This window comes from Tractidigestivibacter montrealensis, assembly GCF_024741235.1.
GTDB lineage: Bacteria > Actinomycetota > Coriobacteriia > Coriobacteriales > Atopobiaceae > Tractidigestivibacter > Tractidigestivibacter montrealensis.
This window is the reverse complement of the sequence record NZ_JANSKA010000002.1, coordinates 1-57671: the sequence shown is the minus strand read 5'-3', so window position 1 is coordinate 57671 and position 57671 is coordinate 1. Positions and strand designations below refer to the sequence as shown.

Here is a 57671-nt window from a genome sequence, read left to right as displayed (position 1 = left end):
CCGCCATCACAGCCGCCGAGGCGGGCGCCCGCGTGGTTGTGGTCGAGCGCGCGCTTGAGTGCGGCCGCAGCATCCTCGCCACAGGCGGCGGGCGCTGCAACCTCGCAAACGCGGACCTCTCGGCCGAGAGGTACCGGCATCCCGGCTTTGTGTCCGCCGTCTGCGGAGAGCGCTTCCTCGCAGACGTGCAGGGCTTCTTCTCGGCATGTGGGCTTGCCGTCGTCGAGGAGGAGGGCGGCAGGCTCTATCCCGTGACGCGCGAGGCGTCCTCCGTACGAGAGGTGCTGGTGGAGCGGGCACGCAGGGCACACGTGACGCTTGCCTGCGGGCGCGAGGTTGCCGGCATCTCTCGTGGGACAGACGGCCTTCGCCTGAGACTTGCGCCCACGTTCGATGGCGGCAACCAAGAGGTGCTCTGCGCGAGGGCAGTCGTGATAGCCACCGGCGGCAAAGAGGATTCGCTCGCCCGCAGCCTTGGTCTTCCCGTGGTGGACGCGCGACCAGTCCTTTGCCCGCTTGCCTGCGAGGGGCTCGACTTCCCCAAGCTTGACGGACGACGGGCGCGCGTAGCGGCAACCCTCGTGCGGGATGGCGTCACCATTGCACGCGAGGCGGGCGAGCTGCTCTTTAGGTCCTACGGCATCTCTGGCATCGTGAGCTTTGACCTCTCGCGCAATGCGCAACCAGGAGACAGGCTGGTTCTCGACCTGCTCCCCGAGGTGAGCGCGCGCACGGCCTGCGAGCTAGCGGTGCATGGGGGCACAGCGGGCCTGCTCGACAACGAGGTTGCCGCCCAGCTGGGCAAGCTCAATGGCACGGCCGAGGACGTGGTTGCCCACGCAAAGGCCGTGGAGCTTCTCGTCACTGGTATTGCAGACGAGAAGCGCGCCCAGGTCACGGCCGGAGGCATTGACGTGGAAGCGCTTGACGCCTCGACGCTTGCGTGCCCTGGGGCGCCGGATGTGTTTGCCTGCGGCGAGGCCGTGGACGTCGACGGGGCCTGCGGAGGATTCAACCTCGCGTGGGCCTGGAAGAGCGGCATGGTGGCGGGAGCGTCGGCCGCACGCCTTGCTGGGAGGAGATAGCTTGATAGAGGTTTCAGGCATACGCGTGCCGCTCTCAAAACTGGATGGCACCGACTCGCGCGAAAAGGTTGTCATCCGGCAGGCCCTTGCGCGGCGGCTGCACGTGCGGCAAGAGGAGCTTGGCCGCGTCACGCGCCGCAAGCGCTCCATCGACGCGCGCAAGAAGGGCGACATCCAGCTCATCTTCACGCTGCGAGCAGAGCTTCCCGGTGGCGCTTCGGCAGAGAAGGCGCTTCTCGCCAGGCTTGCCTCCAAGCGCGAGGGCGGCGGGGTGCGCGTGGTGGAGGCTGCCGACAGGGACTTCCCGCTGCCGCTTGCGCACGCGCCGCACGACCAGGGGTCCATCATTGTGGTGGGGGCAGGCTGCGCGGGCCTCTTCTGCGCGCTCTCGCTCGCGCGCGCAGGCCTGGAGCCGCTTCTCGTCGAGCGCGGCGATGATGCCGCGCGGCGGTCGCGTGTGGTACGCCACCACGACGAGACAGGCGAGCTTGACCCCGAGAGCAACATCCAGTTTGGCGTGGGCGGTGCCGGGACCTTCTCCGACGGCAAGCTGCAGACGGGGACCAAGAGCCCCTTCCACCGGCTGGTGCTCAAGACCTTTGCGGATGCTGGCGCGCAACAGCGCATCCTGTGGGACGCAAAGCCCCACATTGGAAGCGATGTTCTGCCCGGCGTGGTGACCCGCATCATTGGCATGATCGAGGAGGCCGGGGGTACGGTGCGCTGCCGTTGCCGCCTGGTTGACCTCGATGTGAGTGGCGGACGCGTGCACGCGGTGACACTGCGCTCAGAGGACCCTGAGACGGGAATCGTCACCGAGGAACGCATGCCCTGCTCAAAGGTGGTGCTTGCCTGCGGGCACTCCGCTCGCGACGTCTTTGAGCTACTCGTGCAGCGCGGCGTTCCCATGGAACGCAAGACCTTTGCAATGGGCGTGCGCATCGAGCACCTTCAGGCGGACATCGACCGTGCGCTCTACGGTCCCTCTGCGGGTAACCCAGTGCTGGGCGCTGCGCCATACAGCCTTGCCGTTCACCTGCCTTCGGGCCGCTCGGCCTTCTCGTTCTGCATGTGCCCCGGCGGCTACGTGGTCTCGGCCGCTAACGAGCCGGGCGGTGTGGTTACCAACGGCATGAGCTACTCGGATCGCGCGGGGGAGAACGCAAACTCAGGGCTGCTTGCCAACGTGTTCCCCGAGGACCTTCCCGGTGACGACGTTCTGGAAGGCGTCAAGCTGCAGCGCGCATGCGAGAGGGCAGCGTTCGAGGCGGGCGGAGGTGGCTTTGTGGCACCGGCACAGCTTGTGGGAGACTTCCTGCATGGAAGGCCGTCCGCGGAAGGCGGGGGCGTCGAGCCCACCTATCCCAGAGGTGTGTCCTGGGGAGATGTCTCGCGCTGCCTTCCCTCTTACATCACCGAGACGCTTCGCGCGGCGATTCCCGAAATGGGGCGCAAGCTTCGCGGCTTTGACCGTCCGGATGCGGTGCTCACGGGCGTTGAGACAAGGTCAAGCTCACCCGTGCGCGTGACGCGCGGAGACAATCTGCAGAGCGTGGGCGTGCGCGGCCTTTGGCCCGTAGGCGAGGGTGCCGGCTACGCCGGCGGCATCATGAGCGCGGCTGCCGATGGGCTGCGTGTTGCAGAGGCCGTTGTGGCGGATGCGGCAGAGGAGCTTGGGGCTTAGCACTTGGGCGTGTGCCACACGCAGGGGCTTCGCCCTAGCGCTGCCTGAACGTCACCGACCTGTTGAGAACAAACTGCATGAGCCCCGCGGTCACAAGGGCTACAAGCTTAGCCACAAAAGGCGTTGAGACGGGCTGTGCGGCCTGCATGGTAAGAGCGGCAATCACCAGCTCCTGCACGAACATGCCGCAGAGCCCCACGCAGAAGAAGACAACGTAGCGCCGGACAGGGCTATCCGTAACGTGAAAGGTGTACTTACGGTTGAGAAAGAAGCTCAGCGTAAGTCCAGCCGTCACGCTTGCGGCGTTTGCAGCGAGCGGCTCCAAGCTGCCCAGCGACGTGAGTGCGAGAAAGACAAGCATGTCGACAGCAGAGCAGACGCACCCAAGGAGCGCGTACGAGACGAGCTGTCGAAATGCCTGGTGCATGGCAACGCCGGCGCTACTTGTCCCTTACCGCATCGGCAAGACGTTTGAGCTCCTCATCCTGGTTCATGCCCGTGAGGAACGCGACACCATTAAAGACGGGGACATCAAACTCGCCATCGGGACGGACCACGGCAACGTATGCGTCGGCGTCCTTAAGCGCCTCATCAAGGTCGGCAACAGCGACTGCCTCGACATCCGCCTCGATGCCATCGGCCGCAAGCAACTTCTTGACCTTATAGGCTACGGTCGCAGAGGTTGCGACTCCAGAACCACATGCAACGACGATCTTTGCAGCCATGATGCCTCCTTGATAGCTTGGCAACCGTCACACGACTCATTTCTGGCGAAACACATCATACCCCACGTGTGCAGCCGAACCCCCGGGCGCGTTGGCTTCCGAGCCTTGGGGTGGCCAAAGAGACCACATGTGGCATGCCGCAATTTGGTGCAGGCATCAGCGCTTCCCGCGGTACTTGCGCCGCGTCGCGTGGGCGCTCCCCTTTCTTGCGCCTGCCTTGAGACGTTTCATGACCTCTTCCTCGCTCGTTCCCTCAAATTGGCTCTTGAGTTCGACGAGCTGGTCACGAATGCGAGCCGCCTGTTCGTACTCCATGTTCGCAGAGGCGCTTGCCATCTCCTCCTCGAGCGAGGCGATGACCCGCATGACCTCCTCACGTGGGAGTTTGGAGAGCTCGGCGGCAACTGCCTCTGCCGTGGATACCTCCGCGGGAGCGCCCTGTTCCTCTGCCCCCTCCCCCGAGGCGGTATAGAAGGTTCCATCCTTGCGCTTGCGCTTTCCCACGTTGGCCTGTGCCTCGGCGAGAAAGCCTGAGATGTCATTGATAGCCTTACGCACCGTCTGTGGCTCGATGTGGTGCTCCTCGTTGAACTTCTCCTGGAGGGCACGGCGCCTGCGCGTCTCGTCGATTGCCTCGCGCATGGAGTCTGTTATCTCATCGGCGTACATGATGACCTCGCCCGAGACGTTACGGGCAGCGCGCCCCATGGTCTGGATGAGCGAGCGGCGGTTTCTGAGGAAGCCTTCCTTGTCGGCATCGAGGATGGCAACGAGCGAGACCTCGGGTATGTCGAGCCCCTCTCGCAGGAGGTTGATGCCCACAAGCACGTCGATCTTTCCCTCGCGAAGGTCCCGGATGATGTCCACTCGATCGAGCGTTGCGGTGTCTGAGTGCATGTAGTTAACGCGGAACCCCTCGTCCAAGAGGTGATCTGTAAGGTCTTCTGCCATGCGCTTGGTAAGGGTGGTCACAAGTACGCGCTCGTGGCGCCCCACGCGCTCGCGAATCTCGGAGATGAGGTCATCGATCTGTCCATGGACCGGCCGAACCTCGATCTTTGGATCGAGAAGGCCAGTGGGACGGATGATCTGCTCCACCTCCTGCTGCGTCACCGACTCCTCGTAGTCCCCCGGCGTTGCGGAGACGTAGATGAACTGCGGAATGCGGGCCTCGAACTCGTCGAAGCGCAGGGGCCTGTTGTCCAGCGCCGAGGGAAGGCGGAAGCCGTGCTCGACAAGCGTGACCTTGCGCGAGCGGTCTCCCTCGTGCATGCCGCGAATCTGTGGGACCGTAACGTGGCTCTCATCGATGATGCAGAGCATGTCCTTGGGGAAGTAGTCGATGAGCGTGTAGGGGGGCTCGCCGGGAGCGCGACCGTCAAGGTGGCGCGAGTAGTTCTCGATGCCGTTGCAGTACCCCATATTCTCGAGCATCTCGAGGTCATAAGCCGTACGCTGCGAGAGCCTCTCGGCCTCAAGCAGCATGTTGTTTGCCTTGAGCTCGGCCACGCGCTGCTCAAGCTCCTCAGAAATGGTCTTCAACGCGTGGGTGATCTTGGGACGCTCGGTAACGTAGTGCGAGGCAGGCCAGATGGGAATGGCGTCGAACTCGCGCACGACCTCTCCCGTCATGTTGTCCACCTCGGCGATCTGCTCGACCTCGTCTCCAAAGAACGAGATGCGCAGGGGGTTCTCGGCATAGGGCGGGAAAACGTCCACGGTGTCACCGCGCACGCGGAAGGTGCCACGCTGGAGGTCGTAGTCGTTCCTGTCGTACTGGATGTCTATGAGGTTCTTGATGAGGTCATCCCGCTCGAGCGGCACCTCCTTATCCACGTTGGGCGCAAGGCCAGCGTAGTCCTGAGGGCTGCCGATACCGTATATGCACGAGACGGACGCCACCACAATGACGTCGCGACGCGAGAGCAGGCTCGAGGTGGCCTGGTGGCGCAGCTTCTCGACCTCCTCGTTGATGGAGGCGTCCTTCTCGATGTAGGTGTCACTCTGGGGAACGTAGGCCTCTGGCTGGTAGTAGTCGTAGTAGCTTACGAAGTAGACCACCGCGTTGTTGGGGAAGAGCTCGCGCATCTCGCTGGCCACCTGGGCGGCAAGCGTCTTGTTGGGCTCCATGATGAGCGTGGGGCGCTGCACCGCCTCGATGGTCTTGGCCATGGTGAACGTCTTTCCAGAGCCGGTGACGCCCATAAGCGTTTGGTAGCGCAGGCCTTCCTCAACGCCATGCGCGAGCTTCTCGATTGCCTGTGGCTGGTCTCCCGCAGGCTCGAAGGGCGAGACGACCTTGAACGGCGTACCAGCCTGTTCGACGCCAAAGCGCTTGAGCTCGCCGCCAAAACGCTCGCCTGTGCTTGAAGCTTTCGCCATGGCCCTCTCCTCTCCCTGGAGCCAGAGTATAACAGAACGCGTGTTCTATATCTAGGTTACCGCAAAGTATTTCTCGATAGTGCAGCACCTCCTGCGGCCGGATTACTGCTCGACCGCCAACCCTGTGGGATAGCTGTCACGGTACCCCTGATACGCCTCGTTCACGCGGCGCAGGTACTCGCGCGTCTCCGTGTACGTGATGTTGTCTGCAAGCTCGCCAGGCTGGGCGAGCCACTCCTCGACCTTCCCCATGCCCGCGTTGTAGGCGGCAATAACCTCGTCCGTCGAGGAGAGGTTCTTTTGGAGGAATGCAAGGTAGGCCGTACCATACTCAATGTTTGTCGCTGGGTCGAGGAGGTTTGACGGGTCATAGGCGTTTGAGTCGACAAGCCCCATGCGAGCCAGCTCGGAGGAGGTCTGCGGCATCACCTGCATGAGGCCGAGGGCCCCCGCAGATGACTGGGCATTCTCGTCCCAGCCCGACTCGCACTTGATGACGGCGGCAATGAGCAGCGGGTCCACGCCATGGCGCTCCGCCGACGCCTGGATGTCACGAGCGTGGCTCACGGGATAGAGCGTGCGCCGGGCGAGCGTTGTGGGGGTGACGGCGAGAAGGACGCACGCCACGACCACGATACCCACCAGCATGAGCGGCACCACGCGATACCAGCGGCCAAACCGGCGGCTACGCGTACGCCTGCGCCGGGGGCGGGAGCGCCTGGCAGGGCGCTTGCCTGCCGCGGGACGGCCGTTCGTGGGTGTATGCCTCCTTGCGGCAGGTCGTCTACCCCTTGGATTCGAGGAACGAACGCTCATCGGGGGGTTCCACCCTCACGCGCCGGGGACCGCACCCAGCCATCCCGCTCGCGCGAATCCCACCAGGCACGAACCTGCGCGGCCAAGGCCTTCTCGTCTCCAACGTTATCGAATACAACGTCTGCGTGCGAACGCAGGTACTCGTCGGAGGGCTGCAGGGCAACGCGTCGGTTGAAGTCCGCCACGTCCATACCACGCCCCTGTGCCCGCACGCGACGCAGGCCAAGCGGCGCAATCACGCAGAGCACCTCGTCTACCTGGGAAAGCATGGACTCGACGCGGTCGAGCAGCGGAACCTCAACCACGCAGACAGGGGCGTCACCAGAACTCTCCTCCCTGGCAAGCGTACAGGCAAGCTCATCCGAGATGAACGGCAGCTCGATGGACTCAAGATGCGCCCCGCTCTCGGGCGTGGCAAACGCTCTCCTGGCGAGAAGCGTCCGGTCTATCTCGCCTGTTGCGGGGTTCACGAGGTCTTCGCCAAAGGCCTTTGCAACTGCGGCCGAGCAGGCACTTCTCGGCGAGAGGACGCTCCGTGAGACCTGGTCGAGGTCTATGCGCGAAGCCCCCAGCTCCTCAAGAATCCGGGCAACGGTCGACTTGCCCGAGGCAATGCCGCCGGCGAGAAATACCTTGTACACAGGATGCCTCCAGCTGCGATTTGAGTGCGTTCAAGGGATACCATCATCGCACGCCGAGGGGCGCACGTCAGCTAGGACTTGACCTCGAACTTCTCATGACACTTGGGGCAGGTAACGCGAAGCTTGCCCTTCCCTCGCGGAACGCGGACCTTCTGCCCGCATGAGGGGCACTTCACGTGCTTGTAGGTGCGCAGCTCGTTGGCCGCGCGACCGGGATTCTGCAGCCATGGCCTCACAGGCCCCATTGCCGTGAGAAAGGCGTCGTTCTCGCTCATGCGGGCGTAGACGTTCTTGGAGCACATGCGCCAGACCGCATAGACGACAAGCGCCATGGAGACCCAGCTGAGCCAACCGGTGTGCATAAACAAATCGACAATGGCGAGAATGACCGCCACCCAAACGCAAAGATTGGCGAGGTCATCTGGTCCGCGGCGTCCGTTCATGAACTGCTGCGCTCTACGGTTGAAGTCGCCCTGTGCCATATCTCCCCCATCGCCAACGCCACCCACTGCGGCTGCGTGCCTGCGGAATAGTCAACGAACACACGTCTACCCAAATGGGAGGGTGGCATACGGCAAGCCCGTGCGGAATGGAGGCCACGTGGAGCAGGCAGAGGTGCGACGAGGATGGCCAGAGAAAACGGCGCAACCCCGAGTGCCGCGGATATCGAACGGTTAACCGCCCCTAAACAGCGAGAATGCGCGGCATTGCAGAGTTGCCGCGCATTCCGAACGGTTAGCCACTCTTAAACGGCGAAATCTCGCGGCAGGGCAGAGCAATCCCGCGAAGTGCAGCCGTTCCCCTAGTGCCCCTTGATGGAGTCGAGGAACTCGCGTGCGCGCGCGGAAGTGGGATGCTCAAAGAACTCGTCGGGCTTGCCCTCCTCGACGATCGCACCATCGGCCATGAAGACCACGCGGTCGCTCACACGACGGGCGAACCCCATCTCGTGCGTGACCACCACCATGGTCATGCCGCCGCGGGCAAGCTCGACCATGACGTCCAGGACCTCGTTGATCATCTCGGGGTCAAGCGCCGAGGTGGGCTCGTCAAAGAGCATCGCCTTGGGGTGCATGGCCAGGGACCTCGCAATGGCCACGCGCTGCTGCTGGCCACCGGAGAGCTGCGCGGGCATCTTATCTGCCTGCTCCGCCACGCCAACGCGGCGCAGGAGCTCCATGCCCTCCTCACGGGCCTTGTCGCGCGGCACGCCAAGCACCTCAACGGGGCCCATGGTCACGTTGTCGATGATCGAGCGGTGCGCAAAGAGGTTGAAGGACTGGAAGACCATGCCAATCTCGGCGCGCGTGGCGGCAAGCTCCTTGCCCTCCTGCGGGAGCGGCTTGCCCTCGATGAGAACCTCGCCGGAGTCGATGGTCTCGAGTCTGTTGATGGTGCGACAAAGCGTGGACTTGCCCGAGCCCGAAGGGCCGATAACCACGACAACCTCGCCCTTGCCAACTTTGAGGTTAATGTCCTTGAGCACGTGGAGGCTGCCAAAGTGCTTGTCCACGTGGCGAAGCTCGATGACGGGAGTGCCCTCTGCGGGGAGCGCCTCGCCGGTTTGCGTCTGTGTCAACGTAGCCTCCTTTGGCTAGACGGGGTTCTCGCTCGTGCGGGAGATGATGCTCGTGCCGGAGCGACGCGCCAGCGACACCGCCAGGTGGTTGATAGCGTAGTTCACCAGGATGTAGAGAATCGCGACGACAAAGTACACCGAGACAAGCGCGTCGTAGTTAGTGATGAGCACGCGCGCGTTCTGCAGCATATCGGGGAAGCTCACCACGTAGGCGACGGTGGTGTCCTTCACCACAACGACAAGCTGCGAGATGAGCGAGGGGATCACGTAGCGCACGGCCTGCGGGAACACGATCTTCATCGTGACCTTCATCTTGCGCATGCCCAGCGAGTACGCGGCCTCGGACTGCCCCTTGGGAACGGCGTTCATGCCACCGCGGAAGACCTCGGCAAGAACGCCGGAGGCCGCGAGGCCAACCGGCAGCGTGATCATCCAGAACGAGCTCATCTTCACGCCGTAGGTGGGGACCACCAGGAAGAAGAAGTAGATGAGGAGCAGGCTCGGGACGCCACGGAAGAAGTTGATGATCACGCGGCAGATGCCGGAGAGCACGCGAGACGAGCTCATGCGCCCCAGCATGAGAAGGAAGCCCAGCACGATGGCGATAAGGCCCGCCATAAGCGAGACTTCAATGGTGCCCAGGAAGCCCTTACCAAGGAAGATCCACGTGGTAGGCCGCGCGAAGAGCTCCCAGTAGCGCGGGGCGAGCTGCCCCGTCACGTAGAAGCGTCGGACGACAAGGCCAATGCCCACAGCCACAAGCACCAGCGAGACGGCCGTCCAGAAGCGGATGCGCCTGCGGGTACGGGGACCCGGCGCCTCGTACAGCGCATCGCGCATGGAGGTGGAGTTGGTTGCGCTCATCGGACAATCCTCACCTTCTTGTCAATGGCGTTGCCAATGACGCCAATCACAAACGCCGTGCCCGCATACATGAGGGCCGAGATAACAAAGGGCAGGATGCCGCCGACAGTGCGCGTGTTGATGTAAGACACGAGGCCCGTGAGCTCGGGCGGAGAGAGCGGGACCTGGGAGCCAAGGGCCGTGGTGAGCAGAACAGCCACAGCAAGGTTGGTCATGGGCAGCACCGCCGAGCGAAGCGCCTGTGGGATAACTACCAGGCGCAGCATCTTGCCAAATCCCATGCCAAGCGATCGCGCGGCCTCTATCTGCCCCACGCCAATGGTGTTGATGCCGCTCATGAAGTTCTCGGAGCCAAAGGCCGAGGCGACGAGAATCACCGTGACGATCACGCAGAAGCGGTAGTCCATCACGAGCTTGAGGTACGGCAGCGCGTACACCAGGATGATGAGGAGCGAGACGCCGGGGATGTTGCGGAATATCTGCACGTAGAGATCGCCTACCACGCGCAGTGGCTTGATGGGGCTCACGCGGAACACGGTAATGATGAGTGCCAGAAGCATGGCGAAGACAAACGACACGAGCGACATCCACCACGTGCCGAGAAACGCTTGGACGTACATGTCCCCGTACTCAGAAAGAAGCTCCGAGATGCTCAAGGCTCCCCCCCTCTCCAATTACGAACCAAGGCCCCCTGCGCCTTGCGACGCAGAGGGCCCATACCAGACGTTGCCTGGTGTTAGGCGCCAATCGCGGGCGGCTCGGGAACCTTATCGATGCCGGTACGGTCACCGATGCAGATCTTCCACAGCTTAGCCCAGGTGCCCTCGTCCTCGATCTTCTTGAGCCAGGTGTTTACGAAGGTGACCCCGTCGGAGTCGAGCTGCAGGCCAATGCCGTAGGGGTCCTCGGGACCAAAGGAGTCGCCGGCAAGGCGATACTTGCCGGGGTTCTTGACGATGGAGCTCATCTGCATGGTGGCGTCGATGACGTAGGCGTCGACACGACCCTGCTCGAGGGCGGTGCGGGCCTCCTCGTCGGTGGTGAACTCCTGGACGGTCGCGGTGGGCGCATACTCGGAGAGGATACTCGGGCCGGTGGAGCCGGACTGGGCAGCAACGGTCTTGCCGGCAAGGTCATCGACGGAGTTGATGTCCGAGTTGTCGGCAAGCACGAGGATGCCCTGCTGCGTGGAGTAGTACGGACCGGCGAAGGAGATGACCTCCTTGCGCTTGTCGGTGATGGAGTACGTGGCAAAGACGGCGTCGACCTGGTCGTTCTGGAGGACGGACTCGCGCGTGTCCGAGGTCACCTTGGTGAACTCGTACTTGGACTCGTCACCCAGGATGTAGCGGACGAGCAGCTGCGCAAGACCGGCGTCAAAGCCGCGGAGCTTGTTGTCCGTCTCGTCGAGCGAAGCAAAGAGCGTGGAGGTCTGGACGCCGCCCAGACGGAACTTGCCAGCGTCCTTGATCTTCTGGGCCCAGGTGCTCCCGGAAACCGTGGCGTCATCTGCAACATCGCCAGCGGCCAGAAGGCTGTCGAAGGCGTCCTTGTCGATCTGGGTTGAAGCGGTGGAATCAGTGCTCGACGAGGAGCTGCTTGTGGTAGTAGCGGTGGAATCGTTGCTGGTGTCCGTGCAGCCGGCGAGGGCAACAACGCCCGCGGCGGCAACGCTGCCAAGGCCAAGGCGGATAGCCTGGCGACGGCTCACGGAAGTGCTCGAAAGTGACTTCATTAGAGTCTCCCCTCTCTTGGTGGTGCGACAACCCCTCCCCCACCCACCTGAGGGCAGCGCAGACAGGGATGTCTCTCGTTTTCCTAGTGTAGCAATCGGAATTGATACTCCACCACAGGGAATTCCGATAGCCAACCATTTGGAAACCAGATACCAGGACAACTTGAACTTTCTTTCTATACCCCAAAGCAGGCGGCTTACGACCCCTAAAGAAAAATGCAGGGCCGAGAGGCTCGGCCCTGCGAAGCGTTGCGCCGTTCTCGCCGGCTACGCGCGCTGCTGGCGAATCATCCAGATGGTCTTTGAGAGGCTGGCGATGTAGTCATCCATGAGGGCGCTCACCAGGTGGTTGTTCTCCTCGTCTGCGGCGACCTTGATTGCGGTCACCTCGTCGAGAAGCGCCGAGAAGTCTGCAAGGACGATCTCGAAGACCTGAGCGCTGCGCACGGGTGCGTCGTCGCGCTCCTTGATGCTTGCCGTTGAGAGAACCTCTCCCAGGCTTGCGATGGGCTTGCCACCCTGCTGAAGGATGGTCTCTGCCACGTCGTCGACAATGGGGAGCAGGCCATCGTAGAGCTCCTCGAGCTTTGCGTGGACCTGGAAGAAGTCACTGCCCGAGATGTACCAATGCAGGTTCTGGAGCTTGTGGTACTCGACGGTGACGTTGGCGAGAAGGTGGTTAAGCTTGGATTCCATTGTATCCTCCTGTGTCTGTTCTTATTAGTAACTGTTCTTAATTGCTGTTGTTAGTATTCCACCGGAGGAGATCTTCATTATCGAGAATTATTACTATTAGTGTTCTACATATCTTGCACACAAAAAAGGGGAGCCACCTGAAGGCGACTCCCCCATCACGTGCATTTGCTCGACGCTAAACCGATACGAGCAAGAGCTACTCGGCAGCAGGCTCAGCCTCGGCCTCAGCGGCCTCGTCCTTCTCGGCAGGCTTGTCGCTCTCGGGCAGAGGCTTGACCTCGACCTCGGTGCCCAGGGTCTCGGCAGCAGCCTTCATGGACAGGGAGATGCGACGACGGTCGAGGTCGATCTCCATGACCTTCACCTGGACGGTGTCGCCAACCTGGCAGACCTGCGAGGGGGCGTCCACGTGGCTCTTGGCCATCTCGGAGATGTGGACGAGGCCCTCGACGCCCTCGCCGAGGTCAACAAAGGCACCAAAGGTGACGAGCTTGGTGACCTTGCCCTCAACGATGGCTCCCACGGGGTACTTCTTGACGAGCGTGCGCCAAGGATCCTCGGTGGTCTGCTTGAGACCAAGGGAGATGCGCTCGCGGTTGAGGTCGACGTCGAGCACCTGAACCTCGACCTCCTGGCCGACCTTGACGACCTCGGAGGGGTGGTTGACGTGGTTCCAGGAGAGCTCGGAGATGTGAACCAGGCCGTCGATGCCGCCGAGGTCCACGAAGGCGCCAAAGTCCACGATAGAGGACACGGTGCCCTTGAGGCGCATGCCGGGCTTGAGCTTGGAGAGGATCTCCTGGCGCTCGGCCTTGCGGGCCTCCTCGAGCACGACGCGGCGAGAAAGCACGACGTTGTTGCGGTTGCGATCCATCTCGATGACGCGGGCCTCGATGCGGGTGCCGAGGTAGGCGTTAAGGTCCTTCACGCGGCGAAGGTCAACGAGGGAGGCGGGCAGGAAGCCGCGAAGACCGATGTCGAGGATAAGGCCGCCCTTGACGACCTCGATGACCTCGCCCTCGACGGTCTCGCCGGAGTTGAACTTCTCCTCCACGCGGTTCCAGGCACGCTCGTACTCGGCACGCTTCTTGGAGAGGACGAGACGACCCTCCTTGTCCTCCTTCTGAAGGACGAGAGCCTCGATCTGATCGCCCAGCGAGACGACGTCGGCAGGGTTGACGTCCTTGCGGATGGAAAGCTCGCGAGCAGGAATGACGCCCTCAGACTTGTAGCCGATGTCAAGCAGGACCTCGTCGCGCTCGATCTTGACGACGGTTCCGGTGACAAGATCGCCCTCGTCGAAATCGGTAACGGTACCGTCGATGAGGTTGTTCATCTCCTCGTCGGAAATATCATCCAGCGCGAAGATGGACGAGTTCTGAATCTCACTCAAAGGTGGACCCCTCTCGAAACGGGGCCCCGGTCGTCATGGTCTGCGCTTCCGCGCTCGCGCACGAACGCTTAGGCGAACTTACATGCTCTCGGGGGCCGACAGATACGCTGCATGGCGGACGCGCATGCACTGGATAGATTAGCCTGTTCGTAGGCATAATTTCAAGCGTCAGGTGTCTTTTTTTCTAAATGTGCGGGAGCGCCGAGCAGCCATGAGACAAAGGGACAGCCAGAGACAAAGGGACAGTCCCTTTGTCTCATACGCGTGGGGGCGTGCCAGTCAAATGACGGGCGCGCCCCCACGAAGGCATTGCGACTATGCAGGTTCCACTACTAGACCGTGAGGATTGTGGTGAAGTAGCCCACGATGGAAATCGCGAGCATGAGCAGCATGGTCTTGCCGGCAGACCAGTTCTTCTTGACCATGAGCCAGTAGGTCACAAAGGAGATGATCAGCACCGGTAGCTCGGGGAAGATTGAGTCCAGGATGCTTGCGATGTTGATCGTGAGGTCGCCGCTGGTGTAGACGAGGCCAATGTTGAACTTTGCGTACTGCGCGCAGATGGCGCCCACGACGATGAGGCCAACGACCTCGGCGGCACGGGTTACCTTGTCCTTGATGCCGCCCGAGAGCACCAGCTCCGCAGCGTTGGCGCCGGCCTTGACGCCGTAGGAGAAGAGGAACCAGGTGAGTGGCAGCATGATGGCCAGGAAGACCACGATGTAGAAGATTGGGCCGGTGACCTCGCCGTTGGGCGACATGCCCAGAGCAATGGAGAGCAGGATCGGGATCAGCGTGCCGGGGAGCAGCGAGTCACCGATGCCGGCGAAGGGCCCCATGAGCGCGGTCTTGATCGAGTTGATGAACTCAGAAGAGATCTCGTCGTTGCCCTCTGCCTTGCTCGCCTCCATGCCAAGGACGATGCCGGGGACGATGCTGCCCAGGTACGGCTCGGTGTTGAAGAAGACCTCGTGGCGCTCGAGCATCTCCTGCTGCGCCTCTGGGTCGCCAGGGTAGAGGTCCTCGCGGACGTCAGCCAGCATCTTGATGATGGCCGGGCCTTGCATCCTCTCGAAGTTCTGCACGGACAGGTTGTAGAACATCCAGTCCCAGTACGCGCGGCGAATGGCACTCTTGCTAAGCTTCTTGGCGCCGCCCATCTCCTGGTCCTCGGTGGTGATGTCGTTTGCCATGTCTACTCACTCCTCTCAGGGGCAGCAGCGGCGTTGGTGCCGCGGTAGTCGAGGTAGGCAATGCCCAGCGCGAAGATCACGATGGTGACCATGCCGAGCTGGAGCACGGACATGAGCGCAAAGCCAACGCAGAAGAGGATGAGGTCGACGTCACGCTTGCAAATCATGCGCATGAGGAGCATGAAGCCGACGAGCGGCAGCATGTTGGCGAAGATCTGGAGGATGTCGGTCACCTGGACGGGAAGGGCGTTAACAAGCGCGGTGATGAGGTCCTGGCCAAAGAAGTTGATGAGAAGAATCGGGAAGAAGCGCAGCACGAAGTTGGTGATCTGGCCAACGAGGGGAATGCGAGCGGCGGCGTCGAGCTTACCGGCCTCGACATCGGCGTCCTGCTTGTGGACGAAGTACAGGTTGATGGCGCACAGGCCATAGACGGCGAGAACGCCTAGCGACGACAGCGGCACGGCGAGCGCAAGAGCGTACTCCTTGCCGGCACCGGCGACCATGGCAAGCGGGATGCCAATCCACGCGGCAAAGTTGACGTCGGCGGGCATGGTACCACCGGGGGTCACGAGGCCGATGTAGAGCATCTGGATGGCGGCGCCCATGATGATGCCGGTCTGGACGTCACCAAGGATGATGCCGATGATCATGCCCGAGACCAGCGGTCGACCGATCGTGTACCAGCCTGCGAGGCCTCCTATGAGCACCGGCGAGTAGATGGAGCCCATCCACCCGAACAGTGCCAGGAGCAGTGCCTGTAGAAAACTCATGGCAGTACCTTCCTTTCCTCTGACACCAGGACCTATCCCGCCGTGGCGGGATCTTGCTCAGGCCAAGGTCCGCGCACGGACCCTAGAACCTGTCCTTCACGTCGTCCCACTCGACGACGGGTTGGCTGGGAACCTGCTGGAAGAACACGTGGGCACCCTGGTCCACGACGTCCTTCACCGCCTGCGCCTCGTCGGGCATGAGGTGGGAGGTGAGGGTCACCTCCGTGGTGCCCTTGCGCTTGGACATGGGGCCAACGTTGAGCTCCTTGGGAAGCTCGGGTACCTTCTCCAGCAGACGCTTGTACGTGATGGGAGACTTCATGAGCACGAGCGTGCGAACGTCGTCCCCCATGGCCTTCTCGATGAGCGGCGCCGCGTCGTCCACCGTGTAGACGCCAGCCTTCATGTCGGCCGGGACGGCGGCCTTGAAGACCGAGCGGAGGATCGAGTTGCTCGCCGTGAGGTCGTCGACGACGATGATGCGCTCGATATGGTTGCCCTTCACCACGACGGTCATGCACTGGCCGTGGATGAGGCGGTCGTCGCACCTAACGAGAACTACCATGCTTACCCCTTCCCTTTTCGCGCCTTCGCGCGCGTCATGCCGTGGTTTGGCCACGGCCCCATGACCTGTGCGAACCCGGTCAACCGGTGCACAGGAGCATGCCCCGTACCTGCGCGGTCATGATGCGTGACATCTCCCGCGAGGTCTGGCTCACAACGACGACCCTGGGAAGCTCCCCGGAGACGCTTCCTGCCTTGGCGATGTCTCCCAGGTCGACGGGAACGCCGGCGAGCAGGGCCTCCTCGCCGGAGCCCATCATGAAGATGGCATCTATGGTGAAAAGCGAGGTGAAGATCGAGAGGACGTCGACGAGGCGGTCGACGATCGTGCCCTCGGGCTCGCCGCTGTTGGCGAGGGGTCGGCTTATCTCGGCATACGAGCCGTTTCTCAACGGAAGGCGCTTCCCACCCTGGGCGATGCCCACGAGGACCTCGGAGCCTAGGCTCACGAGCAGGTGGTTCTCGCTCGCCTCCTCCGACTCGTCGTGAAGGATCTTGTACTCCGCACAGTCCTCCGCACGCTGCTCGAAGGTGGGAACCTCGAGGCAGCGCGAGAGTGAGTCCGCAAGGCCACGGACGGCGTCCCAGGAGTCATCGCAGTGAAGAATGCCCACAGCGCGAAGCGTCTTCTCGAACTCCGCGTCAGAACGCGAGAGATGCGCCGCAACCACACGCGGGAGGTCCGCCGGGGCAAAGTCTCCCCCAAGCGAGATGGGCTCGGCGCAGGGCTCGAGCGCCATGTCATACTGGTAGAGCGTGGCACCACAATACGTAAGGCTCACGATGGCAATGCGGCCATAGCTCGCGTTCACCATGACGGGAATACGGCTCCTGCCCTCCGTGCGCACGCGGGTAGTGTCCTCGGCGAGCACGCCCACCGTCATGAGGTAGGCGATGTTGCGCGTCACGGTGGCCGGAGACAGGCCGCTCACCTGCGCGATCTCCACGCGCGAAAGGGGTCCGTGATCGACGATGGCTCGCATGATGCGGGCTCGGTTGGCGTCTGCGGCGTACTCGGTACTGCCCGACATGTCTCCACCTCCAAAGGCTCAATCCATACCCGGAACGTGACCCCTGGCCCGTAGGCCACCGCCGTGCAACTGTTATAGCCGTACTTATTTTCTGCATGAAAATATATAGGTTTCCGGGAGATGAATAGAGGTCTCAACCGCCAGCGGTCAAATAGAAACGTAGGCGACAAAAGCGCCACAAGGCTTAGGCCAATGGGGTTCTCACGAGTAACCTTGCATCGTAAGCCGGGGTTCTGTAGGGTCACATTGGGGTATCAGTGCTCACGGGAAGAGCCCGAGTTAAGGCAAGACGGGGGGTTGACGGCATGATAAAGGCGGTTCTCTTCGACCTCGACGACACCCTGCTCGACATCAACTTCACCGCATTCATGACGCGCTACGTGGCGGGGCTCTCTGGGCTTCTCGGCGACATCTCGCGCACTCCCGCGCCACTCATGGGCGTCCCCTTCACGAGGGGCTACCTTGCCATAGAGAACCGCAGCCGCTCCGACGACCTCACCAACCACCAGGCCTTTAATCGCGAGTTCCGCGCGCTCACAGGCATCCCCCTGGATGACCCCGTGATTGCGGATGCCATCAACTACTACGATCGAGAGATTGTTCCCACCCTGCGTGGCGGCATAGTTGCGGCGCGCCCCCAGCGTGGTGGGCGCAAGACCGTCGACACGGTGCATGAGCTGGGCCTCACCTGCGCACTGGCGACAAACCCGGCCTTCTCGGAAGCCTGCGTCGAGGCGCGCATGGGCTGGGCGGGCCTCTCGCCCGAGGACTTCGTGCTGGTCTCGAACTGGGACAACGCGTATAGACTCAAGCCAAACGCCCGCTTCTACCAGGAGTTTGTGAACGCGCTTGGCCTCACGTGCGACGAGTGTCTCATGGTTGGCAATGACTCACGCCGCGACTTCCCTCACCCCGACTGCGGGCTGCGGACCATCTACGTAGGGCACGCCTGGCCGCGCCGGGCCGTATGGCACGGGCCCATGTCTCGCCTGGCCCGCGAGCTCCCAAACGTCGTCCGGAGGTTTGACGGCGAGGAGACCAACCGGCGTGACATCGCCTCACTCTAGCGCTACCGTTTCCTCCAACCGCGCGCAGAGCAGCGCACGACAACGGCTGGAGGGCCCATGGATTGCAGCACCTACGACACCTATCTCGACATCCTAAGGCGTGAGCTTGTCTGCGCCCTTGGTTGCACCGAGCCCATCGCCGTGGCCTACGTGGCCGCCCTCGCGCGCGACGCGTTGGGTGCCACACCGGAGCACCTCGAGGTCTCCTGCAGCGGCAACATCATCAAGAACGTAAAGAGCGTGACGGTACCCAACTCCGGTGACCAGCGCGGCATAGAGGCCGCAGCAACGCTGGGTGCCGTTGGCGGCGACGCCACGCGAGCGCTCGAGGTGCTTGAGGGCGTGGGCGAGAAGGACCGTCAGCGCACGCGCGAGCTTGTCTCGGCGGGGTTCTGCTCGGTCTCTCTCGCCGAGGGCGTGCCCAACCTCTACGTGCGCGCGGTCGCCACGGGTCAAGGCCACACCGGCGTGGCCTGCGTGGCAGGCCGCCACACCAACGTGGTCGAGCTCTCGCGCGACGGGATGACCGTCAGCGTCGATGGCGTCACGACAAACGAGCAGGACACCTGCGGCGCCGACGGCGAGCCGGAGGAGCCGGGCCTCTCGTCCCTCTCGCTGGAGGGAATCTGGGAGTTTGTACACGAGGTCTACGTCGAGGACATTCGCGAGATGGTCGAGCGCCAGGTGGAGCTCAACGCCGCAATCTCGGACGAGGGGCTGTCGGGCGACTGGGGCGCCCGCATTGGCAAGACGCTCCTGCTCACAAGGCCCGATGACATCTCGTGCCGCGCGCGGGCTGCTGCCGCGGCAGGCTCCGACGCGCGCATGAGCGGCTGCGCCATGCCCGTGGTCATCAATTGCGGAAGCGGCAACCAGGGCATCACCTGCTCGCTGCCGGTTGCGGAATACGCCAGATACCTGCGCGTCCCCCACGACGAGATGCTGCGCGCAGTGGCGCTCTCGGACCTCACGGCCATCCACGCCAAGCGCTTCATTGGCGAGCTCTCGGCGTTCTGCGGCGCGGTGACGGCGGCGACCGGAGCCGGGGCGGCCGTGTGCTACCTGCGCGGGGGCTCCTTTGGGCAGTATCAGGCGACCATTGCGAACACGCTGGCAAACGTGGGCGGCATCGTGTGCGACGGCGCCAAGCCAAGCTGCGCGGCAAAGATTGCGGCAGCGGTGGACGCGGCGATTCTCGGCTGCGACATGGCCCTGGCAAACGTGGACTTTAGGCCTGGCGAGGGGCTTATCGGCGAGACGGCCGAGGAGACCATTCGCTCTATGGGCTACGTGGGCCGCGTTGGCATGCACCCCACCGACGTCGAAATCCTAAACATCATGATTGGCAAAACCGTTTGCTCATGAGACAAAGGGACAGTCCCTTTGTCTCATTCAAGCCCCACCAGGCGATAGCCGGCCTCCTCGACGACCTTGCGGTACGCGTTCTCGTCGATGGGAGACTTTGAGCGCACGTGCGCGCGGCCACCGGCAAGCGAGACCGTGGCCCAGGTGCCGTCGACGGAATCGAGCGCGCGGGTGACGTTCTCCACGCAGTGCTCGCAGCTCATGCCGCCAATTTCAAGATTTGCCTGGTAGGGATAGTGGCTCTCGTCCTTGTCGTCAATCGTGCGCGCACGAAACTGCTTGCCTGCGGACTTCTTGGCGCCGCTGCAGCAGTCGCGCGTACCCGTGGCGGTTCCAACAAAGCGACGGATGGCAATGGCGAGAATCACGACAACGGCCAGGATAAGAACGATGTCGATCGGCTTCACGGGTGCCTCCTCTTGGCGCAGCCGTACTGTCGCTGGGGCATACGTCTACGCGATCATTAGTTAACCAAGGCCAACTATACCACTGAGAAGGACGGACACATCGGACACCCCTGCAGAGGTCGCACGGCGCGATCCCTGCCTCTATACGTCCGCGTCGGAGAAGCCCTCGTCGTCTATAAGCGCATTCCCGTCCGCCGCCGTGGTGGCAAGCTCGTCGCAGCGCTCGTTGAGGTCGTGGCCCGCGTGCCCCTTCACCCACACAAAGCTCACGTCGTGCGGCGCCATGGCCGCAAGCAGCCGGTTCCACAGGTCGACGTTCTTCACCGGCTGCTTCTGAGAGGTCCTCCAACCGCGCCGAATCCACCCGTCGATCCAGTGATCGTTGAAGGCCTTCACCACGTACTGGGAGTCGGAGTGCAACTCAACGCTGCATGGCCTGGTGAGCGCCTCCAGCGCGGCGATTGCCCCCATGAGCTCCATGCGGTTGTTCGTCGTGCGCCGATACCCCTGCGAGAGCTCGCGCTTGTGCGTCTGACCTGCAGGATCGGTGTAGAGAAGCACGGTACCAAAGCCGCCCGGGCCGGGATTTCCCCTGGAAGAGCCGTCAGAGTATGCCACCACGCGCATCCGCGTCTGTCTCTGTGCCACGCTACCCCCTACTTCGCGTCTGCCCACGTGGCACCGGAAGAGACCTCGGCGATGAGCGGCACCTTGAGCTGCGCCACGCCCTCCATGGTCTCCTTGACCAGCGCGGACGCTGCGTCAATCTCGTCAACGGGCACCTCGAGGTCCAACTCGTCGTGAATCTGCAGTACGAGCTTGGACTTGAGGCCCTCATCGGCCAGGCGCTTCTCGACGCGAACCATGGCAATCTTGATGACGTCTGCCGCCGTGCCCTGCATGGGGTGGTTCATCGCCGTACGCTCGCCAAAGGCCACCAGCTGCTTGTTCCTCTGCTGGAACTCACGGATGTGGCGCTTGCGGCCGTACATGGTGATGGCATAGCCGTGCTCGTGCGCAAAGGCAACAGACTGGTCAAGGTAGGCGCGGACGCCGGGATACGCCTCGAAGTAGCGATCGATCATCTGCTGCGCCTCGGCTCGCGGAATCTTGAGCGAGGTGGCAAGACCATACGCCTGCTGCCCGTAGACAATGCCAAAGTTCACGGCCTTGGCGCGACTGCGCAGCTGAGGCGTGACCTCCTCGACGGGAACGCCAAAGACGCGCGCGGCGGTCGCGGCGTGGAAGTCCGCGCCCTCGTTGAACGCCGCAATCAGGTGCTCGTCGCCGGAGAGGTGCGCAAGCAGCCTCAGCTCGATCTGCGAGTAGTCGCAGGCGAGAAAAACGGAGCCCTCGGGCACCGTGAAGGCGGTGCGCACGCGATGCCCCAGCTCAGAGCGGGTGGGGATGTTCTGGAGGTTGGGGTCGGAGCTCGACAGGCGCCCCGTGGCCGCCACCGTCTGATTGAACGTGGTGTGAATGCGATGGTCTCCCTTGATAAGCGCCGGCAGCGCGTCGAGGTAGGTCGACTTGATCTTGGCACGCTCACGGTACTCCAGCACCTTGGCCACCAGCTCGTCCGTCTGAGCGAGGTCGGCGAGGACCTTGGCGTTTGTCGAGTAGAAGCCCCGCTTGGTGCGCTTCATGCCAAACGTGGGCAGCTTGCGCACGTCAAACAGGATGTGCGAAAGCTGCTGCGGCGAGTCGATGTTGAAGTCCTCCCCCGCCATGGCATGGATGTCCGAGGCCATCTGGTCGATCTCGGCGCCCAGCTCGGCGGACTGACGTGCGAGAATCGCGGGGTCAACGGAGAGACCCACGCGCTCCATCTGCGCAAGCACCGGCAAGAGCGGCATCTCTATCTTGTCCATGACGTCCGCGGACCCGTCGTTGGCAAGGCGCTGCGCGAGCACCGGCACCAACAGGCGCGAGGCAACGGCCTCGACAGCGGCAGTAGGGGCCACGTCCTCCTCCGGAAGTGCAGACGAGAGGAACTGCTCCGCCAGGCCTCGCACCTCAAAGGAGGAGCGGTCGGATTCCAGCAGGTAGGCAGCAACGCCCACGTCGAAGATGCGATCCGGGGCAACGCTTCCGGCTGCCATGGTCTCGGGCAGTGACGAGTCGACCGGCGAGAGGCGGTGGAAGAGTGCCTTGACGTCGCCCGAGGCCACGTGGCCCTCTGCGAACGCCAGTCTGAGCGCGGCGTCCGCGGAATCGCCGGCAAAGCGCAGAAGCACGTCGTCGGCAACGGAAACCCACAGCGTGTAGCCCTGCGAGAACAGCGTGCCTACGGACGGGTCCTCCTCAACGGCGCAGCCAAGCCAGGCTCCAGCCTTGGCGGCGTCCTCGAGCGCAGCGGTAGCGGCGTCATCCTCGAGCGGCTTAGGCACCAGGACGACGGCCGGAACGGCGGGGGCTGGGGCAGCCGCGGCATCTGCCGCGGCGTTCTGCTCGCCTGCGGCCGTCGCGTGCGGGGCACCTCCGCCAAGGCGGGCCAGCCTGCCCGTGAGCCCCGTGAAGCCAAGCGCCGAGAAGGCCTTGGTGACCTCGGTAGGATCGAAGGTGGGGAACTTGGCGTCGGAGAGCTCGATGTCGATGGGGGCGTCGGTGCGGATGGTCGCGATCTCGCGGGAGAGCAAAGCATCGTCTACGTGCGCGCGGAGGTTCTCGCCCATTTTGCCCTTGACCTCGTCAGCATGGGCAATGACCTCATCGAGGTTACCGTACTTCACGATGAGAGCGGCTGCCTTCTTGGGGCCAATGCCCGGCACGCCGGGGATGTTGTCCGAGGTATCGCCCTTGAGGCCGTAGAAGTCCGGCACCAGCTCAGGAGTGATGCCGTGATAGAGGTCGTCAACGCTCTCGGGGGTCATGATCTGAACCTCGGAGACGCCCTTCTTGGTAGAGACGATCTTCACGTGCTCTGTAGCCAACTGGTACATATCGCGATCGCCGGTGAAGAGGAGCATGTCATAGCCGGCCACCTCGCCGCGCCGGGCCAGGGTGCCCAGGATGTCATCGCCCTCCCAACCCTCGAGCTCGCAGACCGGCACGTCGAGCACGCGGAGCAAATCCTTCACCATGGGGAACTGCTCATGAAGTGCCTCATCCATGGGCGGACGCTGAGCCTTGTATTGGGGGAGCTTCTCCATGCGCACCTTGGGCTTGCCCTTGTCGAAGGCGCAGATGACGCCGTCAGGACGGAAGGTCTCGACCATCTTGATGAACATGTTGAAGAACCCAAAGAGGGCGTTGGTCGAGCGGCCATCCGGCGCGGTCATGGGCTGCATGATGGCGTGGTAGGCGCGATGCATGAGCGAGTTTCCGTCAATGACGGCTATGGTTCGGCTCGCTGCGGACGTGGTGGTCGTGACCGCGGTGGTGGATTCTGGCATGAGTCTGTCCCCTCTCGTGTTGACCAACCTATTCTACCGAGGAGCCAGACGGAATTGGCTACCGCTGCACGATGAGCGAGAGGTACCCACAGCTTCGCAGACGCTGGGAGGTCAAACGGCAGACCAGGAGGCGCTCGATGAACGATGGGCGGGTCATCATGCATCGAACTGCCCTACCTTGCACAATTTTTCGGTCCTGTGCGCCGAACTGGCCTTCGTTACACGTACTTTTGGCAGGTCTCCGAGTGTCGCAATTCGATTGGCACTACATGTTGTATGAATTTGCATGCATTAAACTACATGTAGTAATCGCTACTTGGCCTACCCTTGAAATCAGATGTAACGAAGGCCAGTTCGGCGCAAAAACGCGCGATTATGTGTGAAGGGCACTTCGGCGCAATCTTTGAGCGATAGCGCCACCCCCAGAGGCACCCGGCGCACGTCGCGCCGGTCCTCGCCAGTCGCGTACGTCTTCCCCGTCCCCCAACCTTCCCCTCCTCGAAATTGCGTAGAAACAAGCTCTTCCAGCTTTGGGAAACAAAGCCACGGTACAGTGGTGTGCGTACAAGGGCGCCAGACGGGCAGCAACCCTCGCCTCGGTGCCTCCGGGAAAGTTCAGGGACAGGAGAAGAGGCAGTATGGCAACAGACAAGGTCTCAGAGGAATACGGGAGCCTGCTGTTCACCGACAAGGACATGCAGGAGCGTCTCCCCAAGCCGACCTACAAGAAGCTCATGCAGGTCATCAAGGAGGGCGCGCCCCTCGATATCGACATCGCCAACGAGGTCGCCCACGCAATGAAGGAATGGGCTCTCGAGAAGGGCGCCACGCACTACACCCACTGGTTCCAGCCGCTGACGGGCATCACGTCCGAGAAGCACGACAGCTTCATCTCCCCCAAGGGCGACGGCTCCGTGCTCATGACCTTCTCCGGCAAGGAGCTGGTCCAGGGCGAGCCCGACGCCTCGAGCTTCCCCTCCGGCGGCCTGCGCGCCACCTTCGAGGCCCGCGGCTACACCGTGTGGGATCCCACCAGCCCCGCCTTCATCAAGGACGAGGTACTCTGCATCCCCACCGCCTTCATCAGCTACACCGGCGAGGCGCTCGACAAGAAGACCCCGCTGCTTCGCTCCGAGGTTGCCCTCGAGAAGCAGGCCAAGCGCCTGCTGGCGCTTTTTGGCCAGAAGCCGCACCGCGTCTACACCACCATTGGCCCGGAGCAGGAGTACTTCCTCATCAAGGAGGAGGACTACCAGGCCCGCCCCGACCTCATCCTCACCGGCCGCACGCTCTTTGGCTGCGAGCCCGCCAAGGGCCAGGAGCTCGAGGAGCACTACTTCGGCGCCATTCGCCCAACGGTCAACGAGTTCATGAAGGAACTCGACGACGAGCTCTGGAAGCTCGGCATTCCCGCCAAGACCAAGCACAACGAGGTCGCGCCGTGCCAGCACGAGCTTGCCCCCATCTTCGAGAGAGGTTCACTCGCAATCGACGATAACCTTCTCACCATGGAGAAGATGAAGCTCATCGCTTCTCACCATGGCCTGGTGTGCCTGCAGCACGAGAAGCCCTTCGACTACGTGAACGGCTCCGGAAAGCACAATAACTGGTCGCTGTGCGCCGACAACAAGAACCTCCTCGAGCCGGGTGACGACCCGCAGGACAACCTGCAGTTCCTGGTCTTCCTGGCCTGCCTGGTTGCTGCCGTTGATGACCACGCCGACCTGCTACGCATGTCCGTGGCCTCTGCCGGTAACGACCACCGCCTCGGCGCCAACGAGGCGCCCCCGGCGATCATCTCCGTCTTCCTGGGCGACGCCCTCACGCCTATCGTTGAGGCGCTCGTGAAGAAGGAGCAGCCCGAGGCCCACGATCGTGAGTCCATCGATCTGGGCGTCCCGCAGCTGCCCGAGGTCCTGCGCGACAACACCGACCGCAACCGCACTTCCCCGTTCGCCTTCACCGGCAACAAGTTCGAGTTCCGTATGTGCGGCAGCCAGCAGAACCTCTCTGACCCCAACGTCATCCTCAACACCGCTGTCGCAGAGCAGTGCGAGCGCTTCGTGGACTACGTTGCCGATCGTGCCGACGAGGACTTCACCACCGTCGCCATGCGCTTCGTGCGCCACACCTTCCGCGATCACCAGCGCATCCTCTTCGACGGCAACGGCTACTCCGAGGAGTGGGAGGCCGAGGCAGCTCGACGTGGCCTGCCCAACCTTAAGACCACGCCGGATGCCCTTCCCGCGCTGGTCAAGCCCGAGAACATCAAGTTCTTCGAGAAGTACGGCGTCCTCAGCGAGACCGAGGTCCATGCCCGCTACGTGGCAAAGGCCGAGCAGTACGCAAAGCTGCTCAACATCGAGGCCAACACCATGGTCTACATGACGCGCCACATGTACCTACCCGCCCTCTTCGACTACTCCGGCGACATCGCCACGAGCGTCGCGACCAAGGCCGAGCTGGGCATTGACGCCAAGGCCGAGAAGAAGATGGTGAACGTCCTCACCGACGGCATCAACTCCATCTCCGACGCCGTGGATGACCTTGAGGCCAAGAACGCCCAGGCCAAGAATCTCGAGGACCCGCAGGCTGCCGACGATTGCTACCGCGATGTCGTCATCCCCGCGATGACCGCGCTGCGCACCGCCGTCGACGACATGGAGAAGGTCTGCGGCCACGATTACTGGCCAGTCCCGAGCTACAACAAGATGCTGTTCTACGTGTAAACACGAGCGGCAGCGAGTAATGAACGAGGCCCCGTCGCAATTTGAGTTGCGGCGGGGCTTCTCGTTCTCTCGTTGTTATCGCAATCGACGGCTGCAGCGTCGGGTCCCCGGACCCCCAGCATGACCTCGAATACTCCAGGCTGACGCTATGGTCACGTGCGGAGCAGTATTCTCTAGTCGGTTGTTCGCGCAACGAGGCCCTATGCGTCTGAAAAAACTCCCCCTACGCGCGGTGCTCGCTTGGCATACGCACTCCGTCCACAATGCGCACGATGCCACAGTAGACCAGCGCAATGCCGCAGATGACCATGGTCGTGTCAGCAAAGAGACCAGGCGAGAACAGCACCAGCACACCCAGCACGATGGCGAGAATGGCACCCACCTTGGCGGTTCCAGCCCTCGGCAGGCCAAGCGCCTGCAAGGCATTTGCGCCGTACAGGGAGTTGAGGCCGGAGACCAGGATGAAGATGCCCAGCAGGATGAAGATCCACGTCACAAAGAAGCCTGGGATGTTCACCAGAAGGATGCCAAAGAGCAGCTCGACGATACCGGCGTAGAGGTCGGCAGTCGAGAGAATCACGCTCCAGCGCGTGAGCGCGCTCGCCAGAGAGACAATGCCCATGACAACCAGCACCCATCCAAGCATGACGGTGATCGTAAGCATGGCGGATTGCGGGTTGGTGAAGAGAATGATGCCCATAGCCGCCAGCGCAACGCCAGAGACGATGGTTCCCAACTTAGTACTCGCAAACTTCTGGTCCATGGTATGCCTCCAGACGCGCTAACAAACTGACACACTCTGCTCATACCCAACGGAAGCGCCAGCCAATACAAAAAAAGCGGGTGCCCCCACGCGATAGCGCAGTGAGCACCCGCCAATGAGACAAAGGGACTGTCCCTTTGTCTCATAGTGCGTGAACGTCGCCTTTTGTGAAGCTCACAAAGGCATCGTCGCCCACCTCGTAGATCTTGTGGGTCTTGGGGTTGAAGTCCTGAATCTTGACAAGGGTGTTGCCTACCATGACCTGGTAGTTCTGGTAGCTGCCCATGAAGCGCGAGAGCGTGACCTTGCAGTGGAGGACGCCCTCGTCAGCGAGGGTGGCCGCCTCGGGACGCAGCACCAGGGTGATGTCATCGCCCACGCTGTGGGCGGAAACGCCGTCAACCTCAACGCCGTGCCCCTCGATGGTCGCGACACCGGTGTCACCCTCCTTCTCGGCAAGCTTGCCACGCAGGAAGTTGGACTCGCCAATGAAGTCGGCCACAAACTCGTCGACGGGACGATAGTAGACGGCGTGCGGGTCGCCAACCTGGTCGATGACGCCGCGCTTCATGACAATGATCCTGTCGGCGATGGCCATGGCCTCGGACTGGTCGTGCGTGACGTAAACGGCCGTGATGCCCGCCTCCTGCTGGATGCGGCGCACCTCGGTGCGCATCTCAACGCGAAGCTTGGCGTCAAGGTTCGAGAGGGGCTCGTCGAAGAGCAGGACCGAGGGCTCGATGACCAGGGCACGCGCCAGCGCAACGCGCTGCTGCTGGCCGCCCGAGAGCTGGTTGGTCATACGGTCTTCCATGCCCTCTAGGCCAACCATGCCCAGGATGCGGGTGACCTTCTCGCGTATCTCCTCAGCGGGGAGCTTGCGAATCTTGAGGCCATACGCCACGTTGTCGAAGATGTTGTAGTGCGGGAGTAGGGCATAGCTCTGGAAGACCATGGCCGTGTCGCGCTTGTTGGGGGTAAGGTCGTTGATGGGTTCGCCGCCCAGGTAGATCTGTCCCTCGTCCGGGCTCTCGAAACCAGCGATCATGCGCAGGATGGTGGTCTTACCGCAGCCAGAGGGGCCGAGCAGCGTCACGAACTCACCGGGCGCTATCTCCAGGTTGGCGTCGTGGACGGCGTAGAAGTCCTTCTTTGTCTTGGGGTCCTGATAGATCTTGGAGATGTGCTCAAGGCGCACACCCTTCTTCTCCTTGGCCATGGGTTACTCCCCCTCGCTCTGGGCGTTGATCTTTGCGCTGGTGCCAAAGTGCTTGATGAAGACATTCATGAGCACGACGGCCGCGTACGTGATGATGATGAGGATCGTGGCAAAGGCGCAGGCAATGCCATAGGCGCCCTTCTCGGCGTACTCGTTGATCTGCACGGTGATCATGAGCGTCTGCGGCGTGACCAGCAGGATGACCGCCGAGATTGCCGTGATGGAGCGCACAAAGGCGGTGACGAGGCCAGAGAGGAACGAGTCCTTGATGAGCGGCAGCGTCACGGTCATGAAGACCTGGAAGCTGTTGGCGCCCATGTCGTAGGCGGATTCCTCAATGGACTTGTCGATCTGGCGCAGCGCCGAGATGCCCGAGCGCGTACCGGTTGGCAGCGACCTCACGATGAACACGATGACGAGAATGGCCGCCGTTCCGTAGAGCCCCTGCATAAACCCGGAGTGGAAGACGCCGCTCGAGAAGCCGCGGATGAAGCCGACGCCCAGGACGGTGCCGGGTACGGCCATGGCGAGCATGGAGACAAACTCGATGAAGCCGCGGCCGGGGAAGCGCCGCTTCACCACGAGGTAGGCGATGACCATCGAGAGCAGGGCCGTAAGCGGTGCCGCAATGAGCGACAGGCCAAACGAGTCGGCAAAGGCCTCGAAGCCGTGGTGGAGGGTAAAGACCTGGATGAACCACTTGGGCGTGAGAGAGTAGTCATAGCCCCACGTCTTGAACAGTGCGCCAAATGGCACGCACACGTAGAGCGCCACAACAAAGATGGCGACGGCATCGCACAGGACGGAAAGCGGGATGCGCACGGAGTTGTCGGCGATGAGCATGCGACCGCGCGCGGCTTTGCCCGTGAGGGTAGCCGTGCTCTTGCGCTCGAGCACGTACTTCTGAACGATGAACATAATGAGCGTTATGCCGAGAAGCACGCACGACATGGCCGAGGCGCCCTGCTTGTCATAGGCGCCCGTGATCTGCAGGTAGATGGACGTAGCGAGCGTGTCATAGGAGCCACCGATGATCATGGGGTTCGCAAAATCGGCGATGGACTCCATGAAGGAGACGAGAAACGCGTTGCCCATGCCCGGCAGGATGAGCGGCAGTGTGACGCTGGTGAAGACCTTCCAGCGAGAGGCGCCCATGTCGCGCGCAGCCTCCTCAAGGGAGGGGTCGATGTTTCTCAGCAGTCCCCTGAACATCATGTAGCACACGGGGAAGAACGTGAGCGTCTGCACGAGGGCAATGCCCCAGAAGCCGTAGACGTTGTTGTCATAGATTCCCAGAAGCGTGCGGGTGATGAGGCCCGCCTTGCCAAAAAGCAGGATTACCGAAAGCGACAGCACAAACGGCGGAGAGACCACGGGGAGCATGGAGACGAGCTTGAAGAGCCCGCTCATGAAGCGCGACTTGAGGTTAACGTACACCTCGACGTAGGCAAAGAGCAGGCCGATGAGCGTGGCCACTATGCCTACGAAGAGCCCCAGGACCAGCGTGTTGCTGATGGCCGTCTCGAAGGACGGCATCGCCAGCACGCGCTGGAACACGGAAAGCGTGGGGCCGCTCTCCCCTACCACGGCATCGACGAGCAGGATTGCCAGCGGATATAGGATGAATAGGGTCAAGAACACGATCAGGACGATGATCGTGGTGACCAGTATTGGATCTGCCAGCAACTTCTTCTGGTCCAGCCGAGCACTCTGACCTCGTGCCATGGCATCTCTCCTCTCGCTTGACGCACTCCGCCCCGAGGCATGCGACGCCCCGGGGCGGAAGGCAGGGTGCTACTCGGTCTGGAAGCGGTCGTCGCCGCCACCGAGGGCGTTCATGATGTCAGAGACGTACTGCTCGGTGTTCTCCTTGGCGTCCTCGAAGTCGTAGTCCATGACGTTGTTGGGATCGAGGCCGTACTCCTCGACAACCGCCGGCTGCTTTGCGTCATCGATGACCAGGAACTGGTAGGCGCCAACCTCCTGGGCACGCTCGACGCACTGCGGCGAGAGAGCGTACTCGATCCAGAGCTTGGCGGCGTTCTCGTGCTTGCAGCCCTTGAAGATGGCCGTGGCGCCAACCTCGTAGGAGGCACCGGAGGACGGGATCACAAGGCCGATGTTCTGGTAGCCGTTGTCGACGATCTGGTAGATGGCGTCGTGCAGGAAGCCGATGCCGATGGTGCACTCGCCGGTGCCCACGTTCTTGGACGGGCCAGAGCCACTCTTGGTGTAGACCTGCACGTTCTTGTCCAGGTTTACCAGGTACTTGATGCCGTCGTCGTGGCCGTACTTCTGGATGACGGTGTTGAGGATGAGCTTAGCCGTGCCGGCCGTGTTGTAGTTGGACATCCAGATGAGGTCCTTGTACTTCTCGTCGAGAAGATCGGGCCAGTCCTGCGGGGCATCGAGGCCCTTGCGCTCGAGCTCGTCCTTGTTGTAGAAGAAGCCGAGGATGCCCTTGTAGATGCCGTACCAGTTGCCATCGGCGTCACGGAACTTGTCCGAGATGAGGTGCGAGGCGTTCTTTGCCTCGTAGGGCTCGAGGATGCCCTTGGTCACGGCAACGTTGTAGGGATCGGTAGTTCCGCCAAACCAGACGTCTGCGGAGGGGTTGCCGTTCTCCTCTTCCACCTTTGACTCGACCTCGCCCGTGGAGAGGCGCTGATAGGAGGTCTCAATGCCAAAGAGCTCCTGGAAGTGCTGGGCGCAGGCGGCCACGTGCTGCTCCTCGCAGGAACCGTAGACCACGAGCTTACCGTCCTTCTTGGCGGCCTCGATCACGTCATCGCTCGCGATGCGGGACAGGTCGTCCGAGCCGGAGCTCGAGCTGGTGTCGGTGCCACTCGAGCTTGTCGCGTCCGAGCCGCCTCCGCATGCCGCAAGGCCAAGGCCCGCTGCTGCAACAGCGGTAGTACCGAGGAACTCCCTACGAGATACGTTCTTCATGGGACACCCCAATCCAACGGGCCTTCCTGAGGCCCGTTACGTTGCGCCGTGGCATGCCGCGGCTCTCCCTATGCCCCCAAGGCAAAATAGCCTTGGTTCTTTTATCAAGCTTTACACTTCTCGTTAACTTTTCTTACAAAATTCGACAACCGAGGGAGAGTGTCCCCCCAAGCGGCATACTGGGGCCGTGAGCGGGGCTTGGTTGTTCTCGCATGGGGAAGCGGCGCCGGGCTTACGCCAGCAGCGCCTTGATGCCAATGCCGATAAGCACGCAGCCGCCAAGGATCTCGGCGCGGTCGCCGAGGATCGTGCCCAGCTTGCGCCCAAGCGCCAGCGCGATGACGCAGCAGATGGCGGTGGTAATGCCGATGGTGCACACGGAGAGGAGCAGCTCAACGGTCTGGGCGCGCAGCGAAACGCCAACCGCAAAGGCGTCGATAGCAGTGGCGATGGCCTGGACGAAGAGGGTCCAGAGGGTAAGCCTCCCCTTCGCGGGCGCGGGCTCGCAGTTGCGGCACGCGCGAATGGACGAGACGCCCTCGCGCACCATGTTGCCGCCGATGATGCCCAGGATGACCAGGGTTACGATGCCCGCGTAGCTCTCGATGAAGTCCGCTGCGACGCCACCCAGGTAATAACCCGCAACCGGCATGAGCGCCTGGAAGACACCGAAGAAGACCGGCATGAGCGCGATCCTGGAGATTCGCTCGTCCCTGAAGGCAAAGGTGTTCGAGATGGTGACCGAGAATGCGTCCGCCGAGAGGGCGAGGCCGAGTACGACAATCTCCAGCAGGCTCAATCTGACTCCCTGAAGGCAGACGACAATCAAGCTCGTAATGTTACCCAAGCAATCGCAACGTAAGGTAATAGCTGTGCCGCTCCCCAAAACGCACAAGTTAGATTATCCTAAAAGCTTGATTTGCATCCATTGCTGGCCGTGGACGCGGCCTGCGTTGCGTACCCCGAGGAGTGCGAGCATGCCCTCTCTGATAACGCACCACATCTTTGGCGAGGACGCCGCACAGCGCCTTCCCGAGGGTCTTGTCGACGGCGAGGAGGAGCTTCTCGCCTTCCTGCTGGGCAACGAGGGCCCCGACCCCTTCTTTGTGCGCTTCCGCACCATCCCGGCACGCGTTGCCACATGTCGTCACCTCGCGCATGACATGCACGCCAGCCATATAACCCAGGCATTTGGCGACATCCGCTCCTCGGTGGGGCACCTGCCAGTCGAGGACGAGCGCATTGGCAGAGCGTTTGCGCTGGGGCTTCTCGGCCATTATGTGCTGGACCGTACGGCGCATCCGCTGATCTACGCGCAGCAGTACGCTCTGCTGGAGCAGCCCGGCCTCTCCGACGCCACGCATGAGATCCGCGCGATCATCGAGAGCGACATAGACTCCTGGATCCTCTGGGAGAAGCGCCACGTCACGGTGCTCGAGCACCACCCGGCTTCCGACCTCATGCGCACCACACGCGTCGACCGCGTGGGTGGCACGATCTTCTCGCAGGTGGCGTTTGCCGTCTTTGGCCTCAACGTGGGTCCCGAGGAGTACGGTGCAGCGGTGAGCGACTACCAGTGGGTGTATCGCCGAATTGAGCCGGCGGGGTCTGCCAAGACCCGCCTTATAGGAGCAGCTGAGCGCCTGGCGCGGCCGCACTCCATGGCGGAGTCGTTCGCCCACCGCGTGGCGGAGTCCGACGAGTGCGCCTCGGCGAACCTCGAGCGCCGCGAGTGGACTAACCCCTTTACGGGAGAGAAACGCCACGCGAGCTTTGCCGACCTGTTCGAGGAGGCGCTTGTGACGTATCCGCAGCTGGCGGAGGCGTTTGTCCGTGGGGACAGGGAGCGCTTCGACGCGATTGTGGGCGGCCTCAACTACGACGGCCGCCCGGTGTAGGCGCGACCGCAGGCGCCGCACCGATTGCGTCGGCTGCGCAAACGAGCCCTCGGGCGAGAAAATGGCGCCCGAACAGGGGTTTTGTACGTAATCTTTGCTGTAACGAGCCCTCCGGCGCCAAATTGACGCCGGAGGGCTCAATTCGTACACGATAGCTACGAAAACGCACCTTGGGGCGCCAGCGCGTGGGGCGGGCGCCAGCGGGATGAGACAACGGGAAGCTCCCTTTGTCTCATATCCACACGAGGGTGTTGGGGGGTGCGGGGTCATCTCCCCCGTCGCCGGCACTGTCGGTGCCGCCTGCAGCTCCAGCGGTAGAGCCCGTCCACTCGGACGACTCCTCAAGCCACGTCCTTGTGGGCTCATCGAGCTCGGGTGTGTCCTTCTCGACGCCACCCTCCATCCAGAGGAGCTTATCAGGCTCGCCCTGCGCATCCGGAGAGGACCACAGCAGGCCGTCCCTCCCGGCTGCGGCATCGGACCGCCGGGCCCCACTTCTTTTGAGCGAGAGGTGCCTCTCTCTCATCTCGGTCATCCTGAGCGGTGCGGACGAGGCGTGTGACATGGCCTTTTCCTCCAATCGGGAACGAGAAGTGGCACAGGCAGGCGGCGAGAAGCGCGCCAGGCAGCGATCCCAAAAGCGCTCGGCCGGCCCCAAGTGGAACCGGCCGAGAAGAAGCTCCTAGAGCCCCAGCTCGCTGGCAACCTCACCGGCACAAGCAAGGCCATCGGAGATAGCGGCTACCACGAGCGACGAGCCCGAACGCGCGTCGCCGGCGGCAAAGACGGGCACCTTACCCTCTCCCACGGTGCGGTGAGAGCCCGCGGCGGCTAGCTTGGGCCTCACGCCACCACGCACCTCCTCGGTCGTGACGCCCAGCGCGTCGTAGACCGAGGCCTCGGGACCGGTGAAACCCATGGCGAGAAGGACCAGCTGCGCCGGAATCTCGCGCTCGGAGCCCTCGATGGGCTCGGCCTTGCCGTGGGACCAGTCGAGCGAGACCACGCGCAGGCCACGGACGCCGCCGTTCTCGTCCTCTAGCACCTCAAGCGTGTTTGTCGCCCAAGTGCGCGGGTCTGCGCCCTGCACCAGCTCGGCCTCCACCTGGCCGTAGTCGGTCTTCTTGACGTTGGGCCACTCCGGCCACTGGTTGGAGGCTGCTCGAACCTCGGGCGGGGCCGGCAGGAACTCCAGCTGGTGGACACTCTTGGCGTGCTGACGCAGCGCGGTTGCCACGCAGTCGGTGCCGGTGTCACCGCCGCCGATGACTACCACGTCCTTGCCCTCGGCGCTTACCGCAGGCGTCTCGGCGTGGCCGTCGAGAAGCGCCTTGGTCTGTGCTGTGAGGTAGTCCACGGCAAAGACCACGTTGGGGTTGTCCGCGCCGGGAACGCGCAGGCCACGCGCCTGAGCGGCACCCGCGGCCACGACCACGGCGTCGAAGCCGGCAAGCTCGGCGGCAACCTCGGGCGAGGTGGCGTCGGCACCGCAGCGAATCTCGATGCCGCTCTTCTCCATGAGGTCGAGCCTGCGCTCGACGACCTCCTTGGGGAGCTTCATGTTGGGGATGCCGTACATGAGCAGGCCGCCTGCACGGTCGTGGCGCTCGAAGAGCGTCACCCGCGCACCGCGGCGCGCGAGCTCCCACGACGTAGCCAGGCCGGCGGGGCCGGATCCAACCACGGCGACGCGGGGTGCGTCCTCGGCGGCAGCAGCAAGCGGCGCGGGGCCGCCCGCAGCCCACTCGTGGTCGGAGATGGCGCGCTCGTCATCCTTGATGGTGGTGGGCTCATCCTCAAGGCCCAGGTTACACGCGGCCTCGCAGGGAGCGGGGCACACGCGGCTCGTGAACTCGGGCAGCGGGTTGGTGAGCGCCAGGCGCTCGGCGGCATCGTTCCACATGCCGCGCCACATGAGGTCGTTCCACTCGGGAATCAGGTTGTGCAGCGGGCATCCCGAGCTGCGCGCCTTGCCAAACGAGAAGCCCGTCTGGCAGAACGCCACGCCACAGTACATGCAGCGACTGGCCTGCGAGCGCTGGTCCTTCTCGTCCAGCGGCACGGCAAACTCGCCAAAGTCCTTGAGTGTCTCGGCTGCGGGCCTCTCGCCGTGGGCGACCCTTCCGAGGTCGATGTAAGCTCCGACCTTGCCCATGGCCTACCTCCCGTTCCTCATGGTCTCGAAGGCGATCTCGATTGCCTCGTCGTGGGTCTTGCCCGCGGCCTCAGCGGCCTCGGTGAGCTCGAGGGCAACCTCGTACTCGTGCGGGATGACCTTCACGAACTTGTCCTTGATGTCGTCGAACATGTAAAGCATCTTGATGCCGCGCGGGCTCTTGGTCCTTCTCGCGTGCTCCTCGATAAGGGCACGGATGGTCTGGAAGTCGCGCTCGGTTGGCCGCTTAAGTTCGACCATGTCGGTGTTGCAGCGGCTAGACAGCGTGCCGTACTCGTCGTAGACGAAGGCCACACCGCCGCTCATGCCAGCGGCAAAGTTGATGCCAACCTCACCCAGGATGAGCGCCATGCCGCCCGTCATGTACTCGCAGCCGTGGTTGCCCACGCCCTCGCACACGATAGTGGCGCCGGAGTTGCGCACGCCAAAGCGCTGGCCGGCCAGGCCATTGATGAAGCCCTTACCGGCCGTGGCGCCATAGAAGGCCACGTTGCCAATGGAGACGTTCTCGTCGAACTTGTACGTGGCGCTGGGTGCGGGGGCAACCGTGAGGATGCCGCCCGAGAGGCCCTTGCCAAAGTAGTCGTTGGCATCGCCGATCACGTTGATGGTGATGCCGGCCGGCAGGAAGGCGCCAAAGCTCTGGCCGCCGGAGCCAACGCAGTCGATGGTGATGGAGCCCTCGGGAAGTCCCTCCGGGTGCGCACGCGTGACCTCGGAGCCGAGCATGGTGCCCACGCAGCGGTTCACGTTGGCGATGTCGGCGTGGAAATGCACCGGGGTGAGCGTGCGGCGCGCGGTCTCGGTGTAGGGCACAAAGAGCGTGGCATCCAGCGTGCTCGAGAGCTCGTCTGCCGGACCCATCTCGGGCAGGAAGTGACGGGCGGCAGCGCCGGGCACGCTCTTGCCAAACTCGTTGGTGACACTAGCGAGGACGGGCGAGAGGTCGATGGTGTTTGCCTTCCAGTTGCCCGGGACCTCCACCTGGCGCAGGCACTCGGGATGGCCGACCATCTCCTGGACCGTGCGGAAGCCCAGCTCGGCCATGATGTGGCGCAGCTCCTCGGCCACCAGGTACATGAAGTTGACCACGTACTCGGGCTTGCCGTGGAAGCGCTTGCGCAGCTCGCAGTTCTGCGTGGCGATGCCCATGGGGCAGGTGTCCGTCTGGCAGTCGCGCTGCATGAGGCAGCCAAGCGAGAGCAGCGCGGCCGTGCCAAAGTCAAAGACCTCGGCGCCGAGAAGCGCGGCCACGGCCACGTCGCGACCGTCCATGAGCTTGCCGTCTGCCTCCAGCTCCACGCGCGAGCGCAGGCCGTTCTTGAGCAGCGTCTGCTGGGTCTCGGCAAGGCCAAGCTCCAGCGGCAGGCCCGTGTGGTAGATGGAGTCACGCGGCGCGGCACCGGTGCCGCCGTTGGCGCTCGAGATCAAAATCTTGTTCGCGCCGCCCTTGGCAACGCCCGTGGCGATGGTGCCCACACCCGCCTCGGAGACCAGCTTTACCGAGACCGTGGCCTTGGGGTTGGCGTTCTTGAGGTCAAAGATGAGCTCGGCCAGGTCCTCGATGGAGTAGATGTCGTGGTGCGGCGGGGGCGAAACAAGGCCCACGCCAGGCGTGGAGTTACGCACCTTGGCGATCCACGGCCAGACCTTTGTGCCGGGCAGGTGCCCGCCCTCGCCGGGCTTGGCGCCCTGGGCCATCTTGATCTGAATCTCCTCGCCGGAGACCAGGTAGCGGCTCGTCACGCCAAAGCGCGCAGAGGCAACCTGCTTGACCTTGGAGTTTGCGGAGTCGCCGTTGGCAAGCGTGGTCTCGCGGTCGGGATTCTCGCCACCCTCACCCGTGTTGGACTTGGCCCCAATGCGGTTCATGGCAATCGCGAGCGCACGGTGTGCCTCGTCAGAGATGGCGCCAAAGCTCATGGCGCTAGTCTCGAAGCGCTTCACGATGGAGTCAGCGCTCTCGACCTCGTCCAGGGGCACGGGCCCTGAGGCCAGCGGCACAAACTCGAGGAGGTCGCGCAGCATGATGGCGCGGCCCTTGGGGTGGAGCGCCTTTGAGTACTCCGAGAAGAGCTCGGGACTGTTCTCGCGCACGGCACGATGCAACAGGTAGATGACCTGCGGGGTGATGATGTGCTCCTCGCCGCCAAGCGGGCGCCACTTGGTGATGCCGGAGCTTGCCAGCTGCGTGGGCGCGGGTGTCTTGAGCAGCGCCAGCGCCTCGTCATAGCGCTCGTTGCACTCGCGCTCCACGCCGTCCTCGTCGAGGCCTCCCACGCGCGAGACGGTGCCCGTGAAGCAGCGGTCAACAAAGCCCTGGTCAAAGCCAACGATCTCGAAGATCTGCGCGGAGTGGTAGCCCTGCATCGTGGAGATGCCCATCTTAGACATGATCGAGGTGATACCAGCGTTGACCGCGCGGTCGTAGTTGGCGATGCCCTCCTCGGCGCTCACGCCCAGAGAGCCGCGCTCCGCCAGGGCGGTAATGCACGCGTGCGCCATGTAGGGGTAGATACCCGAGGCGGAGTAGCCCACGAGCGTGGCGTAGTCGTGCGGGGTGATGGCGTCGCCGCACTCCACCACGATGTCCGCCTTCATGCGGATGCCGGTGCGGATCATGTGGTTGTGGACGGCCGAGACCGAGAGGAGCGACGGGATGGGAACCTGACCCTCGCCCGCGCGGTCGGAGATGACCACCACGTTGGCGCCGGCGCGCACGGCCTTCTCGACGCCCGCGCACAGGGACTCGAGCGCCGCCCTGAGCGCGCCCTCCCCCGCCTCGCGCGGGTAGGTGGCCGAGAAGCACGCGGCATGGAAACCCTGACGGTCAAGCGAGGCGATGCGCTGGAACTCGTCCTTGGTGAGAATGGGGTCATCCAGGCGTAGGAGCTGGCAGTTCTTGCGGGAGTCCTCGAGCATGTTGCCGTGGTTGCCCAGGTAGAGCACAGAAGACGTCACGAAGCTCTCGCGCAGCGCGTCGATGGGCGGGTTGGTGACCTGCGCGAAGAGCTGGTTGAAGTAGTCGAAGAACGAGCGCGGGTGACCGGAGAGCACGGCGAGAGGAACGTCGGAGCCCATGGACGCCAGGGGCGGCTTGCCCGTGTTGGCCATGGGGCGCACGGCCTCCTCGACGTCATCGAAGTGGTAGCCGTGACGGGCCAGGCGCTGGGTGAGGGACACTTCGGCATCGATGGCCTCGAAGGGGTTCTTCTCGCTCTTGGCAAGATCTGCCACCGAGAGGGTCTCCTCGTCGATCCAGTCGCGGAAGGGCTTCTGAGCGGCAAAGTGGGCCTTGACCTCGTCGTCCCAGATGATGCGGCCCTGGGAGGGATCGACGACGAACATCTGGCCGGGACCGAGCGAGCCCGTCTGCAGAATCTCGTCGGGCTCGACGGAGAGGGCTCCCGCCTCGGAGGCAAGTATCATGCGGTCGTCGTGCGTGACGTAGTAGCGAGCGGGACGCAGGCCGTTCCTGTCCAGTGCGGCACCGGTGATGCGGCCGTCCGAGAAGGCGATGGCGGCAGGACCGTCCCAGCTCTCGGTGAGCATGGACTGGTAGCAGTCGTAGGCGCGGCGCGCGTCGGAGAGCTGCTTGTTCTTGTCCCACGGCTCGGGGAGCAGCATCGTGACGGCGCGCGAGAGGGGCCTGCCGTTCATGGTGAGGAACTCGAGGACGTTGTCAAGGATGGCGGAGTCCGAGCCCTCGCGGTTGATGACGGGCATCACGCGGCCAAGGTCCGCGCCAAGCACGGGCGAGTAGAACTCGGACTCGCGGGCGCGAATCCAGTTGACGTTGCCGCGCAGCGTGTTGATCTCGCCGTTGTGGACGATGTAGCGGTTGGGGTGGGCGCGCTCCCAGCTGGGCGTGGTGTTGGTGGAGTAGCGGGAGTGCACGAGGGCCAGAGCCGACTCTGCGGCGGCGTCGTTCAGGTCCAGGTAGAAGTTGCGCATCTGGGTGGCAACGAGCATGCCCTTGTACACGATGGTGCGCGAGCTCATCGAGCACACGTAGAAGATCTTGCCCTCGAGCGCGTGGTGGGCGGCTGCGGTCTTCTCGATGGAGCGGCGGCACACGTAGAGCTTGCGCTCGAACTCGTCGCCCGCGGGCACGTCTGCCGGACGCCCAAGGAACGCCTGGTAGATGGTGGGCATGCAGGCCAGTGCCGTCTCGCCCAGGTCATGCGGGTCGATGGGCACCTCTCGCCAGAAGAGCAGGGGGATGCCCTGCTCGGCGCAGCCCTCCTCGAAGACGCGGCACGCCACCTGCGCGCCCTCCGCGTCCTGCGGGAAGAAGACCATGGCCACGCCGTACTCGCCCTCGTCGGGGAGCAGGTGGCCGTACTTCTGAGCCTCCTTGCGGAAGAAGCGGTGCGGAATCTGGAACAGGATGCCGGCGCCGTCGCCGGTGTTTCTCTCCAGGCCCTTACCACCGCGGTGCTCGAGGTTCACAAGGAGCGTGAGCGCGTTGTCGAGCAGCTGGTGTGACTTCTGGCCCTTGAGGTGAGCGATCGCGCCGATGCCGCAGGCGTCGTGCTCGAACTCCTCCCGGTACAGGCCCTGACCGGTGCTGATGTCCTTGGCCACCTGGTTGGATGCCATGTATTCCCCTCTCCAAGCGCCCGCGCAGGCGGGCGTGCCATGCGGGTTCCTGCCGCCTTGCTGCGGCGGGAACCCCTTCGTACCGATGGAAGTCTATGCTGGGTGTGTTTCGTCAAGAAAAACGGGGCTAGCTTGCTGTCCAACATACACACGCCCGAAACGCGTTCGAAAAATGGGCGGGATTGAGTTGCCGGGCAATGCAATCCCGTTGCCGAGCAAATCAATCCCGCGTGCGACTCAGTTACCGGGCAACTCAATCCCGTCCGCCGAAGTGGCGCCAACAACTCCATCCGGACGGCGGATGCTGAATCCACGGAGAGGTCTCGTGGAGAGGGGTTGCCATGTCCGAGCATCGCATCACCGGAACCGGCAGGCTTCTTGACGAGGAGGGCCGCCTTCGCGAGCCCGGCTGGGCAACGCGCCCGCCCTTTGCCTACGATCACGCGGACATCCAGGCGCCGCCGTGGCGCATCAAGGATTGGGACTACTACCTCATAAACGACGAGCGCTATGCCGTGGCGCTCACCTTTAGTGACCTGGGATACCTTGGGCTTGTCTCGGCGTCTGTCCTGGACTTCTCAGTACGAGCCTTCAAGACCACGTCCGAGACGGTACCGCTGCCGCTGGGTTCGATGGGGCTGCCGGCCAGCTCGGACGCCGGCGACATCTGCTGGGAGAACGCGCGCTGCCGCGTGGGGTGGCGTCACGTGGGAGACGCACGGCGCCTCTCGTTTGCCATGCGCGACTTCGATGATGGCGAGGACCTTGAGGTGGAGGCCCTTCTCGACCAGCAGCCTCGCGACTCTATGGTCATCTGCACTCCGTGGGACGAGGATCCCCACGCGTTCTACTACAACCGCAAGATTGTGGGCATGCGTGCGTGGGGCGGCTTTAGGCGGGGCGCGCTTTTCCACGAATTCTCGCGGGAAGACTCGTTTGGCCTTCTCGACTGGGGCCGTGGCGTGTGGACGTACGAGAACACCTGGTACTGGGCAGTTGCGCAGGGGCGCCAGGGCGGGCGCGTGGTGGGCCTCAATCTTGGATACGGCTTTGGCAACACGCGCGCGGCCAGCGAGAACATGGTCTTCGTGGACGGCGTGGCCCATAAGCTGGGGCGTGTTGACTTTGGCATCCCTGTTGGCGAGAACGGCTACGCGTACCTCTCGCCATGGCACGTGACCGACGATGAGGGAAGGCTTGACCTGGCCTTCGATCCGCAGATTGACCGCACTGACAACATCGACCTTGCGGGCATTATCGTAAGCCGGCAACACCAGGTGTTTGGGACGTTCAGCGGGACGGTGCTGCTCGACGATGGTAGCGCGCTCTGCGTGGACGGGCTGCGTGGCTCGGCTGAGCACATCTACAACAAGTATTAGCGGCAGGCGCGGGTGGTCGCGGCGGGACGCGGTGGCCGCGGCGAGGCGCGGTGGCCGCGGCGTCACCGGAGCGTGCGTTTTGGCGACAAGTGCGTCCAAAATGGGCTCTCCGGTGACATTTTGCCGGTTCCGGCGACACCGCCCCTCGCCCTAGCGTCGGCGCCGCAGAGACGGCGGACACGAGGAGCCGCACCCCCTAGACGGACGTTGCCGCAGCCAGGTACACCGTGCGGAAGTCGGTCCCTGCGGCGCGCGCCACGGCACGAACGGAGTCGTACTCCGGGTAGGCGCGGAGAAGCCCATCTCGCTCGCAGACCTTAACGCGCACGGTGCCGTAGCTTGTCTCGACGTCGCGCCACGAGACGTCCATCACGCTGCGCTCCATGCGTTGGCGGCGGATGCCGATGGTCGTGGTCTCGGCAAACACGATGCGCTCGAGTGCCTCGCGGTGGGCGTCATCGCAAATGATGGCAAGCTCGTAGGCGGGCCGGTTCTTCTTCATGAAGACAGGCAGGAAATGGGCATCGCGAGCGCCCGCCGCCATGAGGTCCTCGAGCACGGCGCCGAGCATCTCGCCCGTGCTGTCGTCGATGTTGCACTCGAGCTTCCAGATCCAGTCGCCGGGAGCGGGGGCGGCGCTGGAAGCAGTGCCGTCGCCGGAGTCCACATCCTCGATGAGCAACGCGCGCAGGATGCTGGGCGGATCGTAGTCACGCTTGCCCGCGCCCATGCCACAGGCCTTCACCGAGAAGCGCTTTGGCAACAAGGTCGAGGTCATGGCCGCGGCGGCAATCGCCGCACCCGTAGGCGTGACCAGCTCGCCCTGGCGCGGGCCCACGCTCAGCGGCAGTCCCGTGGCCGCGGCGATGTTCACCACGGCAGGCACCGGCACGGGAATCACCCCATGCTGGCAGCGAACCATCCCCGTGCCCTCGACCACGCGAGGCACGATGACCTCATCGACGCCAAGGCTGTCCAGGCAGACAGCCGCCGCCACAACGTCCACGATGGCGTCGATAGCCCCCACCTCGTGGAAGTGCACCTCGTCCACGGGCACGCCGTGCGCTTTGGACTCTGCCTGGGCAAGCAGGCGGAAGGCCTTCTCGGCAAGAGACCGCACGCGGGGCGCAAGGTCGAGCGACGCGAGCACCTCCCGCACCTGTGCGTAGCTGCGGTGATGGTACCCGTGCGCATGCGGCGCACCGCCCGGCGTCCACTCGGGATCGTACAGGTAGGCCAAGTCATGGTCGTGGCCGTCATGCTCCTCGTCCAGCGCCACGTCAAAGTCACAGCAGTCGAGCCCTGCCTTCTCCACGCGACCAACGTGCAGCTCAAAGCCCTCGCCTGCAAGCGGAGCGAGCGCCGCGCGCACTGCCTCTTCGCTGGCGCCAAGGTCTAGCAGAGACGCCACTGCCATATCGCCGCTGATGCCGGTCTGGCAGTCCCAGAAAAGCGTGCTCACGAGGCGCTCCCTCCCACCGCAAGGCGGTTGATCTGCGTGGCCAGATAGGCCGCGCCAAACCCATTGTCGATGTTGACCGTAGCCACACCGTTGGCGCAGGAATTGAGCATGCTGAGAAGCGCAGCCATGCCGTTGAACGACGCCCCGTACCCAACCGAGGTGGGCACCGCGATCACCGGAACCGAGACAAGCCCGCCCACAACGCTCGCAAGCGCCCCTTCCATTCCAGCGACCGCCACCACGCAGTTTGCCACACGAATGCCGTCCTCGCTGTCCATCTGGTCGAGCAGCCTGTGGAGGCCGGCCACGCCCACGTCGTAGTGGCGCGTCACACGGGTGCCAAAGAACTCCGCCACGCGCGCCGCCTCCTCGGCCACCGGCGTGTCCGCCGTGCCGGCGCACGCCACGGCGACGTGTCCCACCAGCGGCACCGGCACCTCCGGCGCAACGCTCAGGATGCGCGAGACCGGGTCGTAGCTGGCCTGCGGCAGCACATCCTGCACAAGGCTAGCCTGGTGCTCACTCGCGCGCGTCCCCAGGGCCCGACCGTCCGCGGCAACAAGGTGCTGGAAGATCTTGGGCAGGTAGACGTCGGGCTTGCCCTCGCAGAACACCACCTCGGGAAAGCCGGTACGCTCCTCTCGGCTGGTGTCCAGTTTGGCAAAGCCCAGGTCATCGTAGCCGGTTCCACTCTCGCTCATGCGCGTGCCTCCCCCAGCGACTGGTTCATGGAACCCGTATGGTAGCCCGCCAGGTCCATGGTCACGTACGAGAAACCCAACGCCTTGAGGTCCGCGGCAACCTGTTCGGCATGCGCGACGAGCAGCCCAAACTCCTCGGGCAGCACCTCGATGCGGGCAATGGGGTCCTTCTCGCCATGGACGCGCACGCGTACCTGCGTGAGGCCCAGGTCGAGAAGTTCCTGCTCCGCGCGGTCCACCATGGCCAGGCGCGCGCGGGAGATGAGCTCGCCGTAGACAAAGCGCGATGACAGGCACGCGAAGGACTGCTTGTCCCAGGTGGGAAGCTCCAGCTCGCGCGAGAGCGCGCGGATCTCCGCCTTGCGCAGCCCCACGTGGCGAAGCGGGCTCAAGATGCCCTGCTCGGCAACGGCGCGCAGGCCAGGGCGGTAGTCGCCCTCGTCGTCCACGTTGGAGCCCTCGGCAACGTGCGCCACGCCCCTCTCGCGCGCGATGCTGCGAATCCGCTGGAAGAGCTCACTCTTGCAGAGATAGCAACGGTCCTTGGGGTTGTGGTCAAAGCCGGGGATACCCAGCTCCTCCGAGTCCGCCAGCACGTGCGCGATGCCCTCGCGCTCGCAGAAGGCGTCTGCCTCGTTGCGCTCGCGCTGCGGGAACGACTCCGAGCGCGCAGTGACCGCAAGGCACTTCTCGCCCAGCGCCTCGTGCGCGGCATGCAGGAGCAGCGTGGAGTCAACCCCACCCGAGAACGCCACGGCGACGCTTCCCTGCTCGCGCAGATACTCCACCAGCTGGCGGTACTTCTCGCGCATCTCCTGGGTCACCGGCGGCACGCGGCGCGCCACCGGGTTCTCGCTGGCAGTCTTCTCGTCCAAGACGTCACACCTCCTGCAACGGGCGGCCGGCGAGCCCCTGCCCGCCGGCCAAAGCACCAACCATGGTAGGGGATGCCCGCCTCACCGCCTCGCCGCGATTAATTGCGCAACAAGTTTTAAAAAATCGGACGAACAATGGCGCTGTCAGCGAATCAAAGAGAGAGAGGCAACATCATGTCACGTACCTGCCCTTACTGCGGAAAGAGCCTTGAAGACGGCGCCAGGTTCTGCAAGCACTGCGGACGGAAGCTCGACGAGACAGCCGCCGGCAGCACCGCCCCAGCGCCGACAGCGCGAAAAGTTCGCCCGAGCAGTGCCACCGGGGCCCAGGCCGGCCGATACTCCCATGCGCTGGAGAAGGGCCGCACCAGAACCTATGACGCCGGAAGCAGCTCGGTTGTCATCAGCCGCGACAGCATCCAGGTCCACACCAGCAAAACGCAGCATCATTGTCACCGACAAGACGGGCTACGAGGTCATCCCCATGCGGTCCGTCACCGCAGCGGGGCTTGGGTCCGCCAACAAGTACATCGGCATTGCTCGCATGCTCATCATCCTGGGCGCCATAGCCGTGGCCGTGGCCCTCTTCGGGGTAACCCAGGTAGGGCTACTGGGCGTCCTGCTCATCATTGTTGGCGCGGTTCTCATCGCCATGGGCAACAGGGCAAGCGTCTATGTGGAGAACGGCTGTTCCAAGCACTTCCTGCCCGTAGTCTCCAAAGACACCGCCGAGGCAGAGGAAATCGTGAGAACCATTGCCGACACGTCGAACGCGGTGAAGGCCGAGTAGGCCATCCCACCGCAACGTACCCGCTACCTGAAGACCGCCATCAGGAGCGTTGACGCCACGATGATCGCCAGGCCCGTGAGCGAGCGCCTGGTGTAGGTCTCCTTGAAGACCGCCGCCGAGAAGGCCATGGCCACCACGATGGACAGCTTGTCGATGGGCACCACGACCGAGACCACGCCCGTCTGGATGGCGTAGTAGTAGCAGAGCCACGAGGCGCCCGTGGCCACGCCGGAAAGGCAGATGAAGAGCAGCTCGTGCCGGTCGATGCCGCGCACCTCGCCCAGCTTGCCGCGCATCGCCACAACCACCCATGCCATGACCAGCACAAAGCAGGTTCGGATAGCCGTGGCGAGGTTTGACTCCACGCCCTCAATGCCCACCTTGGCGAGGATCGACGTGAGCGCGGCAAAGACCGCGGAGCCCACGGCGTACCACATCCACGAGCGCCCCTGGACGTCGTGGTCCTGCTGCTTGCGCTCGATCATCATGAGGGTGCCCACGAGGATGCCCACGCAGCCAACGAGCTTCACGGCAAGGTTCTGGGTCTCGCCAAACAGAACGATGGCGAGGAGCACCGTGAGCACCGTGGAGCACTTGTCGATAGGCACGACCTTGTTGACGTCGCCCATCGAGAGCGCCTTGAAGTAGCAAATCCAGCTCGCGCCGGTGGCAAGTCCCGAGAGCGCGAGAAAGAGCAGGGAGTTGGTCGTGATCTGGGTAATGGTGGGAATGGAGCCAACCACGCCCGCCATGAGCCACGCAAACGCCAGGACGACGATGGTGCGAACGGCCGTGGCAACGTCAGAGTCGGTGTGCCGGATACCGCACTTTGCAAGAATTGATGTGATGCCCGCAAAGACCGCCGAACCAATCGCAGCCAGAACCCACATGCACGTCTCCTCTCGTTGCGCTGAATACCCCCGGTTATGTTAGTTGTTCTCGCGCTCGGTTGCGTCGCGCTCCGAACGGTCGTCGTGGCCGCCCGTCTCGGAAAGCAGGCCTTGGCGCGCGGTCTCCAGGTCGTCGCGCTGCTCGGCGGGAAGCTCCGGGTAGTGCGGGTCGCACGCCTCGAGCGTGCGGACGATGGCCTCCGAGACGAGCCAGCGCGCGTAGAACTTCTGGTCCGCCGGGACAACGTACCACGGCGCCTCCTTGGTGGCGGTGCGGTCGATGCACTGCTCGTAGGCTTCCATGTACTTGGGCCACAGCTGGCGCTCGGTCACGTCGGACGAGGAGAACTTCCAGTTCTTGGACTCGTCGTCGATGCGGTCGAGGAAGCGCCTGCGCTGCTCGGCGCTGCTCACGTTGAGGAAGATCTTGAGCACGCGGTAGCCGTTCTCCCAGAGGTAGCGCTCGAAGTCGCGGATCTGGCGGTACCGCTGCTCGAAGAAGTCGTCCTTCGAGGTGTCGAGCACGCGCTTGGGCATGCGGTAGGTCTTTTGGAGGTCGTGCACGCGCACTACCAGCACGTCCTCGTAGTAGCTGCGGTTGAAGAGGCCAATGCAGCCTCGACGCGGCAGCCTGGCGACGGCGCGCCAGAGGAAGTCGTGCGCGAGCTCCTCGGAGGAGGGCTGCTTGAAGCTTGCCACCGTGACGCCCTGCGGGTTGATGCCGCTCATCACGTGCTTGATGGTGGAGTCCTTGCCTGCTGCGTCCATGGCCTGCAGAATCACCACGACCCCCTCGCGGCCCTCGGCGTAGAGCCTGTCCTGGAGCTCGGCCATGCGCTGGGTGTTTGCCTCGGTGAGGGCCTCGAAGTTGGGCCTGAGCCTCTTCTCCACGTGTACGTCTGTGGGGTAGTCGTCGAGCTTGAAGTGGCCCGAGCCATCGAACCTGCAGTCCTTGAGCTCCTGGAACTCCATATGCATGCATCTCCTCGAAGTTCGCGGCAGGCGCGCGCTGTTGCGCGCTTGCCACCTCTCTACCTACCCCATGTGGGTGGGGCCAACGCCGGTGATTGGCGCAGCGGCGCCGGAAGTGGCGTGGCGGTCCTCGCCCTCCTCGCGCATGAACGCAGGCATGTCGGCCGTTCTCGCTGCGTCCGCGATGTCGAGAAGCGCCTTGGCAACCGCGTCCTCGGTCACCGCCCCAATATGCCAGCGCGCCGCTGCCACAACCTCTGGCGCCGCGTTCGAGACGGCAACCGAGTTGGGCACGCCCTCGATGATGGCCAGGTCGTTCTCGGAGTCCCCAAAGACGCAGACCTCGTTGATGCCAATTCCCAGCTGGTCCATGAGCACCGTGAGTCCGCTCATCTTGGAGATGCCCACAGGCAGGATGTCTAGCGTGGAGGAGGTGGCGCTGGGGAAGACAAAGTCGAACTCCGGGAAGTCGTGCGCCAGGTCGCGGCGGAGGGCCTCCATGTGGGCTCGCGAGTGGTCGCTGTGGATGTTGTTCTTCACGTACGTTCCGGCCGGAATGTGCGCGGACGTGCGGCGGAACGCGTGAAAGGCCTTGGGGTGGCGCGCCAGCTCCTTGTCTGTGATGCCTACGACAACGTCAACGTTCACGCTGTTGTTTTCGTAGGCGGTGAGGGCGGTTCTCTCGCCGTCGCGTTCGCGCAGGTAGGCAACAAGGCGCTCGAGGCTTTCGCGCGCGGGCGCCTCCTGGTAGATTACACGGCCGCGCAGACGCACAACCTGGCCGTTCACAAAGACGCCGGTCTGGAAGCAGTCTGCCGCGTCGTTCTCGAACATCCACGACATCATGGCGACGGTCCTGCCAGAGATGGGGCCGGCGAGCACACCCGGCGCGGCATTGGCGGCGCGCACGGCGGCAATGGCCGCGTCAGACGCGCGACCCTGGCCATAGGGAATCAAGGTGTTGTCGAGGTCCGAAAGTGCAAGCTTTATCACGGTGCCCCTTCCTTCTCGCGCGCGGTCTGCCGAGAAGAGCATACGGCAGCGCGGGGCCAGACACGGGATTCCGTTACCGGGCAACGGGATTCCATTGCCCGGTAACTTAATCCCACGGGGCGAGAGCCCTCCACGCCCGACACAAACAAACGCCCCGCCACCAAAGCCATCCGGCTTCAGCGACGGGGCGACAAGCGCTTTCGCGCGAGAGGGACGAGCAGCACCTACTTTGCGGCGCCGACCGTCTCCTTCTCCTCCTTGAGCTTCTCCTCAACCTGCGAGTCAAGCTCGGCATCCTTCTCGGCAAGCATCTTGGCCTTCTTGTCGACATCCATCATCGAGATGTTGTCCTCGTAGACCTTCTTGCCGGTGGGGTGCTCCTCGACCCAGATGCGGTCGCCCTCGGGCGCCCACTTCTCGGCGTACTTAGCCGTGCGGGCGCACAGGTGGTCGACGTCCTCCGGCGAGGTGTACTCCGTGGACTTGGCTTCTGCCTCGTGAACCATCTTGGGCAGAACCTGCGGGTTCTCGAGCATGGGGCAGGGGCGCAGCATGTTGTCGTTCCAGGGCCAGTTGGCGCGGTACTCCTGGAAGATGGGCTGCTGCAGGCACTCCAGCCAGCTCTTCTCGTGGATGTTGGCGTTGGAGTAGTGGATGAAGACGCAGGGCTCCACGTCACCGCGGGCGTTGACGTGGCAGAACACGCGGCCGCCGGCGATGCAGCCACCCACGAACTCGCCGTCGTTCTGGAAGTCCATGGCCATGATGGGCTTGCCGCCCTTGTAGTCGCGGATCTTGCGGATGCGGTCAATCATGTACTCGCGCTGCTCGATGGTGGGCATGAGGTCGGCGTTGGCGCCCTCGCCCACGGGCATATAGTGGAAGTACCACTGCCACAGCGCACCGTGCTCAATGATGAAGTCGTAGTACTCGTCGGAGGTGACGTCCTCGACGTTGTTGCGCGTATAGCAGGTAGAGATGCCAAAGGGCACGCCGTTCTCGGTCATGAGGTCCATGGCGCGAACAACCTCGTCGAACGAGCCGTCACCGCGGCGACCGTCGTTGGCGGTCTTGAAGCCCTCGAGCGACATCGAGAACACGATGTTGCCCAGGCGCTTGCAGTCGTCGCAGAGCTTCTGGTCGATGAGCGAGCCGTTGGTGAAGAGGCCAAAGATGCAGTCGTCGTGCTTCTCGGCAAGGCGGACGACGTCCTTCTTGCGCGCCAGGGGCTCACCGCCGGTCATCATGAAGAAGTGCGTGCCCAGCGCCTTGGCCTCGGTGACCAGGCGATCCATGTCATCGAAGGAGAGGTTGAGGGAGTTGCCGTAGTCGGCGGCCCAGCAGCCGATGCAGTGCTTGTTGCAGGCACTCGTGGGGTCGAAGATGATGATCCAGGGCACGTTGCACTGGTACTTCTCGGCAGACTGGGTAGTCTCGCGCAGGCCGCGGAAGGCGGACTCGTAGGCGCCGTTCAGGACGGCGGTCTTCAAGATGTTGGGATCAACGCGGTCCCTCACCAGCTCGATGAGGAAGTTCTCCCACTTGGAACCAGGGTAGAATGCCTTGCGCAGGGAGTTTGCCATGTCGGGCGCGGTGTCAGCGAGGAGCTTGCCGCCCATGTCCAGGAACTTGTTGATGGCCTCCTCGGGGTGATCGCTCCTGACGCCCTTGATGGCCTGGTCGATTGCGATGCTAAACGCCTTGCGCTCGGCTGCGTGCGCGATTTTCGACTGCATGGTTCTTCCTTTCGCCCAGTGGCGGTGGTCGAACTGCCTTCCACCGATTTTTCGCACCTTTGTATGGACGGTCAAATATTTTGACCCAGATTTGAAAAAAATCAACCCCGGATCGAGAAAGCCTGAAGAAGCGTTAACAAAAAGGGGACGAGAAGGACACGCGCAGCCGAGAGCGGCGGCGCTTCTCGGCGCGCGGCGGCAGGCGGCGGCGCGCGGCGCAAGGTTGTGTGTGCCCCCATCAACGCCGCGGGATTTCGCCGGTTAGAGCGGTCTAACCGTTCGGAATCCGCGGCATTCTCGTCTTGCCGCCCATTCTCGCCGTTTAGGCACCTCTAACCGTTCGGAAAATTCCTAACCGACGAAATCCGGCGGCATCGCGGCGCACGACCCGGCGGCATCGCGGCGCCGGCCACGGCGGCAATTCTCGCCAAAAGCGCAATCTCCCCCGCCCCCGCAGCACCGCACCCGTCTAGAATAAAAAAGCTGCCGCCTCGCACCATCGCCCGCGGCGCCCAGGCATCCCCGCAAGTTCGCAAGGTCATTTGGAGGCATCGTGACCATCGTCGACATGCTGCGCAAGAACGCCGAGCTCTACCCCACCGAGGTCGCCCTCGTGGAGGTGAACCCACAGCGCCGCGAGAACCGCCACATCACCTGGCGCGACTACGAGCTCGTCGAGACCACGGATGACGAGCCCTTTCGCCGCGAGATGACCTGGCAGGTCTTTGACGAGAAGGCCAACCGCTTTGCAAACCTGCTGCTCTCGCGCGGCATCCGCAAGGACGACAAGGTCGCAGTCCTGCTCTACAACTGCATCGAGTGGCTCCCCATCTACTTTGGCGTGCTCAAGAGCGGCGCCACGGTGGTGCCGCTCAACTTCCGCTACTCCGCCGACGAGATCCGCTACTGCGTCGAGAAGTCCGACGCCGACATCCTGGTCTTTGGCCCCGAGTTCACCGGCCGCGTCGAAGAGATCGTGCCCCAGATCCAGAAGGGCCGCCTGCTCTTCTACGTGGGCGACGATTGTCCCACCTGGGCCGAGCCCTACCAGGAGCTCGTTGGCCTGTGCTCCTCGGCAGACCCCATGATCCCGCTCTCCGAGGACGAAGACGCGGCGGTCTACTTTAGCTCGGGCACCACAGGCTTCCCCAAGGCCATCCTGCACCACCACCAGAGCCTCACCCAGGCAGCCATCATGGAGCAGAAGCACCACGGCCAGACGCACGACGACGTCTTTCTCTGCATCCCGCCGCTCTACCACACCGGCGCCATCATGCACTGGATGGGGTCGCTCGCCGTGGGCGGGCGCGGCGTACTCCTGCGCGGCGTGAGCCCCAAGACCATCCTCGAGACCGTCTCCAACGAGCGCTGCACCATCGTGTGGCTGCTCGTCCCCTGGGCGCAGGACATCCTTCTCGCCATCGAGCAGGGCACGGTCACGCTTGCCGACTACCACCTCGACCAGTGGCGCCTCATGCACATTGGCGCCCAGCCGGTGCCCAAGAGTCTGGTGCGCCGCTGGCTCAAGGTCTTCCCCAACCAGCAGTACGACACCAACTACGGCCTCTCGGAGTCCTGCGGTCCCGGCTGCGTCCACCTGGGCGTGGAGAACGTGGGCCACGTGGGCGCCATTGGCGTTCCCGGCTACCAGTGGGAGTGCAAGATCGTGGACGAGAAGGGCGAGGAGGTCGCGCCTGGCGAGGTTGGCGAGCTCTGCGTGAAGGGCCCGGGCCTCATGGAGTGCTACTACAAGGACCCCGCGGCCACGGCCGAGACCCTCATCGACGGCTGGCTGCACACCGGCGACATGGCGCGCCAGGACGAGGACGGCTTCTACTGGCTGGTCGACCGCAAGAAAGACGTCATCGTGATGGGCGGCGAGAACCTCTACCCCGTGCAGATCGAGGACTTTCTCGCCTCCAACCCCGCCATCCAAGACGTGGCCGTCATTGGCCTGCCCGACGAGCGCCTGGGAGAGATACCCGCAGCGATCATCGAGCTCAAGCCCGGCTACGAGGACACCACCGAGGACGACATCAACGAGTTCTGCCTGGCGCTCCCCCGCTACAAGCGGCCGCGCAAGGTAATCTTTGCCGAGGTGCCGAGAAACCCCACGGGCAAGATCGAGAAGCCGCTCCTGCGCGAGAGGTACGGGGCGGCGCACCTGGTAGACCAGGAGAACAAGGCCTAGACGGCCCACCGGAGAGGCAACACAGGCGGGCAGTCCGCCGGGAGAGGAGAGCGCATGGGAAAGCAGCTACTGTCGGGCAACGAGGCCATCGCCGAGGGGGCGTGGTCGGCAGGTGCGGGCGTGGGAACGGGCTACCCCGGCACCCCCTCCACCGAGACCCTCGAGAACCTCGTGCAGCACGGTGACGTCTACTGCGAGTGGTCGCCCAACGAGAAGGTCGCCCTCGAGGTGGGCATTGGCTCTGCCATGGGCGGTGTGCGCACGCTGGTCACCATGAAGCACGTTGGCCTGAACGTTGCGGCAGACCCCTTCATGAGCGTCACCAACACGGGCATCAACGCAGGCCTCGTGCTTCTCGTCGCCGACGACCCCTCCATGTACAGCTCCCAGAACGAGCAGGACACGAGGAACTACGCCGCGTTTGCCCGCGTGCCGTGCTTGGACCCGTCGGACTCCCAGGAGGCCTACGACTTCGCGCGCAAGGCGTTTGACATCTCCGAGCGCTTCGACACGCCCGTCATTCTCCACGAGACCATGCGCATTGCCCACACGAGGACCATGGTCGAGTGCTCCCACGAGCGCGACCTTGATGCCGCCGCGCCCCGCGACTACCAGAGCCAGCCCAGCAAGTACGTGATGATGCCCGCCTACGCCGTGGCGCGCACCCGCGTGACCAACGAGCGCGAGGACGCCCTGGTTGAGTTTGCCGAGACGAGCGACCTCAACCGCGTCGAGATGCGCGACACCAAGGTTGGCATCATCGTCGCCGGCGCCCTCTACAACCACGTGCGCGAGGCGCTGCCCGAGGCATCCACGCTCAAGCTGGGCCTCACCTGGCCGCTGCCGCCCAAGCTCCTCGCGAGCTTTGCGGCCTCGGTCGAGAAGGTCTACGTGGTGGAGGAGTCCTGCCGCTACTTCCGCGACCACGTGGCCGCGCTGGGCATCAAGCTCTCCGAGCCGCCCGCGGCACCGCTCCCCCGCTCCGGCGAGATCTTCCCCGCCGACATCCAGCGGAGCTTTGGCGTGGCCACGCCCGCGCACCTCGAGGCCGCGAAGGACCTTCCTCCGCGCCCGCCCGCGTTCTGCGCCGGCTGCCCGCACCGCCTGGTCTTCAACGAGCTGCGTCGCATGAAGGCCATCGTGACCGGCGACATTGGCTGCTACACGCTGGGCGCCGTCGCGCCCTTCCGCGCCGTCGACTCGGTGATCGACATGGGCGCCTCTCTCAGCATGAGCCACGGTATGGAGCTTGCCGGCATCCCCGAGCGCACCAAGCGCCCCGTGATTGGCGTCATTGGCGACTCCACCTTTGCGCACTCCGGCATCACGTCGCTTCTCGGCACCGCCTACAACGGGGGCAAGGGCACGCTGCTCATCCTGGACAACCGCACAACCGCAATGACCGGCACGCAGGGCAACCCCGTGAACGGCCTCACCCTCTCCGAGCAGGGCGCGCGCATCAGCCCGCTGGTGGACGCGGACGAGAAGCCCTCGGTTCTCGACCGCCCGGCGGGGCGCCCGCTCGACCTGCCCGCGCTCTGCCGCGCCATTGGTGTCGACGAGGTCATCGAGGCCGACGCGCAGGACCTCAAGGCCGTGCGCGCGGCGCTCAAGCAGGCCGTCTCGCACGAGGACCTGCTCTCGGTGGTCATCTTCCGATCTCCGTGCCGTCTGGTTGACCGCACGCACAAGCCCGCGCCCGTCATCCGCGACTGCCGCCGCTGCGGCACCTGCGTCCAGATTGGCTGCCCTGCGCTGGGCAAGGACGAGACCAACTACGCCATCATCGACCCCACGCAGTGCGTGGGCTGCGGCCAGTGCGAGCAGGTGTGCCCCTTTGGGTGCATCCAGTCCGAGTAGCCCGGCCCAGGCAAGGGAGGTAGACATATGCCACACGCAACAGCATCCGCGGCAAGCTCGACCGTCCACATGGGCGAGCGCGTGCAGCTTGACCGCACCATGACCGTCCTTCTCGTAGGCGTGGGTGGGCAGGGCACGATTCTTGCCGGCAACATCCTCGCCATGACCGCCTCGGAGGCGGGTCTCGACGTGAAGGTCTCCGAGATCCACGGCATGAGCCAGCGAGGCGGGTCCGTCTCGACCATCATTCGCATGGGCGAGCATGTGGACTCGATGGTGTGCGACCCGGGCACGGCCGACGTCCTTGTGGCGTTCGAGGCCATCGAGGCCCTGCGCAACCAGCAGTTCCTGAAGGAGGGCGGCCGTCTCTTTGTGAACGACGAGACCATCGTCCCCGTGCCCGTGAACATTGGCAACGCCCAGATGCCCCACAGGGTGGGGGCTCGCCTGGACGAGATTGGCGCCGTGCGCATTGACGCCGGCGAGATCGCACGCAGCGTGGGGAGTCCCCGCTCGACCAACGTGGTGCTGGTGGGCGCGCTCTCGACGGCGCTCCCCTTTGCCGTGGACGAGTGGCGCGACGCCATTAGCCGCCGTGTGCCGCCCAAGACCGTGAAGGCGAACCTCCAGGCGTTCGACGCCGGCCGCAAGGCCGCCGAGCGCTAACCAGCGTTGAGCGCCGGACGGCGGGGAGCCGTCGTCCGGCGCAGCCGCCGAAGGCGACGCCCCTGGCAGAGCCCCCAGAGCCTGGCACGGTGCCCTCGGCAGCCCAACCCCCACGCTTCGATTGCTGCAATGGTTTCGCATGACTTCTCTGCTTCTGGCAATCGGTGGCAGTTTTAAGGCTACTATCAGTATCCCTGAATGGTGAATGCCCTCGAGACGGTCATCACCAGCATCGCTGCCGCATGGGGGGATCGGCATGTCAAAGCACTTCAAGCAGGATTGGACACCTCGTCAGGATTCCAAAGAGAGCCCGGCTCGCCGCAACCAGACCAGAAGGGCTTTTCTCGCCTTTTCGGCAGGCGCACTGGTCGCGCTCGGTGTAGGCGTCGCGTTGGCGCGGACTCCCAGCAAGAACGATGCAGCATCGACGAATGGCGGCACGTTGGGAAACGACAACGCGGCCAAGACGCCAGGCGCCCCCGATGCCCCCAACGACCCGCGCGCGGCCCAGCTCGCCGTGGACCCCAACGCCCAGACCGAGTGGAACTACAAGAACAACGGCGAGAAGATCGTCTATCTCACCTTCGACGACGGTCCCTCCAAGAACACGCAGCGCGTGCTCGACATCTTGGACCAATACGGCGCCAAGGCGACGTTCTTCGTGGTTGGCCATGACCCCGACCACTACGACATGATCAAGAAGGCCTACGACGACGGCAACACCATCGGCCTGCACTCCTTCACCCACGACTATGCCCAGGTCTACTCATCCGAAGATGCCTACTTCGACGACCTTGACCAGATTGCCCAGGTTGTCAGTGACCAGATTGGCTACGTACCTTACCTCGTGCGATTCCCCGGCGGTTCGTCTAACACCATCTCCGAGAAGTACTGCTCGGGCATCATGGACGTTCTCGTGAATGACGTCCCAGCGCGCGGCTACCAGTACTACGACTGGAACGCCTCGAGCGGAGACGGTGCCACGTGCTCCACCGACCAGGTCATCCAGAACTCCTGCGCATACGACAACTACCCCAACATCATCCTGCTCTGCCACGACGCTGCCACGAAGGACACCACCGTCGAAGCCCTGCCCAAGATCATCGAGCACTACCAGGCGCTGGGATACCAGTTCCAGGCCATTGACCGGACCACGATGGTGCCGCACCACAAGGTGGCCAACTAGCAGGCGCCGCAGGGCGCCTATTAGCAGAGAAAGCCACGGAAACCGCCGCTGTGGCGCCGTTCTGACGTCGGAGGGCCCATTCTAGCAGCAGGTGCGTACGAGACCCCCGCTGTGGCGCCGCCCCGGCGCCGCAGCGGAACAGCCGTCGCTACGCGTACAGTCCCTTCGAGAAGTACCTGTCACCGCGGTCGGGAAAGACCGTCACGATGGTGGCGTGCTCGCCCTTCTCGGCAAGTCGGCCCGCAAGCGTGAGGCTCGCGGAGAGAGCCGCGCCAGAAGACGAGCCCGCAAAGATCCCCTCCGCCCGCGCAATGAGGCGCGACGCCGAGAAGGCCTCGTCATCCGTCACCTTGATGACCTGGTCCACCAGCGACATGTCCATGGTCTTGGCCACAAAGTCGTTGCCGATGCCCTCGATGTCGTAGTCGCCGTGCTCGCCACCACCCATGGTCGAGCCCACCGGATCAGCAAGGACGCCCACGACCTTGGGGTTCTTCTCCTTGAGGTAGCGCGCCACGCCCGTGTACGTGCCGCCGGAGCCAGCGCCTGCAACAAAGTAGTCCACATTGCCGCCCAGGTCGCGCCAGATCTCGGGACCGGTGGTCTCGTAGTGCGCCTGCGGGTTCGTGGCGTTTTCGAACTGACGGAGCGCGATGGAGTTGGGAATCTGGCCGAGAAGTTCCTCCGCCTTGGCAGCCGCGCCCAGCATGCCGTCCGCGCGCGGAGTGTTCACGATGCGTGCCCCCAGGGCGCACATGAGCGTCTGCTTCTCCTCGGAGAACTTCTCGGGCACCACAAAGACCACGTGGTAGCCGCGACCGATAGCCGCGAAGGCAATGCCCAGGCCCATGTTGCCGGCTGTGCCCTCAACGATGGTGGATCCCGGCTTGAGCAGGCCCTTCTCCTCCGCCGCGCGCACCATGTAGAGACCCGTGCGGTCCTTCACCGACCCGGCGGGATTCCACAGCTCCAGCTTGGCAAAGATGTCCACGCCCTCGGGCGCGCCCACGTTGTTGAGCTTGAGCAACGGCGTGTTTCCAACGAGCTCCTCGGCAGAGTCATAGTAGTGACGCATGGCTAGGCCTCCCTGCTTGCCGAGATGGCACCCTCGACGTCCGCGAGGATGTCGTCCTTGTCCTCAATGCCAACGGAGAGGCGGATGAGGCCGTCGGTGATGCCGACCTTCTCGCGCACCTCTGCAGGAATCGCCGCGTGGGTCATCGTTGCCGGGTGGCAGACGAGGGACTCGACGCCACCAAGGCTCTCTGCCAGCGCGACCAGGCGCGTGGAGCGGAAGAACGCCCGGTAGTCGTGGCCCGGCGCCAGCTCGAACGAGATCATCGCCCCGGCGCCCGACGCCTGGCGGCGCTGGACCTCGTAGCCGGGATCGTCCGGGAGGCCAGGGTAGTGCACGGCCGCAACCTCGGGATTTCTCGCCAGCGCCTCGGCGATGTACTGGGCGTTCTCCACGTGCCGGTCCATGCGCACACCCAGCGTCTTGATGCCGCGCACGAGAAGGAACGAGTCCTGCGGCCCCAGGACCCCTCCCGTGGAGTTCTGTATGAAGGCAAGGCGCTCCGCCAGCTCGTCCGTGGATACAACCAACAGGCCCGCGACCACGTCCGAGTGCCCACCGAGGTACTTGGTCGCGGAGTGGAGGACAATGTCCGCACCCAGCTCGAGCGGACGCTGGAGCCAGGGGGTCATGAAGGTGTTGTCGACAATGGAAAGCACGCTGTGCTCACGCGCCGCGTCGGCAATCGCCGCAAGATCGGTGACGCTCATGAGCGGGTTGGCAGGGCTCTCGACGAGAACCGCCTTGGTACGTGGCCCAATTGCGTGCTCAAACTCGTAGGGCTGGGTGGTGTCGACCATGCGGTACTTGATGCCAAAGTGGTTGAAAACCTTATCAAGCACGCGGTACGTGCCGCCGTACACGTTGGTGGGGATGATTACCTCGTCGCCCTGGGACAGCAGCGAGAGAACCGCGGTGATAGCCGCCATGCCGCTACCAAAGGCAAAGCCGGCGACGCCGCCCTCGAGGTCTGCGATGAGGCTCTCGAGCGCCGCACGGGTGGGGTTACCCGTACGGGAATACTCCCAGCCAGAGACGGTGCGCCCCACCTCCACCTGCCGGTACGTCGAGGTCTGGTAGATGGGGACATTCACCGAGCCCGTGGCTGGTGTATTCGCTAACGTAGGAGTCGACGGAACGCTCAGCAGGTTTTCGACACTTCGC

Annotated in this window: 48 protein-coding genes and 1 pseudogene (1 of these 49 running past the window's edge); 13 read left to right on the top strand and 36 right to left on the bottom strand. The window is 63.8% G+C overall.

Features of this window, described 5'->3' with window-relative positions; translation table 11 throughout:
* Both NVS32_RS03410 and NVS32_RS03405 read left to right on the top strand, forming a co-directional pair.
* Positions 1–1085, top strand: the 3' portion of a protein-coding gene (locus NVS32_RS03410; RefSeq protein ID WP_258498675.1) for an aminoacetone oxidase family FAD-binding enzyme. It extends 151 nt beyond the left edge of the window; the window shows 1085 of its 1236 coding nt (coding positions 152–1236); its start codon lies beyond the left edge, outside the window; its stop codon occupies positions 1083–1085.
* Position 1086: 1 nt separating this feature from the next.
* Entirely contained in the window at positions 1087–2769 is a 1683-nt protein-coding gene (locus NVS32_RS03405; RefSeq protein ID WP_199563091.1) for an NAD(P)/FAD-dependent oxidoreductase, read from the top strand.
* A 34-nt stretch (positions 2770–2803) separates the two neighbouring features.
* Here NVS32_RS03405 and NVS32_RS03400 read toward each other — a convergent pair whose 3' ends face one another.
* The 16 genes from NVS32_RS03400 to NVS32_RS03325 form a co-directional block, all read right to left on the bottom strand.
* A complete protein-coding gene (locus NVS32_RS03400; protein ID WP_117651516.1) occupies positions 2804–3196 on the bottom strand; it encodes a GtrA family protein in 393 nt (130 codons plus the stop codon).
* A 13-nt stretch (positions 3197–3209) separates the two neighbouring features.
* Positions 3210–3494, bottom strand: coding sequence for a PTS sugar transporter subunit IIB (locus NVS32_RS03395; RefSeq protein ID WP_117651517.1), 285 nt, complete (start codon positions 3492–3494; stop codon positions 3210–3212).
* Between the two features lie 156 nt (positions 3495–3650).
* Positions 3651–5876, bottom strand: coding sequence for an excinuclease ABC subunit UvrB (gene uvrB, locus NVS32_RS03390; RefSeq protein ID WP_258498673.1), 2226 nt, complete (start codon positions 5874–5876; stop codon positions 3651–3653).
* A 102-nt stretch (positions 5877–5978) separates the two neighbouring features.
* On the bottom strand, positions 5979–6524 hold the full coding sequence (locus NVS32_RS03385) for a lytic transglycosylase domain-containing protein (RefSeq protein WP_117651519.1): 546 nt from the start codon (positions 6522–6524) through the stop codon (positions 5979–5981).
* Positions 6525–6688: 164 nt separating this feature from the next.
* Positions 6689–7333: a dephospho-CoA kinase gene (coaE, locus tag NVS32_RS03380; protein WP_118343245.1), complete on the bottom strand. Its 645-nt coding sequence runs from the start codon at positions 7331–7333 to the stop codon at positions 6689–6691.
* Positions 7334–7404: 71 nt separating this feature from the next.
* On the bottom strand, positions 7405–7815 hold the full coding sequence (locus tag NVS32_RS03375) for a zinc ribbon domain-containing protein (protein WP_117651521.1): 411 nt from the start codon (positions 7813–7815) through the stop codon (positions 7405–7407).
* A gap of 320 nt (positions 7816–8135) precedes the next feature.
* Entirely contained in the window at positions 8136–8912 is a 777-nt protein-coding gene (locus NVS32_RS03370; RefSeq protein ID WP_303646500.1) for an amino acid ABC transporter ATP-binding protein, read from the bottom strand.
* A 15-nt stretch (positions 8913–8927) separates the two neighbouring features.
* On the bottom strand, positions 8928–9776 hold the full coding sequence (locus NVS32_RS03365; protein WP_258498669.1) for an amino acid ABC transporter permease: 849 nt from the start codon (positions 9774–9776) through the stop codon (positions 8928–8930).
* On the bottom strand, positions 9773–10432 hold the full coding sequence (locus tag NVS32_RS03360; RefSeq protein WP_258498668.1) for an amino acid ABC transporter permease: 660 nt from the start codon (positions 10430–10432) through the stop codon (positions 9773–9775). Before NVS32_RS03360 ends, NVS32_RS03365 begins: the two co-directional genes overlap by 4 nt.
* Before the next feature lie 80 nt (positions 10433–10512).
* A complete protein-coding gene (locus NVS32_RS03355) occupies positions 10513–11511 on the bottom strand; it encodes a glutamate ABC transporter substrate-binding protein (RefSeq protein WP_258498667.1) in 999 nt (332 codons plus the stop codon).
* 267 nt (positions 11512–11778) lie between these two features.
* The gene (locus tag NVS32_RS03350) at positions 11779–12207 is read right to left on the bottom strand and encodes a Dps family protein (protein ID WP_258498666.1); all 429 of its coding nucleotides are present in this window, start codon (positions 12205–12207) and stop codon (positions 11779–11781) included.
* Positions 12208–12403: 196 nt separating this feature from the next.
* Entirely contained in the window at positions 12404–13600 is a 1197-nt protein-coding gene (gene rpsA / locus NVS32_RS03345) for a 30S ribosomal protein S1 (protein WP_258498665.1), read from the bottom strand.
* 332 nt (positions 13601–13932) lie between these two features.
* Positions 13933–14793 carry a PTS system mannose/fructose/sorbose family transporter subunit IID gene (locus NVS32_RS03340; RefSeq protein WP_233516485.1) on the bottom strand — a complete coding sequence of 287 codons (861 nt, stop codon included), beginning with the start codon at positions 14791–14793 and terminating at the stop codon, positions 13933–13935.
* A gap of 2 nt (positions 14794–14795) precedes the next feature.
* Positions 14796–15566, bottom strand: coding sequence for a PTS mannose/fructose/sorbose/N-acetylgalactosamine transporter subunit IIC (locus NVS32_RS03335; RefSeq protein WP_117651526.1), 771 nt, complete (start codon positions 15564–15566; stop codon positions 14796–14798).
* Positions 15567–15648: 82 nt separating this feature from the next.
* Positions 15649–16131 (bottom strand): PTS sugar transporter subunit IIB, encoded by a 483-nt coding sequence (locus tag NVS32_RS03330; RefSeq protein WP_258498664.1) that lies wholly within the window; start codon positions 16129–16131, stop codon positions 15649–15651.
* Between the two features lie 79 nt (positions 16132–16210).
* Positions 16211–17161 carry a winged helix-turn-helix transcriptional regulator gene (locus NVS32_RS03325; protein WP_258498663.1) on the bottom strand — a complete coding sequence of 317 codons (951 nt, stop codon included), beginning with the start codon at positions 17159–17161 and terminating at the stop codon, positions 16211–16213.
* Between the two features lie 305 nt (positions 17162–17466).
* On the opposite strand from NVS32_RS03325, the gene NVS32_RS03320 reads away from it, so the two are divergent.
* Positions 17467–18228, top strand: a complete 762-nt coding sequence (locus tag NVS32_RS03320; RefSeq protein WP_117651529.1) for an HAD family hydrolase — start codon at positions 17467–17469, stop codon at positions 18226–18228.
* Positions 18229–18285: 57 nt separating this feature from the next.
* Positions 18286–19593 carry an L-cysteine desulfidase family protein gene (locus tag NVS32_RS03315; protein ID WP_258498662.1) on the top strand — a complete coding sequence of 436 codons (1308 nt, stop codon included), beginning with the start codon at positions 18286–18288 and terminating at the stop codon, positions 19591–19593.
* A gap of 23 nt (positions 19594–19616) precedes the next feature.
* On the opposite strand, the gene NVS32_RS03310 is transcribed toward NVS32_RS03315, so the two are convergent.
* The 3 genes from NVS32_RS03310 to polA form a co-directional block, all read right to left on the bottom strand.
* On the bottom strand, positions 19617–20000 hold the full coding sequence (locus NVS32_RS03310; protein WP_117651531.1) for a heavy-metal-associated domain-containing protein: 384 nt from the start codon (positions 19998–20000) through the stop codon (positions 19617–19619).
* Positions 20001–20141: 141 nt separating this feature from the next.
* On the bottom strand, positions 20142–20627 hold the full coding sequence (rnhA, locus tag NVS32_RS03305) for a ribonuclease HI (RefSeq protein WP_117651532.1): 486 nt from the start codon (positions 20625–20627) through the stop codon (positions 20142–20144).
* 29 nt (positions 20628–20656) lie between these two features.
* Positions 20657–23395, bottom strand: a complete 2739-nt coding sequence (polA, locus tag NVS32_RS03300) for a DNA polymerase I (protein ID WP_258498659.1) — start codon at positions 23393–23395, stop codon at positions 20657–20659.
* A gap of 638 nt (positions 23396–24033) precedes the next feature.
* Here polA and NVS32_RS03295 point away from each other — a divergent pair.
* On the top strand, positions 24034–26124 hold the full coding sequence (locus tag NVS32_RS03295; protein ID WP_258498658.1) for a glutamine synthetase III family protein: 2091 nt from the start codon (positions 24034–24036) through the stop codon (positions 26122–26124).
* Positions 26125–26347: 223 nt separating this feature from the next.
* Here NVS32_RS03295 and NVS32_RS03290 read toward each other — a convergent pair whose 3' ends face one another.
* From NVS32_RS03290 to NVS32_RS03270, 5 genes are all read right to left on the bottom strand, one after another.
* Positions 26348–26887, bottom strand: a complete 540-nt coding sequence (locus NVS32_RS03290; RefSeq protein ID WP_117651535.1) for an HdeD family acid-resistance protein — start codon at positions 26885–26887, stop codon at positions 26348–26350.
* Positions 26888–27029: 142 nt separating this feature from the next.
* A complete protein-coding gene (locus NVS32_RS03285; protein WP_117651536.1) occupies positions 27030–28106 on the bottom strand; it encodes an ABC transporter ATP-binding protein in 1077 nt (358 codons plus the stop codon).
* 3 nt (positions 28107–28109) lie between these two features.
* Positions 28110–29831: an ABC transporter permease gene (locus NVS32_RS03280; RefSeq protein ID WP_258498655.1), complete on the bottom strand. Its 1722-nt coding sequence runs from the start codon at positions 29829–29831 to the stop codon at positions 28110–28112.
* A 69-nt stretch (positions 29832–29900) separates the two neighbouring features.
* On the bottom strand, positions 29901–31055 hold the full coding sequence (locus NVS32_RS03275) for an ABC transporter substrate-binding protein (RefSeq protein WP_258498654.1): 1155 nt from the start codon (positions 31053–31055) through the stop codon (positions 29901–29903).
* A 232-nt stretch (positions 31056–31287) separates the two neighbouring features.
* Positions 31288–31854, bottom strand: coding sequence for a manganese efflux pump MntP (locus NVS32_RS03270; RefSeq protein WP_032110952.1), 567 nt, complete (start codon positions 31852–31854; stop codon positions 31288–31290).
* A 178-nt stretch (positions 31855–32032) separates the two neighbouring features.
* Between NVS32_RS03270 and NVS32_RS03265 the strand changes: the two genes are divergently transcribed.
* Positions 32033–32953 carry a zinc dependent phospholipase C family protein gene (locus tag NVS32_RS03265; RefSeq protein WP_117651538.1) on the top strand — a complete coding sequence of 307 codons (921 nt, stop codon included), beginning with the start codon at positions 32033–32035 and terminating at the stop codon, positions 32951–32953.
* 232 nt (positions 32954–33185) lie between these two features.
* Here NVS32_RS03265 and NVS32_RS03260 read toward each other — a convergent pair whose 3' ends face one another.
* The 3 genes from NVS32_RS03260 to gltB all read right to left on the bottom strand — a co-directional run bounded on the left by NVS32_RS03260 (position 33186) and on the right by gltB (position 39731).
* Entirely contained in the window at positions 33186–33479 is a 294-nt protein-coding gene (locus NVS32_RS03260; protein WP_147329167.1) for a hypothetical protein, read from the bottom strand.
* 156 nt (positions 33480–33635) lie between these two features.
* Positions 33636–35108 carry a glutamate synthase subunit beta gene (locus NVS32_RS03255; protein WP_032110955.1) on the bottom strand — a complete coding sequence of 491 codons (1473 nt, stop codon included), beginning with the start codon at positions 35106–35108 and terminating at the stop codon, positions 33636–33638.
* Between the two features lie 3 nt (positions 35109–35111).
* A complete protein-coding gene (gene gltB, locus NVS32_RS03250) occupies positions 35112–39731 on the bottom strand; it encodes a glutamate synthase large subunit (RefSeq protein ID WP_042089050.1) in 4620 nt (1539 codons plus the stop codon).
* Between the two features lie 341 nt (positions 39732–40072).
* Between gltB and NVS32_RS03245 the strand changes: the two genes are divergently transcribed.
* Positions 40073–41110 carry a DUF2804 domain-containing protein gene (locus NVS32_RS03245; protein WP_258498652.1) on the top strand — a complete coding sequence of 346 codons (1038 nt, stop codon included), beginning with the start codon at positions 40073–40075 and terminating at the stop codon, positions 41108–41110.
* Between the two features lie 196 nt (positions 41111–41306).
* On the opposite strand, the gene larC is transcribed toward NVS32_RS03245, so the two are convergent.
* From larC to larE, 3 genes are read right to left on the bottom strand one after another with little or no spacing between them, the layout of a single operon-like run.
* A complete protein-coding gene (larC, locus tag NVS32_RS03240) occupies positions 41307–42572 on the bottom strand; it encodes a nickel pincer cofactor biosynthesis protein LarC (protein WP_258498651.1) in 1266 nt (421 codons plus the stop codon).
* Positions 42569–43273, bottom strand: coding sequence for a nickel pincer cofactor biosynthesis protein LarB (gene larB / locus NVS32_RS03235; protein ID WP_258498650.1), 705 nt, complete (start codon positions 43271–43273; stop codon positions 42569–42571). Before larB ends, larC begins: the two co-directional genes overlap by 4 nt.
* The gene (gene larE, locus NVS32_RS03230) at positions 43270–44148 is read right to left on the bottom strand and encodes an ATP-dependent sacrificial sulfur transferase LarE (RefSeq protein WP_258498649.1); all 879 of its coding nucleotides are present in this window, start codon (positions 44146–44148) and stop codon (positions 43270–43272) included. The genes larB and larE overlap by 4 nt, the downstream gene beginning before the upstream one ends.
* A gap of 135 nt (positions 44149–44283) precedes the next feature.
* On the opposite strand from larE, the pseudogene NVS32_RS10995 reads away from it, so the two are divergent.
* Both NVS32_RS10995 and NVS32_RS03225 read left to right on the top strand, forming a co-directional pair.
* Positions 44284–44394 (top strand): annotated as a pseudogene (locus NVS32_RS10995) (zinc ribbon domain-containing protein); the annotation flags it as partial.
* Positions 44395–44545: 151 nt separating this feature from the next.
* A complete protein-coding gene (locus NVS32_RS03225; RefSeq protein ID WP_258498648.1) occupies positions 44546–44938 on the top strand; it encodes a hypothetical protein in 393 nt (130 codons plus the stop codon).
* A gap of 23 nt (positions 44939–44961) precedes the next feature.
* Here NVS32_RS03225 and NVS32_RS03220 read toward each other — a convergent pair whose 3' ends face one another.
* The 4 genes from NVS32_RS03220 to NVS32_RS03205 form a co-directional block, all read right to left on the bottom strand.
* Positions 44962–45828, bottom strand: coding sequence for an EamA family transporter (locus NVS32_RS03220; protein WP_258498647.1), 867 nt, complete (start codon positions 45826–45828; stop codon positions 44962–44964).
* 39 nt (positions 45829–45867) lie between these two features.
* Positions 45868–46800, bottom strand: coding sequence for a polyphosphate kinase 2 family protein (locus NVS32_RS03215; protein WP_258498646.1), 933 nt, complete (start codon positions 46798–46800; stop codon positions 45868–45870).
* 63 nt (positions 46801–46863) lie between these two features.
* Positions 46864–47793 (bottom strand): HAD-IIB family hydrolase, encoded by a 930-nt coding sequence (locus NVS32_RS03210; protein WP_258498645.1) that lies wholly within the window; start codon positions 47791–47793, stop codon positions 46864–46866.
* 224 nt (positions 47794–48017) lie between these two features.
* Positions 48018–49529 (bottom strand): radical SAM/SPASM domain-containing protein, encoded by a 1512-nt coding sequence (locus NVS32_RS03205; protein WP_258498644.1) that lies wholly within the window; start codon positions 49527–49529, stop codon positions 48018–48020.
* Between the two features lie 553 nt (positions 49530–50082).
* Between NVS32_RS03205 and NVS32_RS03200 the strand changes: the two genes are divergently transcribed.
* The 4 genes from NVS32_RS03200 to NVS32_RS03185 all read left to right on the top strand — a co-directional run bounded on the left by NVS32_RS03200 (position 50083) and on the right by NVS32_RS03185 (position 55432).
* Entirely contained in the window at positions 50083–51720 is a 1638-nt protein-coding gene (locus tag NVS32_RS03200) for a class I adenylate-forming enzyme family protein (RefSeq protein ID WP_258498643.1), read from the top strand.
* A 54-nt stretch (positions 51721–51774) separates the two neighbouring features.
* Positions 51775–53580 (top strand): thiamine pyrophosphate-dependent enzyme, encoded by a 1806-nt coding sequence (locus NVS32_RS03195; RefSeq protein ID WP_258498642.1) that lies wholly within the window; start codon positions 51775–51777, stop codon positions 53578–53580.
* Between the two features lie 27 nt (positions 53581–53607).
* Complete coding sequence (locus tag NVS32_RS03190) at positions 53608–54246, top strand: indolepyruvate oxidoreductase subunit beta (RefSeq protein WP_258498640.1); 639 nt, start codon at positions 53608–53610, stop codon at positions 54244–54246.
* Between the two features lie 442 nt (positions 54247–54688).
* Entirely contained in the window at positions 54689–55432 is a 744-nt protein-coding gene (locus NVS32_RS03185; protein ID WP_258498639.1) for a polysaccharide deacetylase family protein, read from the top strand.
* Positions 55433–55580: 148 nt separating this feature from the next.
* Here NVS32_RS03185 and NVS32_RS03180 read toward each other — a convergent pair whose 3' ends face one another.
* Both NVS32_RS03180 and NVS32_RS03175 read right to left on the bottom strand, forming a co-directional pair.
* The gene (locus NVS32_RS03180) at positions 55581–56507 is read right to left on the bottom strand and encodes a PLP-dependent cysteine synthase family protein (protein ID WP_258498638.1); all 927 of its coding nucleotides are present in this window, start codon (positions 56505–56507) and stop codon (positions 55581–55583) included.
* A 2-nt stretch (positions 56508–56509) separates the two neighbouring features.
* Positions 56510–57671 (bottom strand): trans-sulfuration enzyme family protein (locus NVS32_RS03175; protein WP_303646499.1); only part of this gene is annotated, 1162 nt, incomplete at its 5' end.

Bases quoted from the DNA above. Each gene is read 5' to 3' on its own strand.
- NVS32_RS03400 (WP_117651516.1), bottom strand. From the start codon at position 3,196: ATGCACCAGGCATTTCGACAGCTCGTCTCGTACGCGCTCCTTGGGTGC.
- NVS32_RS03395 (WP_117651517.1), bottom strand. From the start codon at position 3,494: ATGGCTGCAAAGATCGTCGTTGCATGTGGTTCTGGAGTCGCAACCTCT.
- uvrB (WP_258498673.1), bottom strand. From the start codon at position 5,876: ATGGCGAAAGCTTCAAGCACAGGCGAGCGTTTTGGCGGCGAGCTCAAG.
- NVS32_RS03385 (WP_117651519.1), bottom strand. From the start codon at position 6,524: ATGCTGGTGGGTATCGTGGTCGTGGCGTGCGTCCTTCTCGCCGTCACC.
- NVS32_RS03375 (WP_117651521.1), bottom strand. From the start codon at position 7,815: ATGGCACAGGGCGACTTCAACCGTAGAGCGCAGCAGTTCATGAACGGA.
- NVS32_RS03365 (WP_258498669.1), bottom strand. From the start codon at position 9,776: ATGAGCGCAACCAACTCCACCTCCATGCGCGATGCGCTGTACGAGGCG.
- NVS32_RS03355 (WP_258498667.1), bottom strand. From the start codon at position 11,511: ATGAAGTCACTTTCGAGCACTTCCGTGAGCCGTCGCCAGGCTATCCGC.
- NVS32_RS03350 (WP_258498666.1), bottom strand. From the start codon at position 12,207: ATGGAATCCAAGCTTAACCACCTTCTCGCCAACGTCACCGTCGAGTAC.
- NVS32_RS03340 (WP_233516485.1), bottom strand. From the start codon at position 14,793: ATGGCAAACGACATCACCACCGAGGACCAGGAGATGGGCGGCGCCAAG.
- NVS32_RS03335 (WP_117651526.1), bottom strand. From the start codon at position 15,566: ATGAGTTTTCTACAGGCACTGCTCCTGGCACTGTTCGGGTGGATGGGC.
- NVS32_RS03330 (WP_258498664.1), bottom strand. From the start codon at position 16,131: ATGGTAGTTCTCGTTAGGTGCGACGACCGCCTCATCCACGGCCAGTGC.
- NVS32_RS03325 (WP_258498663.1), bottom strand. From the start codon at position 17,161: ATGTCGGGCAGTACCGAGTACGCCGCAGACGCCAACCGAGCCCGCATC.
- NVS32_RS03320 (WP_117651529.1), top strand. From the start codon at position 17,467: ATGATAAAGGCGGTTCTCTTCGACCTCGACGACACCCTGCTCGACATC.
- NVS32_RS03315 (WP_258498662.1), top strand. From the start codon at position 18,286: ATGGATTGCAGCACCTACGACACCTATCTCGACATCCTAAGGCGTGAG.
- rnhA (WP_117651532.1), bottom strand. From the start codon at position 20,627: ATGCGCGTGGTGGCATACTCTGACGGCTCTTCCAGGGGAAATCCCGGC.
- polA (WP_258498659.1), bottom strand. From the start codon at position 23,395: ATGCCAGAATCCACCACCGCGGTCACGACCACCACGTCCGCAGCGAGC.
- NVS32_RS03295 (WP_258498658.1), top strand. From the start codon at position 24,034: ATGGCAACAGACAAGGTCTCAGAGGAATACGGGAGCCTGCTGTTCACC.
- NVS32_RS03290 (WP_117651535.1), bottom strand. From the start codon at position 26,887: ATGGACCAGAAGTTTGCGAGTACTAAGTTGGGAACCATCGTCTCTGGC.
- NVS32_RS03285 (WP_117651536.1), bottom strand. From the start codon at position 28,106: ATGGCCAAGGAGAAGAAGGGTGTGCGCCTTGAGCACATCTCCAAGATC.
- NVS32_RS03280 (WP_258498655.1), bottom strand. From the start codon at position 29,831: ATGGCACGAGGTCAGAGTGCTCGGCTGGACCAGAAGAAGTTGCTGGCA.
- NVS32_RS03275 (WP_258498654.1), bottom strand. From the start codon at position 31,055: ATGAAGAACGTATCTCGTAGGGAGTTCCTCGGTACTACCGCTGTTGCA.
- NVS32_RS03265 (WP_117651538.1), top strand. From the start codon at position 32,033: ATGCCCTCTCTGATAACGCACCACATCTTTGGCGAGGACGCCGCACAG.
- NVS32_RS03260 (WP_147329167.1), bottom strand. From the start codon at position 33,479: ATGAGAGAGAGGCACCTCTCGCTCAAAAGAAGTGGGGCCCGGCGGTCC.
- NVS32_RS03255 (WP_032110955.1), bottom strand. From the start codon at position 35,108: ATGGGCAAGGTCGGAGCTTACATCGACCTCGGAAGGGTCGCCCACGGC.
- gltB (WP_042089050.1), bottom strand. From the start codon at position 39,731: ATGGCATCCAACCAGGTGGCCAAGGACATCAGCACCGGTCAGGGCCTG.
- NVS32_RS03245 (WP_258498652.1), top strand. From the start codon at position 40,073: ATGTCCGAGCATCGCATCACCGGAACCGGCAGGCTTCTTGACGAGGAG.
- larB (WP_258498650.1), bottom strand. From the start codon at position 43,273: ATGAGCGAGAGTGGAACCGGCTACGATGACCTGGGCTTTGCCAAACTG.
- NVS32_RS03220 (WP_258498647.1), bottom strand. From the start codon at position 45,828: ATGTGGGTTCTGGCTGCGATTGGTTCGGCGGTCTTTGCGGGCATCACA.
- NVS32_RS03215 (WP_258498646.1), bottom strand. From the start codon at position 46,800: ATGGAGTTCCAGGAGCTCAAGGACTGCAGGTTCGATGGCTCGGGCCAC.
- NVS32_RS03205 (WP_258498644.1), bottom strand. From the start codon at position 49,529: ATGCAGTCGAAAATCGCGCACGCAGCCGAGCGCAAGGCGTTTAGCATC.
- NVS32_RS03195 (WP_258498642.1), top strand. From the start codon at position 51,775: ATGGGAAAGCAGCTACTGTCGGGCAACGAGGCCATCGCCGAGGGGGCG.
- NVS32_RS03190 (WP_258498640.1), top strand. From the start codon at position 53,608: ATGCCACACGCAACAGCATCCGCGGCAAGCTCGACCGTCCACATGGGC.
- NVS32_RS03180 (WP_258498638.1), bottom strand. From the start codon at position 56,507: ATGCGTCACTACTATGACTCTGCCGAGGAGCTCGTTGGAAACACGCCG.